This is a genomic window from Natronococcus roseus (genome assembly GCF_043677095.1).
In the GTDB taxonomy this organism is placed as follows: domain Archaea; phylum Halobacteriota; class Halobacteria; order Halobacteriales; family Natrialbaceae; genus Natronococcus; species Natronococcus roseus.
On record NZ_JBHLJR010000002.1, the window covers coordinates 279777 to 337447 of the forward strand.

Consider the following 57671-nt stretch of genomic DNA (forward strand, 5'->3'; position numbering starts at 1 on the left):
ACAAGTAACAGGAAAGACATTTCCGGATTGCTACGTAATATTATTGATAAGTATCCTGGTTCCCCTACACATGTCGTAGTTTTGATTGAACTCAGTGGAGAAGAATCAATATCTCGGCTGGAAAACAGAAATTCTAACTCTAGCCGTCTTGAAGAAATATCAAATAGAAATAGCGATGAGGCTTCTGATTTATGTAACCAGGTATATAATAATATTAGAGAGATCGTTGAAGATTCTTCTGAACGTAAAGAATCTCTTAGTACGATTACTGTAAGTACTGCTTCTTATAGTTCTGCTGAATCGTCTAATATCGTATTCAAAAGGGTAGAAGAACTCTATCTCTGACTCCTCTAGAATACAGCCAGTAGAAATTGAAGCCATTACTATTTACTTCAAGGAGAGGTTCTAAATATCAATACCGTCGGTGTATCCGATATTCTGGATCCCGATGTTTGCAGACCTATTAGACAAGAGCCGCTGGTCTACGGTAACGATCTTGTGAAGCAAATTGTTGATGGAGAGCCGTTGGTGGTTTCGATGCAACAGGAAGCCCTGTGAGCGCAGGCAAAATCACTGATCTGAGCATCTCTGAAGTTGACTTTACCGTCACCACTGAACGCCAGTCCCAGTCACCAACAATCTTCGTCAAAAAGAACGTTACGGTGATAATATCATAGACTTATATGAGTCCATGTACACCCGCTGGCCGGTCACCTCTTGGAGTGGACGATGTACAACAACTAGGGCCTCATCAACTTACTCTCAGCCCCTCTCGTTTCGCTTGAGTTAGCAGTGTTTGGGACAACGTCGACACGGATACAGAGACTCGGAGCAACAGTTGCTCCTCAATACTGCTCGTTGGCTCTGGCTATATGGGACCTCTCGGCGGGTCGGACGGTTCATGCTGCAGTCGTCGGTCATCAGTTTCCGTCTCCAGTTCCGATGATGGGCTGACTAAGACAGTGCTCGTCCGGTCGACGGTAACCGTGTAGTCGCCGTAGGCAAATGATAACGACACCGATGGACTCTGTTCGGACAAGTAGGCGAGAGTGGAGCAATTTCTCGAGTGCGGTCACATCGACAGCGATTTCACCTGCGCCGCGCCCTATTCGGATGGAAATCGAACCTACAGCGTCGCGGCCTGTCTCGACGTGCTCGAGGCGGAACAGACCAAACCGTTCGCGGCGCCTGCGCTCCGCGGGGACCCGGCGGGGCTCCCGAGTAGACTCGGCTGCGAGCATGGACGTTGCACTAGCGTCAATAAACAACGACCTGGTCTCGATCCTTGGCTCTAAGATGGGGTGTCCTCGAGAGCTGGTCGCTCGCGCCGTTGCACGTCCATTGCGGTTCGTGCGCGGCGCGAGCACGCTGCGTTCGCGATGGGAAGCAGCACGGATAGTGGGCTTCGGGGTCGTGCACTAGGTGGTTTTTCTCGCTCTCAAGGCCACGCTGCGGTGAGATGAGTGTCCGTTCAGTCGGCGGTCGCCGGGGTCTCTGCGTCCTGCAGTCGTTCCTCGGCCTTGTTGCGATCCTCGGGGTAGCCGACGTCGATCCGTCAGCCCTCGGAGCCGATGGCATCGATCGTTCGGCCGTTCTGGATCAGCAGGTCGACGGTGTTGCTGATCTCGTACTCGCCGTGATCGGAGGTCTGGATGAGATGGCAGGTGTGGAGGATTGCCGATGTGAACGTGTAGGAGCCCGTCATCACGAGGTTTGACGGTGGCCCCGCGGGTTTCTCGACGATCTCCGTGATCTCGCGTACGCATTGCTGTCACAGACGCCGTACCGGGAGGCTTCCTCCCAGGGTACCTCTTCGACGAGAAAGCCGGCGTCGACTCGGTCCTCCCGCTGCGGCAGACGACGTCCTCGAGGTTCACCTTGAAGACGTTGTCTCACAGGATCAGCAGAAGCGTCCTCGATGTGTTCCTCGACGTACAGCAGGCGTAAGCGAGTCTCTTCTGCTCGCGCTGGTGCGTACGTGATCAGCATCCCACGATACTCGTTGCTGTAGTGGTCGATGATCTGGTCCTTTAGATAGCTGTCAACGATGATTAGTTCGCTTACACCACGCGAGCGCGACTGTGAGTCGCGCTCGCGGCCTTTGAGTCTACCTTTAATATACAGTTGGTCGGTTTCAACTGGGCATTCAAATTGTAGCCGAGGCACGTCCAGTGCTCGTAGGAAGCACTGGACGCGCCGGTACACCGTTTTGTAGGTGACATTAATTTTCATGTCTAACTGCCGAAAACTGGTGTTGAACCGGATGTAGGTGCAGACAGCAAAAAACTATTTCCTGGGTTTGACCGCCGAGTGTTTGAAATAGTGCCAGTCTGGTCGTTGAACGTGCGGTCACAATTCTCACAGCAATATCGCTCGAACACTCGATAGCTGCCGTACCAAATCACCGATTCGGCAGGCAGCGCGGGCAATATACGCTGTTACGCCAGCGAATCTGTGCCAGCAGATCCGCGGCCCGACACTCCGAGACGAACGTCTCATGCTTTGCCGGATGGCGTAGACGCGCACCATTGCTCGCTGTGACTTCCAGCTACTGCTGCAACCTGACTAACAATCCTCTACCATGAGCGACTACGTTATACCACGTAACACGCTCTAGTAAGAAAAGGCTTATCAGCAAGCAATACATATCACCTCTACAAGCCACACGCATGTGTGAAAAAGGAATATTTTATATTGCAACTGGTGAGGAATATACTGAGGAAGCAGCACATTCTGCTAAGTCTGTCAAATCAGTACTTAAAAATATACCTGTAGCGATAGCCACAGATCAAGATGAAGTACATGGAATTTTTGATACAAAGGTTAAGATAACAGATTCAAACAGCGATTTTAGTGATCAAATAAACAATCTTTCAAAATCACCATTTAAGAAGACCATCCACTTGGATACAGATATATATGCTGATGAACCATTTGAGGAATTATTTGACGTACTTACTAAATTTGATATAGCCGCCGCCCACAACCATGATCGAAGTACATATGAGGTCACTGGGGTACCGAGCTCATTTCCAGAATACAATACAGGTGTGTTGGCATATATTAATTCAAAGGATTTTTCTAATTTTTTGTCAACGTGGAACAGTAGATATAAAGAATTATTGAAAGAAGAGAATAAGCAAAACCAGCCATCATTTAGAAAAGCACTGTACGAAAGTGACTTAAGGATCGCAACATTGCCACCAGAATATAATTTAATGACTAGGTACCCAGGGCATGCAGTTGGTTCAGTCAAACTCTTCCATGGACGACTAATTGATTTTGACGCAGATGGTGCAGGTAGATACCACAACATCTATTCATTTTCTAACAAAATAAATTCCACTGATCAACATCGGGTTTTCACCCAGCTAGGCGGTCTAAATATGTATACGAATAAAGAGAATTCAATCTTACATAAGTACCGACTAGCCGTACAAAGACATGGTATACTGGAGGCAAGTCGTCGCTCAATTGAGAAGATTCTTAACGGTAGGGACTGACAGCAAGCATGATACTCTTATGAAAAACAAGTTGTGGAAAGTGTTGTCAACACTAAGAGGAGACGAGCTCAACAAATATCAACAGTTGAAGAAAAGTCAATACAAAACTGGTGAACAAGTAAGATCCGAACAACGGGACTCTCTCAAAGATATAATAGCTCATTCGTATAATAAAGTTCCTTACTATAGACAGGCCTTTGATAGTACTGGAATAATCACTGACGATGGCCGTGTCAACTTAGACCAGTTTGGTGAAATACCATTACTGACTAAAAACCACCTAAAAGATAGATATGATGATTTGATTGCTGATGATATTGAGAACCGTGATACGTATATTAATCGTTCTGGTGGATCAACAGGTGAACCTACCAAATTTGTTCAAGATGATGAATACTCAGAATGGAACAAAGCAATGAAACTGTTGACCAATGAATGGGGTGAATATCATTACGGGAAACCTAGGATACGATTATGGGGATCAGAGCGAGACGTATTTAAGAAAAGAGAATCCCTGAAATCACAAATTGGCGGATGGATAAGAAATGAAAAGGTATTAGATTGCTTTGAAATGGATAGCGAGAAGATGAAAAGTCATACTGAATCTATAAATGAGTTCAAGCCAGCTCAAATATATTCATATTCGGATGCAGCTTATGAATTATCTAAATTTATCGATAGAAACCAACTTAATGTTCATTCTCCCAACACTGTCATGACTACAGCAGGCACGCTGTTACCTCATATGCGTGATAAAATCGAGTCAGTTTTCAATACTACTGTCATTAATAGGTATGGATCCAGAGAGATGGGCGCAATTGCGACAGAGTGCAGCACGCATAACGGTCTTCATATTGCAGCTCCGAACGTGTTTGTTGAAATTCTGTCAGAGGATGGTACACCTGTCGATGATGGGGAAGTAGGTGATGTAGTCATTACGTCTCTTCGGAATTATTCAATGCCACTGATCCGATACAAAATAGGTGATAAGGCAAGTGGTATTTCGCAGTGTAATTGTGATCGAGGTTGGCCAGTACTAGAAAATATTGTTGGTCGAACGGGAGATACTATCCTTTTACCAGGCGGAAAGCAAATATCGCCATATTATTTCGTACATACAATCGGCGTAGTTATGGAATTAGATTGGATAGAAAAGTATCAGATAATCCAAAAGGAGCCCACAAAATTCATCATAAAAATAATAGCTGCCAAAGAGATAGACCGGCAAAAGCATAATCAAGACTTGAATGAAATCAAGTCAAAGGTGTTAAATGTTGTTGGAGAAGACTGTGACATTCAAATAAAATTTGTTGAGAAGATAGATAGAGATGAATCCGGGAAGTATAGATATACTATCTCAGAAGTAGAAAATACGTTCTATGAGTCGTAGACTGACTCTTCCTTCACATAAGAGGTTGGACCACCAAATGTTTGCTAAATAATGACTTTATTTGGCTGTATTGAATCGTCATAAGGCGGTAGAATCCACTGTTTCACGGCACGCTTGATCTTGTAGACGACACACTCCAGGCGATCTACGGAACTTACGGACACTGTTTAGTAGCCAGTTTGAGAAGTGATAGTATTTGAGTGAATTGGTTAGAATCTCGTAGACCTACTCAGCGAGGCTACGACGCGGATTTAGGAGAATCTTGGGAGAACGAGCGGACGGCGAACGCCCGTGAGTGATCACCTTAACACCTGAATATCCGGGAGGAATGTCTCGATCCAGTCACTATCGAAATTAAGCGCCGGCTCAAGTGGAGAAATATCTCAGTGAGGAATTCTCGAAAGTGGTTTTTGTCCGCGAAAATCTCTGGCGAGATTTCGCGTTTGAGGTCTTTCCAGAGCGGTTCGATCGCGTTCAGCGTCGGTGAGTACGGCAGGATGAAGACGAACTCGACATTGAGTTCGTCGGCCCGATCCTGTGCAAGATGCGTCGGATGATAGGCGACGCCGTAGCGGTCTTCGATGAGTGTGCGAATCTCCTGTGGCGTCCACGGTTGGCCGTCTTCAAGGAGTTCACAGAACTCATCCCACTGCACTGGGGTGAGCCTCGGCGGCCGGCCGCCGCCGAAGCGTGGGCGGAGTCCCTCGATACCACCGTCGCTCCACGCGCGTGCCCAGCGACTACTCGTTGGTTGGGAGACGCCGACGGCTTCTCTAGCTTGTTGCTGTGTTCGTCCGTTGTAGAGACTCTTCACGAAGCATAATCGCCGGACTAGACACGTCTCATCCATCTTCTGGGTCGTATCAATCGCCTGATCAAACTCTCTGGTCGACAGATGCTCAACGAGCTTGAACCGGCGTGTTCCGTTCATTACGAAGAAAACGTCGTCTGCGTATTCATTCGTTGCGCTGATGACTCTAGAGCGTTCGCCGTCCGCCTCCACCAGACCGGTTGTTCTCTTCGAGAGACAGCGATAATCCTCGCTGAATCAGGTGTTAAGCGCTTTCATAGTACGGTCTGGAATTGGGTACATCGGCCGTCTGACAACGGTACGAGCTGCCTGAGGCAAACCCGAAGCGGGTCGCTATCGACGGGACTGTTGTCAAGATCAGCAGTGACTGATCTTAATTATACGCTGCAATAGGCATTGAGACAAAGCTGATTTCGATGTCGCGTTATTTGATCCGAACGGCACTGATCCGGCAGCTGTATTTCTGGGTGGACTTCGTGAGAAACACGATCTCTCCGAGGATGAGTTTCTCGTTGATCAATTCGACTATCGGACTGCCCTCTCCCGATTAAGACTAAACGGCCAAGTGAACTACGACGACAGAAACCTCATCGAGAATTCATACCCTCAAAATATAAGTTAACCGTTTCCATAACTCATAGGCAGGCAGTCGGGCGAGCGCACGCGAATTTATCGAACAGTTCGTACATTATTGTAACCGCCGGAGACCGCATCAATCGCTCGATGGAAAGACGCCTATTGGGGAGTTCTGAACTAGACAGTGCCAGTAGACAGACTATGTTAACTAATTAGATCATTCATTTATATAGATTTGATTTTTAACTCATCAGGAATTTATTCCGATAGATGGCTGGCACATCATAGCAGATTTCTACAACAAGGAATTTATAATATCGTATCTAACCACGATACACAGTTAATTTCACAATGAGGTTAATATACTTAGATGAATAACATGGATGACTTGAAAGCAAATAGCAGTAGTAGTGACGATATGATAGATCTGTGTTTTATATCTGGAAAAATATATAAATATCTTCAACCTGGGCAAGGTGCTGCCGGGGGTGCCCAACGACAACAATATCTACTCGGAAAAGAATTAGCAAACCAAGGACATGAAATTTCATTTATTGTTGGTGATTATGGTCAGCCAAGTCACGAACGTATAGGCGAATTTGACATTTGGAAAGGATGTCCGAACGAAATAAAATCACCAAAACGTATCCCATACCAGGTGGTAGACCTGTTTTGGGCAATGAAAAAGGCAAATGCTGAGTTTTATTATGTCCGCGGAGCACCACTGTTGTGCGCTCCCGCATACCTATTTTCTAAAATATTAGGTAAAAAATTTATATTTTGTATAGCGAATGACAAGGATGTAAGTCCTGAAACAGTAGAGGATCTCCCGATCGGAGTGAAGCATTTATATCTCCGAGCTCTCTCAAACTCAGACATTATTATCACCCAAACAAAGAAGCAGCAAAAGATGGTCAAGACATTGTTCCAAAGAAAAACAACAGTTATTCCTAACGGATATAGCACCGTATCAACGAACAAAATAACGGACCATTGTCGTCGAAATACTGTTCTTTGGGTAGGAACAGATGACCGCCACCAGAAGCACCCAGAGCGCTTTCTTCAATTGGCAAAGTCACTGCCGAACATACACTTCACAATGATTTGCCGTCAAACAACCAATCTAGAATTTCATAAAAAAATCAAAAAGCAAGCAGAATATATTGAAAATTTAAAGTTTATAGACTTTGTAGACCCAGACGAAATACATGAATATTATAATAGATCTTATGCGCTTATAAATACTTCTGATTATGAAGGATTTCCGAATACTTTTCTTGAAGCTTGGCGCTATGAAACACCTATCGTATCTCTGTATTTTGATTTAGATGGTGTGTTATCAAGTAGATCAGTTGGATTTTTAGCGGATTCAATGTCCAACTTGGCTAAATATACCAGTGAATTAGCTTCTAATGAAACAAAGCGAAGATACATGGGTAAAAAAGGGAGGGAATTTATGGAAACAAATTATTCCCTTAATAGTATAGGCCATATGTATGAGGAAGTGATCACTAGCAGGTAGGGATAAACAACAAAAATAACAAAATAACCGTATAGTTCGTTGGTCTACCGACCGCAGGCAAATTAGCAGTTTGGGATTTATATTAAATAGTACAGGTAAAGCTAATAGGACATATACAAACGCCAGCCCCAAGGGGCGCTATTCAACAAAGCAGAAAATATAGAGATTGGAAAGGTAGACGTACTCTTCGCCAAACGGGAGACGGTGTACTCTCTGTTGGTGTCTGGAACTCAACGTCCTCGTCTCAGGCGGCTGCCCAGCAGTGCTGACAAGGCGATGGTCGGTGCTCATCACGCATGAATGCCATCGGCTTGCTGGAGGATACGCCACTCGACTGTAGCCGATCACGAAGCATCGGTCGAAGATGTTTCTCCCAATCGGCGAGTCGACCGTGATCGATCGGATCTTTGAGGAACTCGAAGCCGACAAACGGGTTGACGAGGTGTACGTGAATACGAACGAGCGGTTCGCGTCCGACTTCGAGACACACCTCGAGAACGCCTCGTTCGAAAAACCACGAGTGTCGGTCGAAGAGACGACCGCCGAGGACGAGAAGTTCGGCGTCGTCGGCGCGCTCGCACAGCTGGTCGATCGTGAGGGAATCGACGACGACCTCCTCGCTATCGCGGGCGACAACCTGATCAGCTTCGATCTCTCCGACTTCATCGACGCGTTCGAAACGAACGAGGCACCGACGCTCGCCGCGTACGACGTCGGTTCGTACGAACAGGCAACGTCGTACGGAATCGTCGAACTCGAGGACGACCGCGTCGTCGACTTTCAGGAGAAACCTGACGAGCCCAAGAGCACGCTCGTATCAATCGCCTGCTATGCACTTCCGGAGGAATCCGTCTCGCTGTTTCCGACGTATCTGGAGGACGGGAACAACCCGGACGAGCCGGGCTGGTTCATCCAGTGGCTCCAGAACCGGACCCCGACGTACGCCTACACGTTCGACGAAGTCTGGTTCGATATCGGGACGCCCGAGAGCTATCTCGATGCCGTTGCCTGGAAACTCGACGGCGAATCGATCGTCGCTGACGACGCGTCAGTCGAAGAGACGTCTATCGGCGAAAACGTTCACGTCATGCCTGGAGCGACACTTTTGGAATCCAATCTCGAGCGATCGGTCGTCTTTCCTGGGGTGACGCTCGAACAAACCTCCCTTCGATGGTGCGTAGTCGACCGCGATGCTGCCATCTCCCAACTTGATCTAACTGGTGCTTTGATTGGAGCACACATCACAATCTAAAAGTTGCACTCTTGCTTTCTGCCATGTTCTACAGAGCTATTTCATACCGGAGAAAGGAGCGCTGTTGGTAGTCTACATCTTTCGGTCAATTTATATTCGAGTTAGATAAAAGTTAATATTATAGAATTATAGTCCAGACTTTTAAATCCAATAGCTGTTTGTGACTTCCGTAAAAAGTACTCTTTATTGAATTATCAACAATAGTGTATATAGGGCTCCGCCCCACGTCTACCGACTGGCGCTCGCCACCGAGACGGACGCCGTCCTTGTGGTCGACGTTGACGTCCCCCGGGTCCGTGACGAGGGTGTCTAAAACACGTTTGGGAGTCGACACCGGCTGCTGTATTGCGTCCCGGACACCGGATTCGGGCGGCGACGCTGCCATCCGTATCGTTCGTCCGAGGAACTCAGGGCGGAATTCGATCTGTTGGAGTCGGTATCGGGTGTGTTCGACGCGCAGTCGTCGTGGCATCCACAGTGGTCACGGGACTCAATTGTCTCATCAAGGGTCCTCGACCCAGAGTCGTCCAATCGCGTGTTTGTTACGACTGGCGCAGCACCGGCTCGTACCGTTCACGGTTAGCCTCGTACCAGCCGATTAACTCCTAAAACCAAACAATCTTCCCTCACATTATACTGAAACGCTTGTATTCTCAAAGGATGCACAGCAGATCGTTGTCTTCTACCTTGGTCTGAGTGGGACTCCCAAATCAGACAGCAAGTGCCTTTGCTACTACCTTGATGGGCCTTCCCGATATTGCTCTCTCGAATCGTTTCGGTAGTGTTCAGGAAGAGTACATTTCTCAAATTTTTCTTCACTCAATTAGATCTATATATGTCTATCTCAAAGTGGGAAAAGTAATATATTAAGGAGTGGAGAACAGAATCATGGCTACACCCGTGCTTGCAGCCGACGATGTCTCGGTACATCGTAGAGGACTGCCGATCCTCGAGGGACTGTCCCTGTCGGTCCCGGTCGGCTCGCGGACGCTCGTCCAGGGACCGAGCGGCGCCGGGAAGTCGACGCTGTTCTCGGTGCTCGGACTGCTTGAGCCGCCCGACGGCGGGCGAGTGCTGGTCGACGGAACAGACACAAGTAAGCTCTCGGAACGACGGCGGGCCCGGCTGCGCCGGGATACGATCGGAGTCGTCTTTCAGGACTTCCAGCTGGTGCCGGACCTGACCGCCCGTGAGAACGCCCTGTTGCCCCAGCACCACGGCGGCAATCGCGACGAGGCGTGGGTCGACGAACTGCTCGGGGCGCTCGCTATTGCCGACCGGGCGGATCGGTATCCGGCGACGCTCAGCAACGGCGAGAAACAGCGGGTCGCAATCGCCCGCGCGCTCGCGAACCAACCCGATGTCATCCTGGCCGACGAGCCGACCGGACAGCTCGATCCCGAGACGACCGATTGTCTCACCAACGTACTGTTTGACGTGCAACACCGTACGGAGTCGGCGCTCGTGATCATTAGTCACGATCAGTCGCTCGAGGGCCTGTTCGACCGGACGCTTACGCTTCGAGCCGGCGACACGGTCGCTCCCCGGTAGCCACCTCCGTTGCTTGCGTATCTCGTAGATCCTCGACTGGCTTGGCTGACGGGTAGATGAAGCCTGCATCGTTAGGCGCGCGAGATCTCACTCGGTTTCTCCCGACAAGTCAACACACTCTGTGCAGAGTACGAGTCGTCGTTGTAGCCAGAATCGACCCCACACTGTGGGTTATATGCTGTCTTGATCTCGAGACGCTCGAGTTGCTGCTACTGTGAGCTGTCCGTAGGCAATGCCGCCGTCACCGGCTGGAACGCGCTCGTTGGCGACCAACTCGAGGCCCGCGCTGGTAACGCGTTCGCGAATCCGCGTCGCGATCGGGTCGTTGTACGCCACCCCTCCGGTTAGTGCAACCGTCTCTTGGCCCCGTGCAGTCGCAACGTTGATCGCGAGGTCGGCGAGTTCCCGGGCGAGGACGTCCTGGGCCGTCGCCGCGACGGCGGCTCGAGAGTGGCCCGCCTCACACAGCTCAACGAGGGTAGCGAAGAGTGCCGGGGTGTCGATTACGGGCCGGCCATCGGCCCGTGCGGTCGGGACGTCGATTGCGGTCGGCTCCCCGCGGGCTGCGAGTGCCTCGAGTTTCATCGCGGGCTCCCCTTCATACCGACGTTCGTCACAGACGTCGAGTAAGGCAGCGACCGCGTCGAGGACTCGGCCGGTGCTGCTCGTCAGCGGGACGTTGTCGCCGCTCTCGAGTTGTCGGATGACGTCGTCGGGCTCTGTGTCATCGCCAGGAAACGAGACGTCATGGCGTTCGAGGTGGTCGACGACACGATCCGACTCTCGAGCGTAAAGCAGCGCTGCGGCCATCCGTCCCGGGTATCGTGTCGCTCGATCGCCACCCGGCATCGGGACCGGCGCGAGGCCGCCGACACGCTCGAAGTCGGCCAGGGAGGCATCGAGCACTTCTCCGCCCCAAAGAGTTCCATCAGGACCGTACCCCAACCCGTCGAGCGTCAGCGCAACGGCGCGCTCGAGGCCGTGTTCGGCGAGGACGCTTGCGGCGTGGGCGTGGTGGTGTTGGACGGCAACACTGCGCTCTGCGAGGCCATCTGCGACCAGTCGACGGGCGTAGTCTGCGGTCTCGAACGCCGGGTGGGCGTCGTGGGCGACGATCGGCGGATACTCGAGGCCGGTAATGTCGAGCAGGTGGTCGACAGCGTTCTCAAACGACGCGAGACTCTCGGAGTCGTCGATATCGCCGAGATACTGGGTGAGATAGCAGTCCCCCTCATGCAGTACGCCGGCAACCGCGTCGCGGTCTGCACCCGTCCCGAGTATCGGCGTCGAAGGTACGGAGTCGATCGACACCGGTGTCGGGGTGAACCCCCGCGACCGACGGAGCAGCCGTCGGTTCCCGTCAACGACGCGCACGAGAGAGTCGTCGCAGCGAGCAACGATACGGCGGTCGTGGAGTACAAAACCGTCGGCGACGGCGCCCAGACTGGCAACCAAGGGTCCGTTGGCAGTCCGCATCGGGTTCCCGGGGCGGTTCGCCGACGTCAGCACCAGCGGTGTGTCGACCGCCTCGAAGAGGAGATAGTGAAGCCCCGAGTAGGGAAGCATTGTCCCAACGGTGTGGAGTCCGGGTGCGACACCGGTTGCGAGTCTCAAGCCATCGTCTTCCGCCTGGGATGGGTCGTGCTCGAGCAGGACGATCGGCCGTCGTGGCGACTCGAGTGCCTCCTGTTCTCGAGCGGCAAGGGAGGCAAACGCTTCGACGGCGGTGACGTCCGGCGCCATCACGGCGAACGGCTTTTTTGGCCGTCCGATCCGTTCGCGGAGGCGGGCAACCGCCGCGGCGTTGGTGGCATCGCAGGCGAGGTGTGCACCGCCGATCCCCTTCAGGACAACTGTCTCGCCGCGATTAAGTGTGATAGCAGCGCGTTCGATCGCCGCCGTGCCGTCGGCGGTGTTCTCGAGTACTTCCGGAAACGGATCGCGTCCGTTCTCGGCGTCGCTCGTCGGGTGGGTGTCGCCGCTCGTCTCGCCGTAGCGCAAACGCGGGCCACAGTCCGGGCAGGCGATCGACTGGGCGTGATATCGGCGGTCGGTCGGTTCCTCGTACTCCTCTCGGCAGGCCTCACACATGGGAAATGCGGCCATCGACGTCGCCGATCGGTCGTATGGCAGCGATTCGATGACGGTAAAACGCGGTCCGCAGTTGAGACAGGCCGTTGCCCAGTACTCCTGATATCGGGAGTCGGGATCACGAACGTCCTCGAGACAGGCCGCACAGATCGCTGTGTCCGGTGGAATCGTTCCGCCGCCGTCCCCGTTGGTACTGGAGTCAACGATTTCGAACGTGTCGTATACGGCCTCGGAGACCCGGTCGCGATCGACACTGACGGTTTCCACGTTTGCGAGCGGTGGCGGCTCCTCTCGCAGGTCGTCGAGCATCGCGTCGATGCAATCTTCCGACCCCTCGAGTTCGATCCGGACGCCAGCGCCACCACGGTTGTGGACCGTTCCGTGAAGACCGTATGCGAGTGCCCGCCGGTAGACGAACGGTCGAAATCCCACACTCTGGACGACGCCGGTCACACGAACGGTCGCGCGTTCCATACGCCGACGGATTCTCACCCCGATCACATTAACCGTGGTACCGAACGTACGGGCGGGACCGAGTGCCGGGCTGTGAAGTATCTGTTACCCGCGGCGGCTTTCGCCGGCAGAGCGTTCGTTGTTGATTGTGTCGCCGTCCCTCGGATCCCATGATATTGCCGCCCGACGTCCCCCCAGGCACTCTGCTTGGACCCAGCTATAAAACTGCATACCCCCGTCCGTTTGCGATTGGAGACACCCTCTGCCAGTTAAATTCTCGATAGTCCGATTTCATGAAGAGTGGTCTGTGACTGCGGCTTTCTATGGCCAGCCATCAGTCAGAACCAATACACTATTATATTCAGTATACACACACAAACACGATGATACCAAATCAAAATCAACTCATGCGGATCGCAGGAGTGGTTGGAATTGGCCTGTCGCTACTCGTGATTCTCCAAGAGAACGGGATCATCTGAACCGGTTTGGTTTCGTCGTTACCTCCCGGTATTGATTGAGCCGACTGCCTTCCGGCGTTCCTGGCCGGTGCAGCGTTTCGAGATGGTATCCACGGTTTAGGCGGTGGTGGCGAGGCCTCTCACAGCAGCCTCCGATCTGTGCGTGAGTCCAACATATACCTCAAAAGTGATCTTCCTACCAGGAGTGGACTGAGCTGTCGGTGGCAGGGCCCGGAAACCCGTACCATTGGTAGTGAGGAGTGTCTCGTTGCGCTTCACCCGCCCACCGACCAACAGCCTTCGAAATATTCGAGCACTCATCGAGATTGTTTCTTAGCCCATTCAGCTCGACCGAAAACCAGCTACCCTCACGTCTGTTCCCATTCCGTCAAGTATGCGAGTCGCGAACCGAATGAGAGGGGGAGCGAGTCACCGTGAGAGCTCCAGACACTGGTTTTACCTCTCTCAGGGAGGGTGCTCGGCAAGCTAGCGACGACTTGACTTCCTGTCGAGATGGTGCTGGCCAGAATAGTTTTCAGTTGAGGTGAACCACTGCTGTTCGAGGAGTGGGGTTGGTGTGTCCCCCACGGCCTCACCGCGTTGCGTGATGATTACTACCCTTGGACAGCTTCACGGCCGCTGCTGAGTAGGGCTTCAGTTTGCACAGGGAGTAATCGCGTGTAAGAGGGTGGAAGAGCCACCAACTCTTCTCGGTCAGCGGGAGACCGTCCACCACCTACGCTCGAGGCGAACCAGTCCTCGAGTGTGAGCACCGCCACTCCACGGGTGCTCTTTTGTTCCAAACCCGACGGGGTTGTTAAATCTTCCTAAGAAGGTTAGTTTTGTTTATCAGTGACATGATCGTGTTTCGATGATCGGTTGGAGTCGCCGGTCGAGCCGACAGTATCCCATCGCTCGGTCAGCTCCATCCAAAATTAGCGGCGGAATGTACGAGCCTACCGGCTGGCTCGCTACGCAGGATCGCTTAGCGTGTCACAGGCCTCTCATGTCTGCGGTGGGCTGTCGGCGCCCGGCTCGAGTTCCGACCGTGGGGTGACCGACACAGTGCCCGTCTGATCGATGGTGACCGTGTACTCACCGTAAGTAAAGGAAACGACACCGGTGAACTCCGTCCGGGAGTGTGGACTGGGGTGAATCAACCTCTCGAGTGCCGTCACGTCGATTACGGCCTGTACCGGTGGCTCGAGGGTCGCCGGCTCAACCCCCTTCTCGGCGGCAATCTTGCGGGCGATTTCGACACCCAGTTCCGGTGGTTGCATAGTTCCGGCCACCACAGCCGACTACTTGAAACTCAGTCAGACATGCCCTCACTGAGAACGCTGGTTGGCTCACCAGGGTTTTACCGTCCCTTTCATGCCTGATCGCCAGCCTTATGACGGTCTGCATCACCAGTCCAGCGTGTGATGGACTACCAATGGAACACGCTGACGCGGATCCTCAGCTCACAGCTCTCGCCCATCGGCGCCGGCGGGCTGTCGTAGCTTGTGTCCGCGAACACAACGTTGTGGCACTTGCCGATCTCGCGGACGAACTTGTCGTCGAGGAGCACGGAACGACGATCGACGGCATCTCCGCTGAGGTCGTTACGGAGCTGTATCTCTGTCTGTATCATCAACACATTCCAACACTCGAGGACGCGGGTCTCGTCACATACAACCAGGAACGGGATCTCGTAACGATCACCCAGACAGGAACCAGTGCACACACCTACCTCGAGGAACGGCTGTATCAGTTCAATGGACACGAGCCTCGACCGTCACACGACTGTCCGGACGAAGGGTCGTGTTGAATCCGCCGCGCTCGAGCCACCAGGTGTGGTCTCACGGTGAGTGTTTCGGCTCGCGGTCGCTTCCGGACCAAGAAGGTGGCCACCGCCTCGTCCTTTTATCGCGGGTCGGCACTCGCTGCTCGAACCGATCGGGGGTCGCGGCGGGTTGGGCCTCGACCACATGTCGAAGACGGATAGACTGTCCCCGCGAGCGGATTAGGGGTGGCTGTACTCGAGCAACAGACTAACCAGTCCGAAGTAGCCGAGCAGGGCGAGGGAGACGGTCAGAACGGCCAGAAATAGGAGGGGAACCGATCGCCGGGCCGCCGTCGAACTCCCGTAACTCACTGTGGCCCCCCGTGTCGGTGGGCGAACACGCGTCGTAGCGTGGTGTCGGTTATCGCTCTCGGTAGCGGTTCAACAGGCGTGTCCCTGAGGCTCGTTGTGTTCATATTCCATAGTGTGTGCTGGCACTCAAAAACACCAGTCAGACGGATGTCAGACGATGCCGTCTCGACCCGTCGGAGTCCCTGTCGAACGCTATCCAGGGTGCTCTTGCTCGCGCGAGGCGCGTCGGCACGCTGGGTTCTACTCCGAACCCCTGCCGACGTCACTGTCGCAGTCGTGACTGGCTGGCAGACATGGGCGTATTCGACCTCATCGCTTCCGGGCCTGGCCGGTTACCAGGGCACTGGGACTGAGCGTCACCCCGTGAACCGGTTCTCACCGTGCCAGCCACCGGTACGGGGTGGGACACAATTTAGCTGGAGCCACTGTGTGTCTCCCGTGTCCAACCAGTGTGCTGGCTGTCCCGGCCGGACCGGGCTCCGGTCATACCAGACATAGCCAGTAGATATTTTCATGTGTAGATATACATGTCAGACGGTACATGTCACACACCGTCGTGGTTGACGGGACGACAGTCACGGTCGGAGCGCAGACGAGGCTGCCAACCCTCCGGAAGGCGATAGGAATCGCACACGAGACGACCGCCTTCTACCGAACGAACGACGTCATCCGAATCCTCGATGACTCCGAACCCGTCGCGACACAGGTTCCAGATGGGGCGGTCATCGAGTTTCGCTCCGGACCGATCGGTCCGGACACCGACCTCGAGGCCGACGACAGACGGGGCTCGAATGGGGACTAAAAGAAATGCAACGACGGAGAGAACGAGGGAGACACCGAACAGAACTGAGGGTCGCCAGACCGGGAGCAGGGTTCAACGCGGACAGGCTCAGAGTGGGCGCTTTTCTCTTCTCAGTTGCTCGCCACGGGATTCACCCGCGCCGTCGACGGCGCCACCGTTGTTGAGGTCACGGTAAGTCGTACAGTCAGGACAACCCGAGACGGTCCCGTCGGCACCGAACACTCGGATGAAATCCCGGGTGACGTACGCTCCACAGTCACTACAGTGTGGCATACTTGAGTCGTTCGCGCCCAGTTACTAATAACTATGGTGATATAAGGGGAATTAATATTTCTACCCTTGTATTGTGGTAAACTCCCCACAGAGGTTTCGATCGGACACGCTCAAGAGGTAGAATAGCTATCCGGTCTAGTCGGTCATGGCTTGGCCGTCTCTGACAGCTTCGTGTCCTCGTCCAGTCGTCCAGTGCCACCACAGATTGGCTTTGAATCAACGCTTCCTGGATCGATGGCGAGAGCGTCGAACCCACGTACCTCGAGCCTCGTGGCGCCATGCAGTTTCGATCGGGTTAGTGTCGCCTGGTCAACTACCCCACCCTACTTCGCTCACCCTGACGGGTTCGCTCGTGGAGGGTGGGGCTTGTCCATGAACTCGGCCTCGAACCCTTCCGGGTGGGCGGTAAATCCGCCACTTGGCATCACTGTTCCAGACTGTAGGGCAAGTTGACTGTTGCCCGTCCGCCGAGACGACTGTTGGCCCCGACGGACATACCGCATCCCGATGTTCTTCGCTGCGTTGTAATCCGCGTTCGCTTCCGACTCGCACTTCACGCACCGGAAGTCGTTTCGGGTCGGGCGATTCTCGTCTGCTGTGAAACCACACTCTGCGCACCGCTTCGAGGTGTACGCCGAACCCACCTGCTTCACCGAGATTCCTTCGGCTTCGGCCTTGTACTCCACTTGTTCGTAGAGTGTTCGGAACGCCCACTTGTGACCCCACGACGCTCCGGTTCGGTCGCGGATGTGAGTCAGGTCCTCAAACACAATTACGTCACAGTCGTACCGGAGTGCTTCGTCTACGATGGCGTTCGACGCCCGGTGTAGTACGTCACGGACGTAGCGAAGTTCGCGGTCACTCGACTGTTCGAGCGTTCGGTGGGCGCTTCGCGTCCCGGTCTGTTGGAGTCCGGCACGTACCTTCTCGAACTCGCGGAGGTTGTGGGTCAACTCCCGCCCGCTGAAGAAGTAGGCGGTGCTTGTGACGGCGAGGTTTTCGATACCGAGGTCAACCCCGAGAACCGTTCCGTCCTCGGCGGTGTTCCGCTCGGTGTCATTCTTGTGTCGGCGGAAGCCGATATGTAAGTGGTAGTCGCCATCACGGGCGGTGAGCGTACTTTCCGTGACGCTCCACTCGTCTGAATCGAGGTACTGCCGTTGGTAGCCATCGTCGGCGTCGGGTAGAGCAAGGTCACACCGGACGCGACTCTCCGTGGTGGAAAGCGACACCGTATCGTCATCAAACAGCGTCATAGTCCGAGTATCGTACCTCACCGTGGGTGCGGTGAAGGTCGGTTTGCTCACCTTCTTGCCTTTCGACCGACGTTCGATACAGCCGGTGATGGCTTGTGCAGCTTGGTGGGCGGCGAGAATCGCGTGCTGACTACCGAGGTCGGTGTGTTCGCGTACGTCGTCGTAGGCAAGGGGCTGTACGTCGCTTTTCGCGCTACAATTTCCCCACGCCATATCCGTGGCGATTTGGCAACCACGCTTCCACTCGGAGATAGTATCTTCGAGGAGGTCGCGTTGCTCGTCCGTAACCTCAAGACGAGTGATTGCCGTCCGACGCACGTAGTCGTCTGCCACAATTTCAATGTGAGTGGATGGCTACTTATAGATTGGTGCTTGTGACCGATGCGAACGCGCTCTCCCCCTCCATACTCGCTCCCTCCGGTTGCTCCTTAAGGATAGCGCGGAACCGAAGGTTCCGCTGACCATGCGAACGGCGAAGCCGTGAGCAGAAGGGGACTCCGCGCGACCTCGAAGTTGACAATCTCCTCGGCCGTCAGTGTTGGAGCCACGCCGCCCGCACCTCGTCGTCTGGGCTCACTCGGGAGTCGGTGTCCGCCAGCGGACCTGATCGACGTCGCTCGCGAAGTGGTAGTACTTCGTCGTCTCCGGCAGGTTCTCGCGAGAGCTCGGCTCTGCGCGGACACACCGGAGCCACCTCCCGTTTGCTCGGTCCAAGACGACGACCTCGTCGAACGTGAGGCGGCGGCCGTTTTGTAGCTCGACGATAATGGCTCCCACTATAGTCCTCCGTTTGAGTGTGTTTCTTTTGTTCTATTGTATGCATTTATAATTATTGTGTGTTAGAATACAGTAGAGAACTGGGTCGGTGAGGAATTGCTCGTCGAGAGCAGTACAACAGGGAAGGGGAGACCTTCTCGCGGCCCATCGTGCGCCATCCGGGCCCGCTGTTCGGCGTCCGTCTCGAGGGGTCATCGAACGCGTCGGCGACTTCGAGGGACGAGCCGACCGACATCCTTGGAGAGGGGGCGGCGCTGTTTGCGGTCCGTCGTTCCGACCAGCGTCTCATAGGGAGTGCCTCGAGCAGACGGTTCCGATCGACTCACCATGGACCGACAGCGGAGTCGGTGCCCGTTCGACGAACATCCTGCTCGCGGTCTGGATCACAGAGCGGTCGGTCACGCCCCAGGGGAAGAAGAGTCCCGTTCAGTCGGCCGTCGCCGGCAGCTCGGCCTCCTGGAGGCGCTGCTCGGCCTCGTCGCGATCTTCGGGGTAGCCGACGTCGATCCGCCAGCCCTCGAGGCCGATCGCGTCGATCGTCCGACCGTTCTGGATCAGCAGGTCGACGGCGTCGCTGAGTTCGTACTCGCCGCGGTCGGAGGGCTGGATCTGGTGACAGGCATCGAAGATCGCCGGCGAAAACGTGTAGAAGCCCGTCATCACGAGATTGGACGGCGGGTCGTCAGGTTTCTCGACGACATCCGTAATCTCGCCGTAGGCGTTGGTGTCACAGACCCCGTAGCGCGAGGCCTCCTCCCACGGCACTTCCTCGACGAGGAACGCGGCGTCCGTACGGTTTTCCTGCTGGCGCCGGACGACGTCCTCGAGGTTCGCCGCGAAGACGTTGTCACCGAGGATCAGCATGAAGTCGTCCTCGATGTGCTCTTCGACACACGACAGCGCGTGGGCCAGTCCGTTCTGCTCGCGCTGGTGGGTGTAGGAGATCGGGACGCCGCGGTACTCGTCGCCGTAGTGGTCGATAATTTTCTCCTTCAGGTAGCCGACAACGACGATCAGTTCGTCTGCTCCCAGCTCGACGAGCTGATCGAAGCAGTGTGTCAGGATCGGCTCCTCGTCGATCTCGACCATACCCTTCGGCTTGTCCTCGGTCAGCGGCCGGAGTCGTGTTCCCTCGCCGGCGGCGAGTACAACAGCTTGCATAGTCCCGACAGATGGGATCATCATATAATAGATTTTTGCATGCAAAATAGGAATTTAAACAGAGACAGTTACCGTCGTATCCCGCCTCGAGGCTCACCGTGCGTTGGCTCGAGCTGATAGCCGTTCGACTGAAGGTATTTCTACGGTCGCCGGTCGGATCGGGGACCTCAGTCGTGGAGACCGGTCGTCGAGTACTAAGACTGGCGCACCAGCGGCTCGTACCACTCGCGGTTGGTCCGGTACCAGTCGATGAACTCCCGGACGCCCTCGCGGATATCCCGCGTGGGTTCGTACCCCAGGAGGGCGTTCGCTTTCTCGATGTCGGCGTGGGTGTGGGCCGCATCGGCCTCCCGGGGATTCGTGTACTCGAGCCCGAGTTCTGGCGCGAGTTCGTCGCGGATCACTTCGGCGAGCGTCTCGATATCGATGTTGTCGGTGCTCCCGACGTTCAGAATCTCGCCGTCCGCGGCATCGTCAGTCAGCAGCTGCTGGTTGACGTCGACGACGTCATCGATGTAGGTGAAATCGCGGGTTTGCTGGCCGTCGCCGTAGATCACTGGTGGTTCGCCGTTGAGACACCGCGAGACGAAGTTGCTGATCGCCATATTGGGTCGCATCCGCGGGCCATAGACGGTGAAGTAGCGCAGGGACACTGTGGGAAGGCCGTACACCTCGCTGTAGACGCGGGCGTACTGCTCGCCCGCGAGCTTGGAGACACCGTAGGGGCTGACCGGCGTCGTCGGATGGGCCTCGTCGTAGGGGAGATACTCGGGCTTGCCGTAGACTGAGGATGAACTCGCGAGGACGACCCGCTCGGTCTCGGAGTCGCGGGCGGCGTCGAGGACATTGAGAGTCCCGTCGACGTTGATCGAGTTCGGCTTCCGTGGGTTATCAACGCTGGTTCGGACGCCCGCCTGGGCGGCCTGGTGGTAGATCACGTCCGCCTCGCCGACGAGGTCATCGATGAGGTCGTCGTCGCGGACGTCGCCGTTGACGAACTCGTAGCCGCCCGTGGCTGTCGAAACCCCATCGTCGTACTGGACGGTGCCGCCCGCTTGGGTCGCTTGTCCGTCGGCAGCTGCGGCCGCCGCCTCTGCGGCTTGGCGACCCCGCTTGATGTTCTGTTCTTTAATCCCGGTATCGTAGTACGGATCGAGGTTATCCAAGGCAGTAACGTCGTGGCCCTCCCGCGCGAACGCTTCCGCAAGGTTGCCGCCGATGAATCCGGCGCCACCAGTCACTAATACATTCATTATCCGAGTGATGATATCCCACTCACAAAAACATATCGTTCCGTCGGATTTCGGCTTACAGTCGGGGTATCGCCGACTACGGACGGTTGTGTTTCGCCGGAAGGACACGGGCCCCCTCCGATGAACCTTAGGCGCGCTCGCGGGTAGCGACTGTTCGGACGGTTGGGTTTGACGACGCCGACCGTGAGCGGTTCTTGATCAGCGGTGTCGCTGTACGCGCCCGCGATCAGGCAGCGGTCCGCTGGCCGTCAGCGGAACACACCCGCTTGCGAATGCGGCCCTGCCATCTCCGTCCGTCTTGTGTACCCGCTGCAGAGTCACTGGTCGGAACGCCGGCGGTGATCCTTCGCCATCGGCCCTCGCCTACACTACCCGGGGTCCAGACGAGACCCACACCGCCGCCGCAGGACTATCTATCACCGTCTTTATGCGTAAAATTACAGATGGATTATAGGACAGATAGATCTATATATTAGTATACAGAAAGACCAGAGCAGTGATGGCTCATCGACATAGAGTCTACCGTTCGCTGATTAGACAGCGAGCAAGGGTAAGTGGTGTGAAGCGGGCGGCGGGGTGGTGGGTGAATGGATGAGGCCCGTCCCGCGTGTCTGACGCTTGATCTCGAGAACGACTGGTACTTCGACGATCCCGAGTACGATCACCTGACCTTCGAGTATCTCGACGACTACATCGACCTCATCAAACGGGTGGACGTACCAGTGAGCTTCTTCGTCGTCGGGAAGACGATCGAGAAGTACCCCGATGCGATCGATCGGCTGGATCGCGAACTGGACTCCGAGTTTCACCTCCACTCCTACCAGCACGACACGTCGAAAGCGTACGACTTCCAGGCCGAGGTCCGAGCGGGGAAGGGGGCGTTCGAGGCTCACTTCGGGTACGCGCCCACTGGGTATCGCGCGCCACAGGGCAACATCGACCCCGCGGAGTTTGCGATCCTCGAGGAAGAGGGGTTTGTCTTCGACTCGAGCGTCTTCCCGTCCGTTCGGCCCGGCGTCTACAGCAACCTCGACAAGCCGCTGGCGCCGTACCATCCCACAGAGACCGAGGAGCTCGTCGAGGTCCCGATCGCGGCGACGCCCGGTACACGGATCCCGGTCTGTCAGAGCTACCTCAAGCTGCTGGGCCGGCCCTACCTCGCCTACCTCAAGTACGCCCCGCTGCCGGAGCCACTGGTGTTTAACACACACCTCCAGGACTTCTTCCGGACCGACTCCCACGACCGCCTCGCCCAGCCCAAACGGACGATCATGAAGCGCAACCTCGCGGACTCACGCGAACTGTTCGTCGACGCGATCGCCCGGCTTCGAGAGCGGGGCTACGAGTTCCGACCGATGACGGAGCTCGTCCGGGAGTCGGCCGGGGACGCTGTCGAGCTTACGACCGCCGGTGCCGCGAAACGGGACGCCTCGAGCACCGAGTCGGAGCCGGTCGAGTCACCGATCGCTGACTCTCAGGAGCAAACGGACAAATCAATAAGCTCTGACTCAGTTGTTACAGACAGTCAACTCGAATGATTCCCGAACAGTACCGGCGCCATCTCTGGTATCGGCTGGCACGGACGGCTCCGACCAACGCGAGCCGCCGCTTTGCCCTCCGGCGCATCGGGTTCGTCGAGGCCGGCACCGACACCTATCTCGGGCCGTCGGTTACGCTCACACCGCTTGGCGGGCCGACGCCCGGCCGGACGCTGCTCACGCTGGAACCGCGGGCGACCGTCAGCCCGGACGTCACCTTTCTCACCTCGATGCATCCCGAAGAGGCAGAGATTCCGGGCTATGACGGCGAGCGGGCGCCGATCGTCGTCAACGAGGACGCCTGGATCGGCGCCGACGCCACGGTTCTGGGAGGCGTGACGATCGGCGAGCAGGCGATCGTCGGCGCCGGCGCCGTCGTCACCGAGGACGTCCCGCCACGCACCGTCGTCGGCGGGGTTCCGGCCAAGGTTATCGACGAGGTGGCTCCCGAGCGAGCTGCTGACACTCCTGCAGACGGAGAGGACGAGTCTCCCGAGACGGAGGACGAGGTGTCCGGAGTCGTATGAGCCGATCCAGCCCCCGTGCTCTCGTCCTCGACGGTCGGACGCTCTCGAGTCTCGCGGTGGCGCGTTCGCTCGGCCGCCAGGGATACGCCGTCGACTGCGCCGAGGAGTTTCGGGCGAACATCACGTCGTTTTCGAAATACGTCGACGAGACGATCACGTACCCCGCGGCCGACGAGGCGCCCCAGGCGTTCCGACACGCGATCCTGAGTGCGCTCCACGAGACCGACTACGACGTCCTCGTGCCGACGCGGGACGCGACGACGGCGTTCGTGTCCGACCACCAGGACGAACTGAACGCACACACCAACGTCTACGTCGCGCCGCCGGACGTGATCGGGACGTTCGACGATAAGGGCGAGACGGTCAAGCTGGCCCGCGAGTGTGGTGTCCCGACCCCGACGACGTACTTTCCGGAGGAACAGTCCGTCGCAGAGATCAAGGCCGAAGCCGACTACCCGGTTCTGATCCGGCCGCGTCGGAGTTCGGGCTCCCGTGGAATCACCCGCGTCGAGTCGGCCGCGGAGTTCGACGACGCGTACGAACGGGTCGCCGCCGAGTTCGAGGCGCCGATGGTCCAGGAGTACGTCGCGAAGGCGAGGTATACGACCGCCTGTCTCCTGTTGGACGACGAGCAACGGGAGCTGGCGTCGTTTTCCTACGAGCGCCAGAAGGAGTATCCCCGCAGCGGTGGGCCGACGGTCGTCGGCGAAAGTACTGATGATACGGCGGCCAAGCAGGCCGCAAAAGAGTTGCTGCAGGCCGGCGACTGGCACGGCCCAGCGGAGGTGGAGTTCATCGTCGATCAGGAGGGGACGCCGCGGTTGCTCGAGGTCAACCCCCGGTTCTGGATGCCCGTGCAGTTGGCGATCAGCGCGGGGGTGGACTTTCCGGCCAAACTCGCCGCCCTCGCCCGGGGGGAGGCCGTCGAGCCGACGACGACGTACGAGACCGGGGTCACCTATCGGTGGGTGCTTCCCTACGAGGTCCTGCACACGATCGACGCCCGGCGGCCGGCCAGCGGCCTGCGCGAGGTCGTGTCGACGATCGGTGACGGCACCTGTTATGGGGCGCTCTCACTGACCGATCCGGGACCGGTGCTTGGGACCGTCGCCCAGAGCCTGGCGTTTCTGACCGACGCTGAGAAACGCCGCAGCGTCCTCGATCGGGCCGTCAGCGGCAAGAAAGGAACTGGTGCCGAGGCGAGCGGCGCTGAGCACACTGGTGGGCGGGCAACCGACGACGAGGGTAGTGGCACTGAGCACACCGTTGGACAGGCCACCGGCGACGATGACTAGGTTGACACTCGCTCCGTCGAATCAAGGGGGCTCTTTTGGCATGGCCGTCAGGCCCGCTGACGCTCGGCCTCAAGCACCCGTCCTCGAGCGGCGACACACCCTATGGTAGCACGGCTACTCTACCCCGTAGTCGCGGCGGGCCTGCACACGAGTGGCTGGCTCCAGGACGGGCGACAGTACGAGGCGCCGCTCCGACCCGATCGGCTCCTATGGATCGACCCGACCGCTGTCGTCCACAAGCCGGTGACCAAGCCCGCGAGTGGGCGGCTCCCGCCGACGCTCGTCGCCGGCGGCGACTGGGACCTGGATCTCGCCCCGATCGAGGACGATATCGTCTACCGGGCGTTTCACGACCGGTTCGTCGAGGAGCGGCTATGGGACGAAACAGGATACATCGAGTTCCTCGCTGACGACGTCTCGGAACACGGCGACCGCTCGCGGGCCGAGGCACGAGAGCGGTGTCGGGACCTGGACGCCCTCTACCAGTACATCGCGGAACATGGCTACAAGCCACAGGCACAGCTAGAGCGGGAGGGGGCGCTGCTCGACGGGCTCTCGGGCTCGCTCCGCCCGCCCACCTACCGGGAAATCGCAGTCGACGTCACGCGGGAGGGGGAGTTCGTCTGGCACGCCGGGATGCACCGGCTGGTGATCGCCCAGCTGCTCGAGCTCGAGGAAATCCCCGTGCGAGTCAACACCCGCCACGCCCAGTGGCAGGCGATCAGAGACGCCGCCGCCAACGGGGACGAAATCCACCAGAACGAAACCCATCCAGATCTCGAGTATCTCAGTACGTAACTAATGTCACGATCACAGTCACGACCGACCCTGACGTATCTCATCAACGCACTCGAGTACGGCGGCGCGGAGATCGGCATGCTCCGCCTGCTGTCGGGCCTGGAGACCGAGGAGTTCGACGTCACCGTCGTCACGCTGCGCGGCGCCGAGCCGGCGCTCGAGCGCGACCTTCCCGACCACGTCACGCTCGAGCAGTTAGCTCTGGACGAGGGCGTGGGGGTCGGGAAGCTCCGCACGCTCGTCCGGACGATTCGGGCGGCGGATCTCCTGGTCGGCTCGCTGTACCCCTCCGTAGTCGTCGGCGCGGTCGGCGGCACTGCGTTGCGCGTGCCGACGATCTTCTCCTGGAAGCATAATACGACCGCCGGGGGTCGGCTCAGTCGGCTGGTGAACAAACTCACCTTCCGGCTCTCCGACCGCGTCCTCGTCGATTCGGACGCGACGAGGAGGCTGATTTCGGAGTGGGGGATCGGCGACCAGCGGATCGTCAAGCTGCCGATCTCCGGGATCGACGTCGACGACCATCCGCCGGCCGACCACATAGCAACTGGTTCCGATGTCCGGATCGGGACCGTTGGCTCACTCACCCTGCAGAAGGGGTATCCCGAACTGCTCGCGTGTGCGAGGCGGCTGCCGGAGTACGAGTTCCACGTCGTCGGCGACGGTCCGCTGGCCGACGAAATAGCACAGGGACCGGACAACGTCGTCCTGCACGGCACCGTGAGTCAGGACGAGCTGCAGGAGCTCTGGCAGTCGTTCGACATCTACTTCCAGCCCTCACGGTGGGAGGGGCTCTGTATCACCGCCATAGAGGGAATGGCAAGCCGGCTTCCCGTCGTCGCTAGCGCGGTCGACGGACTGACTGAATCGGTCGTCGACGGTGAGACCGGCTACCTCGTCGATCAGGGCGATATCGAGGGCTACTGCTCGCGACTGACCGAACTGGCGACCGATCCGGATCGGCGTAGTCAGTTCGGGACGGCGGGTCGAGACCGCGTCCAGGCGGAGTACTCGGCCGAGGCCTTTGCAGCTACCTTTCGCGAGGTCGTGGCGGACGCGACCGCGTGACGGTACTCGGCTCGTGGTTGGAAGACTAGCGGACGGAGGGGACGCCATCGACGCAGGAACCGAGTCCAGGGCCGAGGCTATGGGGTCAGCGCCGCTTCTCGGTAGGTATTTGTGCGTTGATGGGAACGTTCAACTGAATTCATGTCTTCGGATGAGACGCTTCGCATTCTGCGGATTACAAGCAGTCTGTACCCCGAGAAGCTGGGCGGGATCGGGCTGCACGCCCATACGATGTCCAAACTGCAGGCCGAGGCCGGCCACGACGTGACGGTGCTGACCTCCGATTACGGTGACCGCTCGAAGCCCCGGAACGAGGTGCGTGCGGGCTACCAGATCCTGCGCTACCGGGAGGTGGGGCGGCCGCTGGGGAACACGATCACGCCGGGGGTCCTCGAGGGACTGCTGAGCCGGCGGAACACCTACGATATCGTTCATATCCACTCGCATCTGTTTTTCACCTCGAACGTCGCCGCGGCCATCGAGAAACTGGGGCTCTTTGACGCGCCGGTCGTCGTCACCAACCACGGTGCGGCCGTCGAGACCGGCCCGCGGTTGATTACGGACGTCTACTTCCCGACGCTCGGGAAGTTCACGTTCAACGTCGCCGACGTCGTCTTCTGTTACACCGAGACCGACAAGGAACTGCTGCAGGACGCCGGGGTGACGGCGCCGATTCGAGTCGTACACAACGGGATCGACGTCGAGACGTTCCGGCCGCTCGAGGACGTGGCGACGGATCCCAACCAGATCTTGTATGTGGGAATGCTGAAACGCAAGAAGGGGATTCATCACCTGCTGCGGGCGTTCGACCGACTGCAGGACGACTATCCCGAACTCGAGCTGAAGATCGTCGGCGACGGCCCCTACGAGGCCGAACTGAAGGAACTGCGGGCGAGCGAGGGGGTTGAGAACGTCACCTTCACCGGCCGGATCGACAACGGGGACCTGCCAGCCGTCTACAACGAGGGGGCCGTCTCCGTGCTGCCGAGCGAGAGCGAGGGCCTGCCGCGGGTCGTAATGGAGGCGATGGCCTGTGGCAATCCGGTCGTGACCTCCGACCTCCCCCAGCTGGAGGACTTCGTCGAAGGTGCGGGCCGGCAGGTGCCGTACGGCGACGTCGAAGGTCTCCGGGACGCGCTCGAGGCGATCGTGACCAATCCGGACGCCCAAGCGGAGATGGGCGCCACCGGCCGCGAGCGGATCGTCGAGTCGTACTCCTGGGAGGAAACCGTCCAGCAGACGACCGACACGTACCACGCGTTGGTAGAGTGAAAGCGCGGCTCTAGGTTCACGACACCGCACAGTGAGATTTCCGGCATCATTATAAGAGCGAGTAGAATAATCAAGAGAAGAATGGGTATGAGTTCGTCTCGCTTCGAGGGTCGGGAAACGGAGCTCAACTTCCGACACGCCGACCGATGGGTGTCGAAGGGGTCCGCACATGTCCGCGGGCAGGTCTACTACGATGGGAAGCTCCTCTCACAGTCGGAGTTTGCAGCTCGAGTCGATGCGATCGACTCGAGCGCGGCGCTACAGACGTTTCTAGCCGAGTCGAACGGCTTCTTTGTACTCGTCACGACGGTGGCTGACCGAGTCCTCATCGCTGCCGACCACGTTCGGTCGTGGCCCCTGTTCTACGGCCTAGGTGACCAGGAGGTGTACATCAGCGACGACGCACAGTGGGTGCACGAACGGACGGGGGAGCCCGCCCTGGATCCGATCGCCGGGACCGAATACCTGCACACGGGCTTCGTCTCAGCCGACAGAACACTGAGTCCAACAGTCAGTCAGATTCAAGCCGGAGAGGTCGTCGAGGTCGATCTAAGCGAGGCGACGGACCCGGTTACGAGCAGCCGGTATTGGAAGTTCGAGCTTGGGAATGGGAACCGACAGCCCAGTCTTAAGGAACTCGACGAGTATGCAGTTAGCGCAACCGAACGACTCATCGAGTACGCAGACGGGAGACCGATTCTGCTCGGACTGAGCAACGGCTACGACTCGCGGATGATTGCCCTGCTCCTATACCGATTAGGGTACGAAAACGTCATCACGTACACCCACGATCTGACGGCGGGCTATGCCAAAGACGAAATCGATGCCGCGAAGAGCATTGCCGACGATCTCGGGTTCGAGCACGTGACGGTCAACGTTGACCACGCTAACTTCCGTGAGTTCTACCAGAGCGACGCCTGGGACGAGTTCCACGAGGCTGTTGGCTATCTGGGGAGCCTGCCTGACATTGGAGAGATAGTAATGCTTCGAAAACTGCTCAGCGAAAACGAGATCGACGAAAATGCGATTCAGATCAGAGGGCACTATCTCTATCCTGCCTCGGCACGTATTCCGGAATATATCACCAAGCGAAATACCATTTCGAGAGACGAGTTCGTACAAGACATTTGGGAAGGTCATTATAACCGATGGGATACACACTCTAAAGAGATATTTTCCAGCGACCCAGAGGAGATCAAAGAGCTGAGGAATAATATCCACGAGAGGATACCCGTAGATATTTATCAGAATAGCGAAACGGAACCAAATACAAAAGCGCTGAATGGGTATATAGCCTGGCTATGGCAAGAACGGGTCCCAAAGCTCCTCTCAATCGACTACGAACTCGACTTTACTGGCTTGGATAAGTGGTGGCCGCTCCTTGATAAGGAGTATTCGGAGTTCTGGACGGAGGTCGATTATAATTTGGTCCTTTCTGGAGACCTCCACAAGTCGTATATCGAGTGGCTCGATACCGAAATCAGGGGTGAAGATATCGATCCGATAACCGAATTCGGTGGCGGTGGAACGGGATCGTACTATCAGCTGAAATCGGTGTACGAGAAGGCACCGCCGAAACTGCGGAAACGCATCCGACGACTGTACTTCCGGGTGTCCGGCTATCTTTACGACGACTCCTACGAGGAGGATCCACGATACGGCCTCCTCTCACCCGAGACGTTCGACCAGTACTCCCTTCATCGCTTAAACTCCAAGCGGTCGAACTGGGTAGCCCTTCATATCGCTCTTCTCTCTTCCGACGGATTCATTGGGTTTAATGAGACCACGGAGATAGACGCAACCGTCCCGGAACGATGAGAGGGGCTACGTCAGCCTGCTTGTCTGTGACCGACATTACTTAATTCTAGTATCACTCATCCCTTACACAGGTGCTCTGTCAAGACAAACGCGTGCCGCTTATCGTAGCGCTTCTTGCGGTTAGTGGCATCTTTCTCACCGGCCATTTCTTTGAGCGGTTCTATCCGTGGATCATGACCGTCTTTTTTGTCTCGATGTCGGTGCTGTTGTTGCTAGCAATACGTGGCGCACCGTTTGCGAGTGTTCTGAGCGGTGCGCTTCTCGTCGGGATCACGTATCGGTTGTATTTCAACCTTCACGTTCCGACACCCGTCGGGATGTCTTCCCAACTCTATCCGGAGCGGATAGATACGCTGATGGCGAGGGGTGAACTGTTGGGTGGCTACTACAGTAGTGCGGCCGGGGCGCCGTTCCAGGACCTGTTGTTCGCGTCGTCTACGATTATCACCGGCCTTGGTGGCTACTACAGTTTATTCATCTATCCGCTCCTGATTGGCACCCTCTATCCACTTTTTGGTATTGCGATCCTGAAAGAGATCGGTGTCCATGACCACCGGTTCTTGTCGGTTGCAGCAGTGCTGACGCTCGTTACAACCGAGGGGCTTCGCCGATCGTACTGGTCTCGAAACCAGGTCATTGCGACGTTTTTTTGGCTGGCGGCGATCTATGTCCTTGCCAAGCATCTGCGAGACCCGGATACGCGGCTGTTCCTGTTGCTGGCCGCGTTTGCCGGCGCGATGGCCTACAGCCACCGGCTGCCGCTGGCGATTTTTGCGGTCGTGCTTCTCGTCCTCGGGATTCTGTATCTCACGGACCGGATCAGTTGGAACGAGGTGGCCGGAATAAGTCCCGTCAAGCAGGTGTTCTCACTGTTTGTCTTCATTGGGACGGTGGTACTGGTGCAGCTACTCTACCTGGGGAATACTTTTTATCACCTCGTTGCACGGATTCAGCGGCTGCTGGCACAATTCGGGAGCGACGGTGTTCAGTCAGTCCCCTCTCAGCCAGCACCGAGTGCCGCAAACGAGGTGCTTCCTGGAATAATTGGCACGCTGTACCAGTATCCGTCATCACTCAGTTTGTTCGTTGAACGAGGCCATGGAATCTGGATTGCACTCGTTGCCGGAGTTGCATGGACGTACCTGTTCTTTGAGTTCGAAGAGCGAAGAACACGGGGACAAATACTGGCGCTGCTAGCCGTCTCAGCAGTTGGTGTAGCGCTGATGTTCATCGGCGTTGTGTCGATCGGCTCGATGAATCCGACACGACCGCTACAATTGATTGAGCCAGTACTTGCGGTAATTATAGTCATCGCTATTTGGAAGATGCAGATTCTTGATCAAAAACGAATGTATCAGTTCGGAATTGGACTAGTTCTTGTGCTATTGATCGCAAGTCAGGTATTCGCAATGGCTGCTGGGCCAGACTATGCTAATTCACCTCGATACTATGCTGACGTACCCGAAAGTGCCGCAAAGACTACGATCTGTGAGTACTCTACCGAGCCAATTTATACTGATCACGAGATGCTTATGTTTAGAGGATTAGACCAAAGAACATGTGAGATGGATAGAATTGGGACTGGTCCGGATAGTCCGTTATTTAATAAAAATATCACACCATCTGAACATCCAACATTTGTCTATCGGCATAATGTAGATATATATCATGGAAGCGGAGGAGCTAGATACGAACTTGCATGGAATCCAGCTATCGAATTAGAAACCAATTACCATTCTGTATATAACAATAATCGTGTTACTATGTTCGAAGAAGATAAGACGGATAGTTAAATTATAAATATATGTGTAATATTGGAACTATTAGGAAACATCTATGTATATTCCAATACACTTCCAAATGTTTATAGTGGAGTAATTACGAACACAGATAGCAACTATTAAGAAATATCTATATATATGAAATTGAAAAAGCAACTTAGTCACCGGTTTAGAGCTGAATTTTTAGGCGAAATAATTTATGTTAGTTCAGGAGCAGTACTGATCGTAGCATTAGCTCGATTACTTGATCCAGAAGGATATGGGCTAATGTTCCTTGCCCTGTCCGTGATTGGGGTTGTGAAGATATTCAGCCAGTTAGGCATTTCAAGTTCTGCCTCTCGATATGTTGCAAATTATAAAGAAACAAATTCTGGCCAAATACCTCATATTCTCCGGTTTTCTTTTTTGCTTAATCTCATTATATTATTAGTAGTTTGTATAGTATTTTTGCTGCTACATTCTCATCTTGCAGCATTAATTGGAGAGCCAGATCTCATTCCATTTCTATTAATTGGTGTATTTTATATAATATTCTCAACATCAATTTCATTCACACAAGATATATTACAAGGATTTGAAGCTATTAAAGCAAGTGCGGTCTTAACAGGAATACGGGGTGCGATACGTCCAATACTTGCAATAGGATTTGTGCTTTTAGGTTTTGGCGCACTTGGAGCATTCGTTGGTTATATCCTGGCTTATGCGATAGGCGGTATAATTGGCCTTATATATACGTATAATCAATATTACCGTGGAAAAGAACAAACTCAAAGAGAAAAAGGAATTAGACGAAGAATAATAGAATATTCGGTGCCAATTACGGCGACAAGCACTGCAAAAGTTCTAGATAATCACATAGATGTTCTTTTGATTGGGTTTTTCCTTAATCCTACTGCCGTTGCCTTCTATACAGTTAGTAAGCGTGTGATTGGTTTTGTCGAGGCTCCAATGTCAGCACTAGGTTTCACTCTTTCACCAACGTTTGAGGCTCAAAAAGCAAAAGGAAATGAAGACACTGCTGCACGGATTTACGAAAAAGCACTCTCTCATGGATTATCACTGTACATTCCAGCATCAGCTGGCCTCATATTAATATCCGAACCATTTGTCATACTGGTGTTCGGAGAAGAATATATTGGTGCTACACCAGTATTACAAATACTTGCTATTTATGCTGTATTAGTATCGATTGTAAAAGTAACTGGTAATGGTCTTGACTTCCTTGGGAGAGCACGGGCACGTGCAATAGCCAGGGGGATAACGGCTACTCTAAACGTAGGTCTCAATATAGTTCTGATACCGACAATAGGGGTTATTGGAGCTGCAATTGCAACAGTGGTCACTTACTCTATCTACACATTTGCTAATGTTTACATAATGGCACTTGAGCTTGACCTCCAAATAAATTGGCTAATAAAACAAATAATACATGTGTGTTTGATAACATTGGCTATGTCGTTAATAGTCTATGCTTTGTCTGATCTCATTTCGGGATTTATAACATTGTTTATGGTCGTTGGGATTGGAATCTCGGTTTGGGCTATTCTTGTATTAAGTACTGGATTGCTTGACGTTCGCGAAACAGTATCAACATTAGTACGGTAGATTGGCTCATACTGTACGAAAGACAAATCACTAACTTTAAATACGCAAGAACAAATCTGTGATTATGACTAGGATATTTTTAGACGGTTACTATGGATACTCGAATGTTGGTGACGAAGCTATCTTACAATCTTTATTAGATCAACTTTGGAAGGACGATACAATTACAGTTGCAACATCAGATCCGGTATCAACTATAAATACTCATCCCCGAATTGACAAGACTATTAAAAGGAAAAGCTTTCATTCGATTAATCCGTACTTACTATATTCAGTAGTATCAGCAACTGACTATTGGAAAGAATTAAAAAAGGCAGATGAATTATGGATTGGAGGAGGCGAATTAATTCGTGATTCATCATTATATCAACACAGTATACTCACAATAGTTGCACGGTCCTTAGGTACAAAAGTTCGGTTTATAGGGGTCGGCGGTGCTGCTGTATCTCAAAATTGGCGGAATGAATTTGTACTAAAGCCATTACTTGAGAGTACGACTTCAGTAACTGTCAGAGACGATATTACGAAATCCAATTTACAGTCGCTTGGTGTTCAGGCGCCAATTACTGTTAAACCAGATCCTGTTTTTTCGTTATCAGTATCTGAACCGCTTTCGGAGGATTTTAAATGGATACCACATGGAAATTATTGTGTGATAGCAGTTCGATCTCCTTCAGATAGAGAGTTTGATACACGATCTTTTGCTAAATTCATCGATGAATTGTCAAATAGTACGTCATTACATCCTATTTTCATTCCTTTCCATGAGACACAATCACCTCCAGATAGTCAGGTTGCAGAGACTATCGCAAAGCAGATGCAAACAGACGCAACAATTATAAAAAGAAGAGTTGATTATTCGGATGCCTATAAAATAATAGAAAAAGCAGATTATGTAGTTGGAGTTCGGCTACATAGTTTGATTTATGCATGTAACACAGAAACTCCTTTCTTCGGATTTGCTTATGCTCAAAAAAGCAAAGCTTTACTCAAAGAATTAGGGCAAGAAGTAATTTGGTGCGATAATATTGATGTAGGAAAAGCTATGGCTATAGCGCCAGCTGAGCCGGCTTCTTCCCACGATAAAAAGAACACTAAAAAGATTAAAGAATCTGCTAGAGATCTTGTTAAACACTCAAGATCGAAAAATAATAATAGCTGGAAACCTTTAAAACTCCTATCAATTATTATATTCCTACCACTAATTGATTTATATTATTATATAAAAAATTCGAGATGGCAAAATTAATGTATTCTACCTCTCTTTCTAAATCGAAAGGATTTATCTTATATTGGGTGTAGCTATCTTATATGCCAAAGGTAAGTGTTATAATACCAACATATAATAGAGGGGACGTATTATCCCGAGCAATATCAAGTGTTCTTAACCAGTCATTCAAGGATTTCAATTTGATTATTGTAGACACAGGTTCTTCAGATAACACTGAAACAATTATGAGTGAATTTTCTGATGATAGGATAATTTATCATAGAATAGAAATGAGAAAATCAGCAAGTGAAGCTAGAAATATTGGCATTAAATTATCCAAATCGCCATATGTATCATTCTTAGACTCAGATGATGAGATTAAAGAAAATCACATTGAAGCAGTGGTTGAAGAATTAGAGCAGGAAAGTCAAAATTGCGTAGGTGCTTTTACTGGTAGAGAAATAAGAGTTCAAGGAGATATGGAGTATACACAACCAATAGATAAAGAATATATAAAATACTCTGACATACTTAAAAGAAACTCTATAGGAGGATTTTCCAATCTTACATTTCGGCGTTCTGTGTTCAGCAGCGATAATTACATTGATGAGTCAATGAACGTATTTGAAGATTATGATCTTTTGCTCAGGGTTCTAAAGGATGGGTTTAAATTCAAAGGTATTGATGAAAACCTCACAATTCGTTACAAGGATAATGATGATAGATTAAGCGACAAGCCTAACGACATCACAAATGGACGTAAGAAATTATTTGAAAAGCACGGAAAGGATTTATCATCTAAAGCAAAATCACGGTTATATTACATAGATGCACAATATCAAGCTCTTGGCGGAAACCTTAGAACAGCTAGAAAATACTATAGTAAATCCATTTATTATGATTATACGAAATGGTTCTCCTACCTTCATCTTATAGCAACTATCCATCCCTATTTATTTCACTCATTGATAGAATGTAAAAGAACCATCAAAAAAATAGCCGATTGGAGAAAGTACAAAAACAATCTGAAAAAAACCATTAATTAAGGATAATTGCCCGAGCCTCCTTATTAATTTATAGTCTAATTTATATTGCATATCACAAAATAAATATCTTTATGGATTATAGAGGCTGTATAGGCTTAGAGTTAGTTGTATGAGTAAACCATATATACAAAACATTGCTGGATGTACGAAGTAATGGAAGCAGTCGGATTAGACGATCGAATCTCCGAACAGTTCCTCCGCAGCGGCGTTGGCTGGGGCGGCTCCTGTTTCCCGAAAGACGTCAACGCGATCATCGCGGCCGCACGCGAGGCAGGATACGATCCCGCACTCCTCGAGGCTACTGTTGAAATCAACGACCAGCAGCCCGGACGGTTGCTCGAGTTGCTCACGAATCACGTCGATCTCGAGGGCGCGCGCATCTCGGTTCTCGGACTGTCATTCAAGCCTGAAACTGACGATATCCGAAATTCGCGGCGATTCCTGTCACCGAGAAGCTCCAGGAACGCGGTGCCGAAATCGTCGCCTACGATCCCGTCGCTGCCGACGAAATGGCCGAGAAGTTCCCCAACATCAGCTACGCGGAGTCGGCAGCGGACGCCCTTCGCGACGCTGACGGAGCACTCGTCGTCACCGATTGGGACGAATTCAGCGAACTCGATGACGAGTTCGACGAAATGGCAACTCCGGTCGTGATCGATGGCCGACGATGTATCGAGCGGCGTGACGGCATCATCTACGATGGTCTGACGTGGTAGCATAGGCGTCTTTCGTAGGCCAGCCGTATTATGGACTCACTCAAAATTGTGAATTCGGGTCGCGGTTCTCGGCCTCTCATTCAAACCACAACCGTTCGTAGTGCGAACTCTATTTCTTTATTATCGCTACGGGTGTTTCCGATCCGTGGTGGCTCTCGATTCGATTCTCGATCGCCGATACTCTGCGGTATGGGAGTCAAGCGGTATTACGCGCAGTTCACCGAATCCACACTTCGAGTGGTTACCAACTCGAAAGACACCCTTTTTCGCCGTCGTTACCGGTTCGTCTCCCTCGTACGTCACTACTTGGCCGTGGTCAATCGTCTGTAATCGGTACTCCTCTCGTTGTTCTACTAGTTTTTCCTCACGCTCCCGAAGGACACCACGCTCTTCCGTCCACCACCACGGTACCTCCTGGTCGGTGGCCCTCGGATACTCGGATTTCAGTACGAACGGTGCCACGAGTTCGAGAGCGAACGTCGTGCTCTCTTCCAATCGAGAGTAGTCCAGCCTCTCCAAATCGACGATCTGTGTGTCCTTCAGTCGGGTGACGCCGTAGCCGTAGTTCCGCTTTCCGCCGAACTGGAGTCTATCCAAGACGCTCTCACTGAGCGGAAGGATATCAGCCTGGTCAGCGTGGAGATACCCAGTGAGATACCACGTCGTGGTCTGATAATGCTTCCGAGCCTCGTTGGGCTTTCCTTGAATCAGTTTGTGAGCCAGCGCCGGATGCCCGCCCTGAACGCGAATATCGTGCGTGTTCAGCACATCTCGTGGCCGAGAGTCGAGCAGCCACGGCTGTGCCATCCGCCGTAACAGGAACAGATCGGCGTAGCGCTCGACGGGGGCAAGTTGCTTCCCAGATGCGGCCGACTGCCCGACTGCGAGTGCCAGTCGGGAAACGTTCCGAACTGGCCCGGTACGAAGATACCGTGGCTCGCATGGAGATGTTGATGAACCTCGTGCGGGAGCTGCTGACCCAGGGCGTGTCTCATGGCGTTCCCCGAAACGTAGTACGGGTGCCCGATATAGTCCATCTCCAGCAGCCAGTGGACCTGTTGAATCTTCATACGATTCTACCCCTTTGTGCGCTGTCGGCGCCAAGCTGTGAAATCCTCGAGATACTGGAGTGCCGTCGACCATTCACGGATTCGACGCAAGTTTGCGTCTAATACCATACTGTACCTGTCGTCGGAGATCGTGAACAGATGTGACGGGAGGGAAGTCCACGTTTTCGCCCAGGATCGCCACGGCCGTGCACCCAGGTGAGCAGCTGGCTGCGAGCCGGGATCAGTGTCGAGACGGAGCGCAAACTGCTCGATTCTGAAGATCGTCCGATGAGGAACGATCTCGTCAGGTTGGTCAACTATGAGCCGAAGCTCACCGAACTCGTGTCCGCCCCGGTAGTTGTCTACCAGTGCCGCCACCAGCAACGTATGGTACTTGAGCGAGGTGTACGGGTAGTACATCGACTCGTTGAACAACGCCGCGACGTCACTCGCCAGCCAGGCGGTGTGCATCGTTTTCGGATCCGTTTCCGTCAGCAACTCGCGCACAGCACGGGTAATGTCACGATCCGAGACCTCGTTCGAGGCCACTACCGACTCACCCGTGAGCAACGAGAGTCTGTGGGGCGACATGTGGTTTGCCACTGTCGGCTCCGGCGTGCCGGACGGCCGACTCATCCGCGCCGCATCGCCGTCCGCTCCGTGTGGGACCGACTGATTGACCGGTACCCCCGCGAATGTCTCGTCGGCATGTGCGTGGGGCTGTCCGGTCAACTTATGCGCATCGTGACGGTAAATTTCTAGCATTATTCTATCTCTTTACTCGATCGAGCGTTGACCCGCTCATGGAACGCATCAACGACGGTCGGCCGGTAGTCGTCGGCCCATCGGTCGTCCTTCCGGTTCATTTCTGCTGTTTCGCCCTTTGCGCGGTCGAAGATGCGATTCAGTTCTGTTTCGTCGTAGAGTGGATTGAGCAGCTCGCAGTCGACGATACCAGCCCCAAAGTTCCGCGCCCCGCCGAGCTGGTGCATGAAGTCCGTCCGATTTTCATTGAGGAACTCGACGGCTTCACACAGCGACCCGAGAAACGCCGGTTTCATCTCACGGAAGGAGAGGTGCCAACAGCCATCCAGGTTGGCGACTGCATCTAGTTCAACGTTGCGTAGGGGTTCGCGGTTATCGGCAGCGTTCCGCGAAACGACGTTTCGATTCAGTCGTCGGTAGTGGCCCTCGGCCTGGCCGCGCGTGTAGTCGACGCTAGATCGGACCGGGTTGAACTGGATCGGCCGACGCATCAGCTTCCCTGGAACACCTTCGAAGCCACCGAAGAGATCGAAGACCACACAGCCGTCGTCGGTCTCTTCAAGGCAGTTGCCCTTTGGATGGTAGCCGTCGTCGAGGTCGCGCTCGTAGACGTCCTCCTTCCGAAAGTTCGCGTTCGCCTCGCCTGGGTGGCAGGCCGTTTCACCCCAGTCCTGGACGACGCGTTCCATTCCGTGGCGGAGCCAACCCGACAGCGAAAACGCGGGGATGATACCGCCGATCTGGTTCTGTGGATCGTCGGCCTCGTAGTTCGTGTTCGAGGTGTGATGACGATACGTGAGGATCGAGTCTCGAACGACCAGTAGGTCGCACTCGAGGCGGACGTAGACATCTGTACACTCCTCAAGCGGTGGTTCACGGCTCATGGCGCACAGCCCTCCGTCGGTGGGCTGAACGCCCGCAGCGCGAGTTCGGTCAGGCATAGTTGTGGGCTGCGCGGTGTGGGAAGCGCGATCGAACCGAGACGACCGCCGACCAGTACTTCGGTCGTGCCGAGCGTCGGCGACCGGATCCGGCCGGGCGCACAGCCGTGGCAGAACAGCCTCGGGATGTCCCACTGCGCAGCGTCGGCACAGCGGTACGCGTACGCGAACACGACGTCGGTCTCGCGGAGCGGCGATCCACAGCCGATGCAGACGGCCGCGTCGGGTTTCGGACCGACCGGGTGACCGTGGAGGACCTGCGCCGGCGTTGCGGTGACGATCGGCTCCTCGTGATGCGCAGCACAGGGCCGACCGCGGTCGTCAGCAGCCATCTTCCTCCGCCATGCTGCGGGCGCTGAAACACGCAAAGCAGGGCAACTGGTCGCCGGCTGGGCCGGCACACCAGTCGTGTTCACACGGTTCGTCAGCAGTACGTTTTTCAAGGGTTGGATTCGTAGTTGACATGCTTCTCGGACCCTGAGAAGCGCGGTCCGGTGTTCCAAGCACCGGGCCACAGAGTTTCTGTAGCCATCGCGCTTCTCATATGTCTCTACTCCGGTCTCCTACTTAGTACTTTGCTAAGCAAAACACTAGGATATATGCTAAATACACTGTTTAGCATATGGTGTAGTATTATGTTCTGTGAGGGCCGAAATGCTACTAATGGTCAATCGGAACTACGAGCCGAATGAACGGGAGGAAACTATCCTCAAACTGTTCAAGGAAGGTAGAGAAACCGAAGAACCATGGGGTCGCGCAAATCCACAGTTTTTCCGTGAACAAACGGATCTCGTAAAGGGACAAGTAGAGTACGCTCTTCGAAATCTTACTAATGCAGGCTGGATTCGGCGATTAAACAAGGGAGGACTATACGAATTTGTTGATGACCCGCGGGAAGAGTAACCAGTCACAACAACACATCCGCTTAATTTGACTTCTTAACCATCTACCGCTTTGTTTGGTTTATTTTGGTTGAAGCGGCATCTTAGCTACTCATAACCCAGTGGGCGCCGTGGATCGCGTTCGTCGTCGGGCTCACGGTCGCGATCTTCTGCTTTCGCTGACCGCAGCGCTCGCGGAGAGCGATTCCAAACACTCGGAGGCCTCCGAGGTGGGCGGCCACGGCCACCCGTCTCGAGCAGCCGCCGGACTCCCGTTACTGCTCGGGCGTGGCCACCCCCATCACGGCGTCGCGGAGCGCGTCGAGGCAGTGGTCGTCGGCGTTCGGCCCGCCGACGTGGTCCTCCTTGTAGCTGTAGAACTCCCGGACGAGTTCCTGGCACTGCTCCGAGACCACCAGCCCGACCGCGGGCTCGCCGGTGTCAGACTCGGACTCATCGGTCTTGGTCTCTGTCGAGTGCGACGGGAACCTCCCCAAGCGCAGCCGAGAGGAACCACGAAGCCCTATGAACAGTTGTCGAGTGGTTTGCTTTTTGCGCCGCAGCTTGGCCGAGACTGTCAGGTTGCCGTCGGCCTCGAGTCGGTTACGAACCGCGGCGATCCTCTCGCCAATGTCCGTGACTATGATCGCGGCGGCAAAGCCCGCCTTCTCGAGCGTGCCGATGTGGGCGGGTTCGTGTTCATAGTAGACCTCCCCAGAAGACCGATCCCCAACCGCTTGAGGACGACCGCGATACGGGACCGGACTCGGCGACCGCCGCCACGACGACGAACTGGTCGAGGACGGTCTCGTGCTCGAGGACGTCGCTCGATCAGTCCGGCCGTCGCCGTGACCCTCGAGCCGCCACCCGTCGACGGCCTCAGCAGAGGATACTGCGAGCCCCGCGACTCGTCCGTCAGACACCACCTATAGCGCTGTCGAACGCCTGCTGGCCGCAGTTGAGTCGCCGAGCCGGCGTCCGAGATTCGTGTCACCCACCACCAGCTCGGCCACCCACGCCGATACCGGCTGGCCGCGGGTCGATACCCGACATCAGCCCCGCTGTTACCAGACCTGCACGCCGGGCACTCCACACGAGGCACAGATGACCGCCTGATTCCCCTTGTAGGTCCCGCGCTCGAGCGTCCCCGTCTCGCAGTACTCACAGGAATCGCCCGCAAGCGTCTCCAAGAGTCGGTCGGTCCCCGGTTGTGAATCCAACATATAACAAATCGTAACCTGCTGCTACTAATACATTACCCCGCTGTGGGACCTGGAGAGCGACCGTGCGACGTGGCTTCTCGACCGACGTGACTGCACGAAACGACACCGAGTGGGTCACGGAGAGCGGGCTCGACTCCTGCGAGAGCGGATGACCACCGCCTACCGTCGCTACGGACTCCCACCACCGCGATGTCGGCTCCGGGACCTGTGCAGCCGAGCGTGTCGCAGATACGGCCCAGATCCACCCGCTCAAGCAGGTTCTGTTGCCGGGCGGTATCGTCCGTGGGAAGTGCCTCGGTCCCGAACCAGAATTCCGGAGCAGTCGACGGCATTGCGTCGATTCCGCGGCACCAGTCGGGCCGAACCGCCGGCAGTCTTCACGCGCTGTCGGCGACACAACGGACGGGCTTTAGTGGATAAGACGCACCTCGAATCGAAACAGGCCGCGAACCGGCAGCCGGCGATCGGAGACACAGGCGCCGAGGCTCAGCGATAGCGAACAGCGATCCACGTGGTGCCGCTCGGACAACGGGCTCAGACGCCAGGGACGGTGATCTATGACATACCTTGGAGACCCGCCGTCGGCCGACAGCTGTGGACCGCCAGCTTAGCCGAGGACGGCGGGTCGGGAAACAATAGCTTTTGTGACTTTGTGGCCAACCGTGGTGGCGGACGGACTGGCGACTACAGGCTCGCGGTAACCTCCGTGGACACAGCGGCCCTCTCCGACACAGCACCCCTCACGCTGGCCGAGCGTAACCCCGGCGATAAACACGTGGGTCGCCCCGGAGATATCGAGCGCAACGCCCTCACGACGATCTCAGCGACCTCATCACCGACCGGGATCGGATCACACGGGCGATCGCCTGGTCGTCGGTGTCGACGGCGGTCTCGACGCCGACGGGTTCTCGAGGTGGCGATGGATCTGCACAACCACACGGCCGGGACGACACTCGAGTGTGTCCAGGCGACGATCCCCAGGCCGGACGACGCCGTCCACAACACGGCCAACGAGTCGGCGAGACCGCACACCGCAGCGACGCGCTCGATACCAGCACTGCCGGCGAACGCGAGTGGGGGGTCGAAACCGACGCGGAGACGGTCACCGGGACGCTATCGAGGCGACACCCGAGAGTGAGAGCGACGAGACGGTGCCCGGTTTCGGCGCTGTCGCCGCCCTCGGGGCACTGCTCGCTCTCGTCGTGCTGGCTCACCGACGCTATCCCCGCTGGTAACCGTCCGGTTTGCGACCTCGAGCTGCCACGCACACCAGGCACTGTCCGCCTGAGTCAGGCGGTCGACGAGAGATGCAACGGCGCTGCGGACGGTGCGTTCCTCTCTCTCTGCAGGAGAGAGCCTGCCTCTGGATTTATATCTCGAAAGAGAGATACTCTGCCAACACGATCGTTCAATGACGAATCTGCAACGGCTCTTCTGGGGAGAGAGTTCGGCGACGCCGTCGGGACCGCTCTCCTGGCCACTCCTTGCCGTCCTCGCCATCGTCAGCAGCCTCACCGTCACGACGATCTTTCTGCCCCGCGAGCTCGGCTACGTTCTCACGGCCGGCACGCTCGCGCTCGTCTCCGTCTACGGCGTCCTGGCAGCCACGGTGCTCGATACGGACCTCAGCCTTCGTATCGACGCCCCGTTTGTCGTCCTGCTGGGGGGGTACTGGCTCGGGCTAGTGGCCCACTTCTACTACGCTCCACACACGGAGCTCCTCGAGTATATCGTCGTCACGCCGCTGGCGGTGGGTGCGACGGTCGTCGTGCTCCCGGCGTTGATCGACGGCCGGCGCCAGGCGTTTACGATGGCGCTGACACTCGTCGCGGTCGCCCTCGCGGTGATCGGCTTCGTGATGCTTTGGCAGGAACTCCAGACCTCGGAAGAGCTGTACGAACGGGTCGGCGGCTCGGTGATGGGGATCGAGGGCGTGTCGACGGGGTCGATCTTCCACAGCACGAACACCCACGGGTTCGCCATGATGGTCGGCAGCCTCGCGGCGCTGTACACCTACCTCAGCCGCCGGGGCGCGGTGTGGCTCGGCGCGCTCGCGATCTGTCTGCTGGGCTTTCTCTCGGCGGAGGGCGACGCCGCCTTCGTCGGCTTTACCGCCGGGCTCGTCCTCGTCCTCTCGGGGTTCGATCGGCGGTTCGGTTTTCTCGGGATTGGGCTCGCGGTCCTCGGCGTCTATCTCGCGATTCGGCTCGGCCACGTCGGCGAGGTGATGGAAACCACACTCTTAGGAAGTGGAAACCGTGTCGACCGCTGGGTGGCCTCGCTCGAGCGCCTCGCGCAGGACCCCCTGCTCGGCATCGGCTTCGCCGACACCGCCGAAGAGATCGGCGAGTCTAGGGGGCCACACAACTCCTACATCTATCCGCTACTCAACGTCGGGCTCATCGCCGGCGGGCTCTATCTCGGCGCACTGGTCTACGCGCTCGGCAAGGGGATTCGCACCCGGTGGACCCCCTGGACCGGGTTCGTCGTCGGGACGGCCGTCAGCATCCTTCTCTATATGGTGTTCGAATCCCACTTCCTGGGCGGACTCAGCGTCTCCTCGGTCCTGTTGGGGCTGTTTCTGGGCCTGTTGCTGTACTTGCCCGACGGGGCTTAGCGACCGCGAGTGCACCCTTTCGGTAACCGACTGCGACAGCGTCGCCACGGGAGGTACGCTAGCACCCCTCGTGAGTCATGCTTATTTGCTCACAGAGAGCTGTAACATGTATGTGTAGTAAACTCTAGGTTAGTGAGAGAAAGTGGCGAGATATTGGAGTATTGTTATTTTGATTGCAAGCAACTGCATGGTAGATGACTCAGTCGATTCCCTCCCAATGTCCCGAGTGTGGGGCGCTCGAGATCCGAATCACGAAACTCCCGCCGGACGACCACGACCGGGGCGAAGACTGGGCGACGCGTGCGGCCTGCGAGGCCTGCGAGGAGTACGTCGAGTGGTTCGACTGAGAACATCACACTGGCCAGATCGTTCAGTGCTTCTCTCGAGTGGCCGTTGGCAAATAGCACCCGGACGAAGGTCTGTCGGCGTCATCACAGCGTTCGCCCCTCAGCGTCGAGTAAGGGGGCTTTGACCCGTTGACACCACGGCGACGGCCGTCCAGCAGTTCGAGAAAGGCGTGGGACTCTCGTTGTTCCCAACTGGCCTCGTCGACCCACTCGAGCACCCTCGTGATCCGCGACCCGCCCGCGCCGAAGACGCGTCGTGGTCGGCAGCGTGCCGGTCCGAATCAGGAACCAAGTCCGATCGTTTCTGTCCCGCCAGTGTTCGGCGGTGAGCCCTCGCACGAGTGGGAGATGCCATCCGCGTCATCCTCGAGGGTTGGGCGACCGCGCCTCGGTATCGAGGGGACCCTCGAGCAGCCACTCACAGAGAGCGGCTGGCTGGCTCCTCACTCACCGATTACCGCGTGCCGACAGCGCGGAGCGCAGCGATCGGCCAGCGAACCAGGCGCCAGCACTCACCGAGGCCCGGACAGCCGTCACGAAGCCAGACGACTCCGGCCAGCACGACCAGCCCGAGCCCGATCAACGCCGATGGCGCGAGCAGCGACGGATAGGCGCCAAACACGATGCCTGCGGTGGATTCGATAACGCCGGTGTCCGTCGCCATCACGTCCGGGGACGATTCGTACGTCGCGACCGGCCACAGCACACTCTCGAGGCTCCAGCCGACGCCCGGAGCGGTCGGCATCGCGTCGGTGGCCAGATGCGAGAGATAGCCGATCGCGAACGCGGTGCCGACGCCGGCCGGTCGGACCGACGGGCGAGCACAAGCGCGCCGACCGACAGCGGGCCGCCAACGAAGACCGAGTGTGCGACCGAGCGGCCACTCGGGAAGAGTCCAAACTGCCATGCCAGCGGCTCGTCGATCAGGTCCGGGAGCTGCGACGCACCGAGGACGACCACCACCGCCCACCCCGCTGGTGGCGCCTCCTCGGCCCACCGTGCGTAGCCGGCATAACAGAGGTAGGCAACCGCGGCATGCACCCACGGCAACATACCTTAGACGGTCACGGTAGCTACAGATAGCGGCGTCGAACGATACAACTCGTATCACCAGTCAAAAACTCGGAGATCTCCGAAGCGGGCGGCCACGACCACTCGTCTCGAGTAGCCACCGGACTCCCGCTACTGCTCGGGCGCAGCTACCCCCACCACGGCGTCGCGCAGCGCGTCGAGGCTGTGATCAGCGGCGGTCGATGCCCCGACGTAGTCGTCCATGGTGCCCACAAACACCCGTCTCCCAGTGCTCTGCGATCACCGGTCCATCGGTTTGATAACGGCCGACTCGCCGGGCGCGTTAACCGCTCAGATTCCGGTTAGTCCTTAGTAGCCGCCTCCAGATACGTCGACTCCTCCACATAGCGCAGCTTATTATCGCGCACCCACTGCGGCTCGAACGTTGTCTCAATCTGTTTGACCCGGCCCTCCCGTCCTCGAGAGTCGATCCAGGTTTCGACTAACCCCATCGTCTCGAGGTCGGTCAGCACGCCCCGAACGGCACGCTCTCCGAGCTGGAGCGCCTCGGGAAACGTGTCGTCCTCGAGGATCGAGTGGACGTCGGCCGTCGTCACGGGCTGTTTGATCTCTCCGCCTTGATTCCACCCGGTGACGGCCGTCAGCACCAGGAAGTGATTCGCCGGTAGATCGAGCAGCTTCGAGACGGTCGCCTCCTGATCGGTCGTCTCGAGGTTCGTCTCGAGACACGCTTTCGTCAGCTGCTCGAGTTCGCGCTCGGTGGCGGTCTCACCGGCCTGGCGAAACAGCGTCAGCGCCTTCCGGGCGTCCCCCCAGCGGCGTGCAGCCTCCGTCACACCGTATTCCCGAACCTCCGCCGGCACGGCCCCCTCCCGAAACGCCCGCTCGAGCCGGGGTCCGAGAATCGCCGCCAACTCCTCAGGCCCGTACGGCGGGAAAAAGACCGCCTCGTCGCTCATTACACTCTCGATGCGGCTGTCCAACCGCAAGTCGACCTCGAGCAACTCGTTGCTCACCAGCCAGACCGAGAGATCGATTCCCCGTTTGAGCTTTCCCTCGCCGCGCAGCAGCCGGTAGAAGAAGTCGCTGGGCTCGTAGTTCGAGTCGTGCTGGACGTGATCGATCTCGTCCAGAATCAGCACCGTCCAGTCGGGGAACTCCTCCAGTGCAGTCCAGATGCCCTCGAATACACCGTCTAACCCCTCATAGGCGCCCTTCTTCTCGCCGGTGAGTTCGACGAGGATCTCGTTGGCTGCGCTGAACAGCGTTCGACACTCCTTCAGGTTGACGTACTCGACGGCGACCTCCTCGTTTCGACTGGCGAACTCCTGACAGACCCGTCGCGTCGACAGTGTCTTGCCGGTGCCGGGCGGACCGTAGACCGTCACCGTCGGCGGCACGTACCCCTCGTGGACACCGGACAACAGCGCCGCCAACTCGCGCTCCTGGGCGTCGCGGGCGTGGATCTCGTCCGGTTCGGCGAGCGGATCGAGCGCGCCTTTCTCCCGAAAGAGACTCTCCTCGGCTGTTACCTCGTCGAAGAGATCGTCATACTTGCTCATCGGATCGTACTTACTCGTACTAATTGTGTGGCCACAATGAACGTATCGCCCAGACCCTCAATAGCTATACCAGCACAACGGTATCCCATAATATCCTGCCGTCCAAGCGGTGACAAGAGCCGGGCCGTGCCACGAATTCGCGACTGCCCAGCGGAGATCGACCTCGAAACGTCACCAGTGCGGTCTCTGCCCGCTGGAGTGGCGCTGGATGCACGGACCAGCGTATCGAAACCAAGGGCGCCCACGAGAAAGCAACCTCGACCGATTCAGATTGATTAACCAACGATCGGCTGTCTTAACACCCGTCGTTGGTTAAGGTCACGAGCACCCAGTCCAAGCCCCGCCCGGGTCAGCCTCGCACCCGCAGCGGATACCAGCTAGAACCAAAAATACACGCTTATATAATACGGTTCGTCTTCTCAGAACGTCGGGAGGAGCAGGACCCTGTATCAGAGTCTTCCGTGACACACCACTCTGGTCCATCGATCTGTCAGCCCTTCTTCTCCTGACAGTTTCTAGATTTCATACTATTCGAAATACACATGGGCAATAAAGGGCAGTGGTAAGTATAGTTGTTCTCAGCAACCGCAATACCGCTCGCAGGCAGTGTGGATCTCGAGAGGAGATGTCTGTCCTCGCGTAAGCCCGACGGGAGCCACAGGGAGTACAGTTCGTCTGCTCCCCTCTCAGAGACACCGATTGAGTACGTAGATGACGGATAGAAATAGTTGCAACCGCCTCCAGTGTGACTCTAATGACGACGCTGAAGCGTATCCAGAACTGGCTGTCCGATCGTCATCCGCTCGAGTTTTGAGTGCGTAGGTGCTCAGTGAGCGTCACTCGTCCACAAACGAACTTGATCCGATGACGTCCGCGATACGAGAGTGGAACTCGCAGAGCAATCCCCGCTCGAGTGGTCTCCTGGGTAGGTTCGAGCAACTACCCTGGACCCGACCCAGAGGGCCCCATCGGGTAAGCACAGTCAGCGTCCCAGTTGTTGTTTCCGCGTAGCTTCCAGCAGAACTACGTGTCTTTATTTAATATTAGGCGAGATACTTCGGGAGCCAGAGCCCACGGGCACTGACAGTTGGTCTGCCGCTTTCGATGGAGAAGTTATCACCATTCAGGAACTGGCCGAGACGATCGTCGACGTGACCGATTCGACCGCCGAAATCACGTATACCGACGGACGAGACGGTGATATTCGCCACAGCCGGGCCGATATCGCCGCCATTCGATCCGGGCTCGGCTACGAACCGACCGTCTCGCTTCGCGAGGGACTCGAACAGACGGTCGAGTGGTAACAGCACTGATCAGCCGGCAGTATCTCCTTCTTAGTCGTTCCCGGGGTGAGACTGAAGAGGCGGCGTGCTCGAGGACTGTCACTTGCTGCGCTTCTCACTCCTTGCAGTGCTTCTGTCGTCTTGGGCTTGAGCCTGTCAAGGCTTTCGAGGTGGTTGCACCCACAAGAGTGACTGAAATTCGGATTCGCGAAAGTCCTGCAACTTACTCCTCTCGAGGATCGGTCACCAATTCGAACAGCCGTGTGCCGTCATGGACGCAGTTGACGTGGCCGGCTGCCTCGAGCACTTCGAGTCGATTGTACACGGTATTCCTCGAGAACCCCGTCCAGTCGACGAGTGCACCCTTCGTCGCTCGGCCGTCGTGCAACTGATCGAGAATTGCTTCGTCTGCCGGCCTGAGATCCTCCGGGTCCATCGGGTTGCTGATCTGTGGAGTAGCCATCGGCATATATCCCATCAGTACGCACTTAGAACTAATTATAAGAACACCTATTCAGCATATGCAGAATGCACAAGCACTAAGACCGAAGGCGAGCTATCGGGTAGCGAGCACGGACGTCCTCGGCGAATCCGAGGCCGGTGTTTCAGGCACCGACCTCCGTGCTGGAGCAACCAGCAATGTCGGATACAGCACCTACTACAGTAGATGTTTCGGACGCAGAGCACCCCTCGGAGAGTTTCGAAGAACTCGTTCGAGCTGTCGAACACCTCCAGGCACAAAACGAACGGCTCACAGACCGCGTGACCGAACTCGAGACGAGCCTCGAACAGGCTGAGGACAGAGTCGAGTCGCTCGAGGAGGAGAACGAAACGCTTCAAAAGGAAGTCGACCAGCTGACGGCGCTCACCGAGGCAGCCCGCAACCGCACGGGCGCGAACAAAACTCGGATCGAGGAACTCCAGGCGCGCGAACTCGAGAAAGGCGCCCATCTTCGTGACTCGAACGTCGACGAACACGATCTCGAACTCGAGGACGACTATCTCGAGCGACTCACCAAATCCGACGGCCACGCCTACTTTCGACTTCCCGATTCGGACGACCCCCTCGATCGGACCGACACCACACTCGCGCATGGCGACCTGCTCCCGATTCAGCAACTCGCCCGACTCGATGAGGACATGCGTCGCTCCACGACGAACGCCCTTCCCACGAGACTCGCCGCGAAACTCTGGAAGGCCCGAACCGATTCGACCGTCGGCGACGATCCTTGGAAGGCGGGCTGTAAGGACGTCCGTGAGTACGTCACCGCCGGCGACCTGAAACACTGGATTCGCCGCCAGGAAGACGGCGTCAGCGATAGTTACGCCAAGAAATTGGTCTCGCGGACGATCGACGCCCTCCTCGAGCTCTCGAAGAATCGCCTCGCGGTCCACCGGAAGACCCAGCGCAAGAACGGCCTCTCATACACCGAACGGCGAATCGTCCTGCCGACCGACGCCGACATCCCAGGTGAATCGTCTTCGACACCGGAGACAACCGACGTCCACGGAGCAAGCTGAACCCCCCTTCGCGAGCACAGACTCGACACCCGACACCCACGCTCGAGCGAGCACGCACACGCTCAGGACATCACACTCCCACACCGAACGCCGTTCGTACGAAGGGACGAGTAGCCGAGGGACCGTTCTCGATCGGTCGTCGTCGGTCCACACTCGAGACCCCGCTCGAAGGTTCGTCCGAGGACATCAGCTGTCACCGGGCTCTCTCTCTTTCTGTGCCCCGATCGATTCTGACAGACACACGACTGTCTTTCGAGCAATCAAACGAGAGACGTAGCTCCCCCTGACTCGAAAGCGCTCCCAGACTCATCGACGGAGTCGACGGTTCCCGTTCGCTCTGTTCCGACACTCGCACTCTGAGTCGGCCACGCTGGTGAAGTCGTGGAGAGGCCCCCTGTATGCTCGCACCTGGCCCGGCAGCCACGGAAATCCTCGTCGAGACTCGATTGAGTCCCCACTCGAGTGAGAGACAGACGGAAGCTCCACTGTTTCTCAGTCGGGCTCCGTCCAGAGCAGCCGAACTCTACTCTCTCGGCGGTCGACCGCAGATATCGATCGGCTTGCCGGCGTCCAGTCGTCGGTGGACAGTCGCCATCGTCGGGGCGGGGAGCAGTCGTCTGAACGACTGCTCCGGTGTGCAGCCGCCAGTGACGGTAGCTCCCACAACCTGGGGCCCAACCGCGTCGGGTCTGCCGAGCGTGGCTCCGGGACGTGTCTCGACCGTCCGGCGGTGACACGCTGGTTGCTACGGCACTACGTGCCGATCAGTCGTCGGCTGGCAGCATCGCCGACTGAGCGTCACTGTCGGCTTCGAGTGCGCCGACGAGGTACTTGACCGCGTTGCCAAGGACCGTATCTGCGTCCTCCGAGTAGTCGCTCCCGGTCACGTCACCGCTCGAGGCAAAGCTCGAGAGCAAGACGGTGCTTTTCCCGTCGTCGATGCCGACGCCACCGCCACCGCTGATCTGGTGGGCGTGGATCTCGCCGACGACGTCACCATCGTAGCCGTCGAACCAGCTGCGGTCAGGATGGTGTGCGTCGTGGATCTGGAACGAGTCGCCGTCGTCCCCGACACCGTCGAAGATCGGGTGGTCTGCGACGATCTCGAGTTCTGGGTTGGACCCGGGGCCGCCACCGCGGCCGTCGTCGGTCGTCTCGGGATTGCCGAGGGCGGTGGCCTTCGCGGCGATTCCCTCGAGGCGACCCCGCTGGTCGAGCCAGACGACGTTGATCTCCTCATCGCCCGTCTGCTCGTCGAACGCCTCGACGAATTCCGTCTCCATGCTGTTGACGACGTACGTGTTGTACTCTTCCTCTTCGGCGGCGTCGACGGCTTCCTCGCCCGTGAGCAGGTCGATCTCCTCGTCGAGATCCAGCTGGTCGTCGAGTCGAGAGACGAGATCGGCGCCAGTGCCCGATGGAATCCCGGGCTGCTCGTCGTTGACGACCGCCGGCGCCAGTTCCCAGTCGTCGTCTTCGGGTGCCGCGACGTATGCGACGGCGTTGGCGACGATCGCCAGCGCGTCGTCGGTCAGTTCGTCCGGGCCGACCCAGCCGATCCCGATCGCTGTCAGGAGCACGTCACTGCGTTCCTCGTCGACGGCGAAGGCGTTGGCATCGTCGGCTGCCTCGGCGTAGACGTCGGCGTCGGTGTCGCCGAAGGAAGCACCGTCGTCCCACGTGTCGGTGTGGATCTCGACCTCGTCGCCGGGCTCGGCGACGTCCTCGAGGATCTCGTGGGTCTCGGTGATCTCCCAGGTCGCCAGGTCGGTCCCCGTCGTCACATCGTCCGGATCGTCGATGAGCTCCGCTCGCGGGCTGAGCGTGTCCGGGCCGAGGTTCTGGGCCGTGTAGATCGTGCCGATCTCGTCGGTGGCCTCGTACCACTCGTCGGAGTCCAGCCCGTGGACGAAGTAGGCGTCGTACGCCTCGATATCCTCGAGGGCCTCACTGGAGTCGACGTGCTCGACCTCGTAGACGTCGGCGAGTTCGTCCTCGAGGATGGCCACCCAGTCGTCGCCGTATCCTTCGGTGTCGTCGATGACGGCGACCTCGACCAGCTCCTCGACGACCTCTGTCGGCCCGGTCGTCAGGCTGGTCGTTTCGCCGGCGCCGTCGAACGTGTGCTCGAGTTCGACACCGCCGCTGGTGTCGGCTTCCGTCTCGACGCTGACCTCGACCTCTCCGATCCCGCCATCGAGGGCGACCGGCTCGCCGAGATCGGCGTCCTCACCGTCGACGGTAAGCGCGAGCTCGCCGCCGTAGCCGCCCGTGTTCGAGACCGTAACGGTCTCGGGATGAGCCGCAAGGAGCGTCGTCGTGATCGTCTCGCCGCCCTCGATGATCGCCGGCTGGTCGGAGACAACCTCGGCGGCCAGCGCAGCGGGCAGGTCGAAGTCCTGTTCGGTAGTGTCGCCTTCTGGCACCGTCACGTCGTGGCTGACCTCCTCGTACCCGAACGCCTCGGCCGTCACGGTCGTGTCGCCGGCTTCCGCGAGCACGTCGTAGACGCCGTCGTCGTCGGTCTGTGTCGAGGTGCCGGGATCCGCAACCGTCACGTCGGCACCGCCGATCGGGCTGTCGTCGGTGTCCGTAACGGTGCCGGTGACACCCTGGTCGAGGGCGACCTGCTGGGTTGCCTCCAAGGCGTCGATGACGCCGTGGCCGTACTCCGCGTTCGGATCCTCGCTTGGGGCCTGCTCGGGTTGCCACGCGGTGTCGACCATCGTCTCCCAGAACCACTCCCGGTCGAGCTCGCCGCTGGCCGAGACCATCAGCGCAAAGGCACCGGCCTTGTGTGGCTGGGACATCGATGTGCCGGAGATCTCGGCGTACTCATCAGGGTACAGGCTGAGCACGTCGACGCCGGCCGCAGAGGCCGTGGGCGTGACGTACTCGTCGGCCCAGTAGTCCGGGATCTCCTCGGGATCGTCGAAGAACTCCTCGGGCTCGATCCACTCGCCGACGGCGAACTCCGCGAGGTCGTAGTTCTCGTCGATCGCCTGGCTGCCGAACGACGAGTAGAACGCCCCCGGTGTCGAGAGGCTGTCGTTGCCGTTGGATGCCGAGAGGATGACGCCGGCGTCGGCGATATGCTCTGTGGCCTCGAGGGTGACCGTATCGGATGGCGAGCCACCGAGACTCATTCCGATAATGTCCGCGGTGGTTTCGTCGACGGCCCACTCCATACCGGCGACGATCTGATCGAAGGTACCGCCACCGAGTGCGTCGAGTACCTTCCCGTGCCACAGCTCGGCGTCGGGAGCGACGCCGTAGGCGGGCACGTCGCCATCGGGCTCCAGTGGTCCGGCGGTCGTGCCGGCCACGTGGCTGCCGTGGCCGTTGTCGTCGAAGGGCTCGGAGTCGATCGGGTTGCCGTCGCCGTCGAACTCCTGCCAGTTGTCCGGATCGAACGCCGCGAAGTCCGGGTGGTCGGCGTTGATTCCGGTGTCGAGGACCGCAACCTCGGAACCGGCCCCGGTGACGTCAAGTTCGTCCCACACCTCGGGGACGTTGAGCTGCTCGAGTCCGTAGGTGACGTCGTCCGCGCTCGTACTGACATCAGTCACCGACGCCGGTTCCGGGAGCTGGTAGTCGACGTTGCGGTGGACCCACCGAACCCGTGGCCAGCCGGCGAGCTCGTTCGGACTGATCTCGTCGGTTCGGACCTTCAGCACCATCGCGTTTGCAAGCCAGAACGTGTTGGCGACGCGAACCTCGTCGAGTGCCTCGGCTCGCTGGCGAAGCTCTTCCTGGGTCGCCTCGGCGTGTGCTTGGAGTTGGGAGACGACCTCGTCTCGTCCGACGTCCTGAATCTGGGCTCGGTCGAGTCGCTCGAGCCGGAGAACGACCTTGACCATCTCGTTGTCTGCCCACAGGTCGGCAAGTGCCGAGTCGACCGCCGGGTCGTCCGCATCCTGTGGGGTCACGTCCTGGGCGGTGACTCCTGCGGTCATCCCACCGGCAATGCCGGCCGCACCGAGGCCCTTGAGTACTGTACGTCTCTCGAATCCGCTCTTGTCGTTATCGCTCATGTCAGACGTCGGCAGCTACGGGCTTCCCACCACCACTCCAGCACTGCACCCTCCAACACGCCCTCCAGTTGGGAATGTAACATGCCAACGGTGAACGTTATTCTATACTATGGTATAATACTTAGGGAATTAATAGGAAGGGAGGTTATATTTAGCGCTTATAAATAGATACCTTGTCAATAAATGCTGTGAAACCAATAATCAGCCGACGGAGAGGAGTGAGAATATCACTCACCCAATAGAGTATTATATTGCTTCAGTATTGATTAATAATATTGAAGGATGTCGATGAGACGCAGTTGGTTGGCGGAGGAGCCAGGAAGCAGCGATGCGGGCCGACGAGCCGAACGCGGTATCGAACCGCTCGAGCGTCTCACGGGACCGATCAGCCCGCAACGCCGTCGCAGGCGTACTCGAGTCGGTCGAAAAAAGTGGCCACCGACAGGTAGCTACTGCCAGACCGTCTCGGGTAGCGGTCCGTGCGTCCACTGTGGCCACGGTACCTTTCTCGGACTTCGCTCTTGCGAAGCAGGTGGTTGGGAGGGATGGAAGCGGTGGCGGAGAGGTGGCCAACACACCCGATCAGAGTCTGTGAGACCTCCACAGAGGTTGCGGTGTCCTCACTGTGTTCCCGAATCAAGACGAGGAGTCACCGCCCACGATGGCCTTCGTTTCGTTCTCGTTGCGTTCGTCTCCCTCTCGCTCTCGGTGAGTTAGCCCGGTGCAGCGCGCGCGAGCTATGATCGTCGCTACGTCGCCGCAACCACGCTCATTGTGCTCGACACAATCGGCGAACCCGACTGCCTCTCCGCCATCACCGGAACGGTCGTTGTTCCGCCCACGATCCGAGACGACGCCACGACCGAACCGGCCAAGCCGACCCTCGAGCGACTGTGTGATCGAGGTGCGGCCGAGACGGCGCTGCCACCGCGTGCGGACGAGGAGCGGGTCCGGGTGATCCTCGAGGAACCCGCGGTGAACGGCGACGGTCGCCCGGTTGTGGCGATGCCCGTCCATCGATTCGGACGGGACGGGGTCGTGAGGGGCGATTCTGCTGATCGCCGTCTGCGAGCTATTGCTTACGGCCTCGGCGCACCTCGATCACACGCTCGAACTCGAGGTCCCTGGCCCACTAGGGTTGTTCCCGCCCGAGAACGCCATCGCCTGTTCCCTTCGGCGATCGATGCGCCGACAGTTCCCCGGTATTTATCTTTTGATGGGATGGATATCCAGCTACCACGAGCTTTCAGGATGAATATTCGTCACTATATCTGGGGTATGTCGTCGGAGGAGCCAACGGTTCCAGTCTACGATTCGATCCTCGCACTGCTGCCGATCATCAGCAGTCTCGCGGTGACGAGCTGGGCGGTGTCACAGCGAGTCGGCTACATCATGACGGGCGCGCTGTTGGTCTCGATCGCGGCGTACGGGGTGTTGATGCCCGACATCCGGCTGCAGTTCGACGCCGCCTTTCTCGTGCTCATCGGTGGCTACTGGCTCGGGCTACTCGTCCACTACTACTATGCGCCCCACACCGAGTTGCTACAGTATATCGCCGCCACACCACTGGTGGTACTTGCAATCGTCGTCGTGTTACCGGCGTTGATCAACGGCCGCCGCCAGACGTTCACGATGGGGCTGACGCTCGTCGCCACCCTGGTCGCGCTGGTCGGCATCGGGATGGTCTGGCACGAACTCCAGACGAGCGAGACCCTCTACGAGTCCGTTGGTAATTCGGTGTTCGGGATCGAGGGGATTCGGACGGCCTCGATCTTTCACAATCCCAATGGGTTTGGCTTCGTCATGATGGTCGGCAGCCTCGCGGCGCTGTACACGTTTCTGGCCCGCCGCGGGGCGGTGTGGCTCGGGGCGCTCCTGGTCTGTCTGCTCGGCTTCGTCCTAAGCGAGGGCGACGCCGCGCTCGTCGGCTTCGCCGCCGGCTCGGTGCTCGTCCTCTCGGGATTCGACCGACGGGTCGGTTTTCTCAGCATCGGGGTCGCCGCCCTCGGCGTCTACGTGGCGATCCGGCTCGGTCACGTCGGCGAGGTGATGGAGACAACGCTGTTGACCCGCGTCGACCGCTGGGTGGCCTCGCTCGAGCGCCTCGCCGAGGACCCGATGCTCGGAATCGGCTTTGCGAACACCGCCGAGGAGATCGACAGCTCCAGAGGCCCGCACAACTCCTACATCTACCCGCTGCTCAACACGGGCATCATCGCCGGGAGCCTCTATCTGGGCGCACTCGTCTACGCACTGGGTCAGGGGATCCGCACACGCTGGACGCCCTGGACCGGGTTCGTGGTCGGGCTCACCGTCGCAATATTCCTGTATATGGGGTTCGAGTCGCTGTTCCTCGGCGGGCTCAGCCCCTCCTCGATTATGTTGGGGCTGTGTCTCGGCCTCCTCTTGTACTCCCCTGAGGACGACGGCCCGGTCACCGATCTGCGATCGAAGTTCGTCGTCCGATAGGCTCCTTCTTTGAGCAAGTTTCGACGGGTGGCGTGAGCGCTCGAGCCTTCAATGCCGAGCACCGCCAGCCGCAGTTCCTCGATCGCTCACCGACTAACGCGGACACGTCGTCCGACCGAGGCCGCTCAAACCAAGATCGGTGGTCCGAGCGAATCTCTTCGCCACGACAAGATCGTCGAGTCCGAGACCGTCGGCTGAACTGCGCGATCGACGGCACAGCCGTCTACTCGCCGATCAACTTGACAACATGACCGGAGACACAGTTATTGTAGCCCCACTCAAAGAGAGGGCAGCATGGCACAACCGATTCCCTCCCAGTGTCCCGACTGTGGCGCCGTGGAGATCCGCGTGGCGAAAGTTTCGCCAAACGACCACGATCGTGGGGAGGGGTGGGCGACGCGGGCGACCTGTGAGGCCTGCGAGGAGTACGTCGAGTGGTTCGACTGAGTCCCTCCGTGTCGGTGACTGAGCTGGCGTGTGTCGCCACGCCGACTGGCCTGGGACCGCCACGCCGTATGGGATCGCATCCGCAGTGGTGTCGCTGCCATCGATGGGAATCGGTGCGTCGACGCAGACCGCCATCTCGCGGCGGATCATCTGACTCGATGTCTGTCACCACTCTACTGTCAACGCCATAACTATAGTTCACCTACCGGCCACCCTCTCGGTGCTGAGTCGGGTTGGGGTCGATCATGCGTCGTGTGCTCTCGGACCGCCTGCATCGGGCAGTCTCGAAGGAGCTTGCGCTCGAGTCGGACGTGGCCGACCAGTGGCCTCGCCGCCAGCATTGCGACGCGCTTTCTGTCGAACGATTGCAACGGGTTCGGACCGATGGTGGGGTGACGTGGTCCCCTGGATCCTGACTCGGCGTGGTCGTCTCGTGCGACAGGAGTCACACCGATCGCTCGGTCACAACACGGGATGCAGGCTCGATATCCGGAGCTACTGCACAGCGGCGAGGATCGCTTCCAGCTCGTCTTTCCGGAACGACGACGGTGCGTCCGACGGGGTGGGCGCGTCGCCGACATCGATCGTCCCCAGGATACCCGCCCGCATCTCCGCTTTCGGCGGCAGACGCCCGCCCGTCTCGATCTCATACCCCACCGCATCACAGACTGCGGCGAGGTCCTCTTTCGTGAACGCTGGCGAGCCCTCCCGTTCGAACCGACCGACCGCTTCCCTGATTGCGTTTCGAAGCTCACCGACGGTATGTGCCATACTGGCTACGACACGGACGTCCCCCGTCGTTATTCCGGTCGGAATCTAGCTGCTGGCCTGGCGCTCGAGGGCCGCCGATCGGGACTCGATGCGGTCACGAACTGCGAGGGCATCGAGCCGGTCGACGGCGGTCGCAGAGGAGTCTTCCCACGGGAACGACTCACCCCCAATCGGCCGTAACGAGGGTGAGCTACCCGTCCGCATCCTGGACGTGGTCTCATGGCTGTCCGTCTGAGTAGGGCAATTCCCTAGTTCGGCGGCAGTCGCCGTAGAGTGAGACATGTCACGGAAACGTCAAACATGCATCCATACTTAACTCAAAGTCACACTAGATTTATGTGAGGTGTTTACTAGTATAGAGGTAGATGGGTAGATTTGGTGACCTGATCGACGCGACGCCTGTCAAGCACCGACTCCAGAGCACTGGCAGTGATCGCTCGCTTCTCCGAGCGAGCGGCGTCAGTACGTACAGCGGGCCGTAGCCGCACAGACGAACTGCGGCCGTTAGGTGTGCGGCCCTGTCTCGCGGACAGTCGCAGGCCTGCCGAGATCACCGGTGGCTGCGTCAGGGAGGTGGGGGCTGTTCGTCCAGTTGAGCGAGGACGATCCGGTACTTCCAGCACAGAGTAAAACGAGAGGATGATTGATACGAAATGAGAGTAACTCGCCGAACCGTGCTCATTGGGCTTTGGGGAATCGTTGTCGCTGCTGGTGTTGCTATCGGCATCGGAGCCTTCAATCAGGCAACGTGAGTTATCGATCGAATCGTGATGGGGACCCGTGGCAAGA

Annotated in this window: 46 protein-coding genes and 5 pseudogenes (2 of these 51 cut by a window edge); 29 read left to right on the forward strand and 22 right to left on the reverse strand. The window is 57.1% G+C overall.

Annotation, left to right across the window (positions count from 1 at the left end):
• Positions 1-345 carry the end of a hypothetical protein gene (locus ACFEMD_RS06025; RefSeq protein WP_394740064.1) on the forward strand. The gene continues 387 nt to the left of window position 1, outside the view, so the window shows 345 of its 732 coding nt (coding positions 388-732); its start codon lies beyond the left edge, outside the window; it ends in the stop codon at positions 343-345.
• 1126 nt (positions 346-1471) lie between these two features.
• Here the strand turns inward: ACFEMD_RS06025 and ACFEMD_RS06030 are convergent.
• Together ACFEMD_RS06030 and ACFEMD_RS06035 are read right to left on the reverse strand one after the other, a co-directional pair.
• A pseudogene (locus ACFEMD_RS06030) lies at positions 1472-2067 on the reverse strand (sugar phosphate nucleotidyltransferase); the annotation flags it as partial.
• Positions 2059-2548, reverse strand: a pseudogene (locus tag ACFEMD_RS06035) (transposase); the annotation flags it as partial. The pseudogenes ACFEMD_RS06035 and ACFEMD_RS06030, both read right to left, overlap by 9 nt.
• Before the next feature lie 121 nt (positions 2549-2669).
• Here ACFEMD_RS06035 and ACFEMD_RS06040 point away from each other — a divergent pair.
• Positions 2670-3503 (forward strand): hypothetical protein, encoded by an 834-nt coding sequence (locus ACFEMD_RS06040; RefSeq protein ID WP_394740065.1) that lies wholly within the window; start codon positions 2670-2672, stop codon positions 3501-3503.
• On the forward strand, positions 3445-4893 hold the full coding sequence (locus ACFEMD_RS06045) for a phenylacetate--CoA ligase family protein (RefSeq protein ID WP_394740066.1): 1449 nt from the start codon (positions 3445-3447) through the stop codon (positions 4891-4893). The genes ACFEMD_RS06040 and ACFEMD_RS06045 overlap by 59 nt, the downstream gene beginning before the upstream one ends.
• 304 nt (positions 4894-5197) lie before the next feature.
• Here the strand turns inward: ACFEMD_RS06045 and ACFEMD_RS06050 are convergent, their stop codons facing one another.
• Entirely contained in the window at positions 5198-5824 is a 627-nt protein-coding gene (locus ACFEMD_RS06050; RefSeq protein WP_394740068.1) for a helix-turn-helix domain-containing protein, read from the reverse strand.
• 30 nt (positions 5825-5854) lie between these two features.
• On the opposite strand from ACFEMD_RS06050, the pseudogene ACFEMD_RS06055 reads away from it, so the two are divergent.
• The 4 genes and pseudogenes from ACFEMD_RS06055 to ACFEMD_RS06070 all read left to right on the forward strand — a co-directional run.
• Positions 5855-6456: pseudogene (locus ACFEMD_RS06055) on the forward strand (integrase core domain-containing protein); the annotation flags it as partial.
• 194 nt (positions 6457-6650) lie between these two features.
• On the forward strand, positions 6651-7802 hold the full coding sequence (locus ACFEMD_RS06060) for a glycosyltransferase (RefSeq protein WP_394740069.1): 1152 nt from the start codon (positions 6651-6653) through the stop codon (positions 7800-7802).
• Between the two features lie 343 nt (positions 7803-8145).
• On the forward strand, positions 8146-9054 hold the full coding sequence (locus tag ACFEMD_RS06065; protein ID WP_394740501.1) for a sugar phosphate nucleotidyltransferase: 909 nt from the start codon (positions 8146-8148) through the stop codon (positions 9052-9054).
• A gap of 888 nt (positions 9055-9942) precedes the next feature.
• Positions 9943-10605: an ABC transporter ATP-binding protein gene (locus tag ACFEMD_RS06070; protein WP_394740070.1), complete on the forward strand. Its 663-nt coding sequence runs from the start codon at positions 9943-9945 to the stop codon at positions 10603-10605.
• 171 nt (positions 10606-10776) lie between these two features.
• On the opposite strand, the gene hypF is transcribed toward ACFEMD_RS06070, so the two are convergent.
• Both hypF and ACFEMD_RS06080 read right to left on the reverse strand, forming a co-directional pair.
• Complete coding sequence (gene hypF / locus ACFEMD_RS06075) at positions 10777-13170, reverse strand: carbamoyltransferase HypF (RefSeq protein WP_394740071.1); 2394 nt, start codon at positions 13168-13170, stop codon at positions 10777-10779.
• A 1441-nt stretch (positions 13171-14611) separates the two neighbouring features.
• Entirely contained in the window at positions 14612-14887 is a 276-nt protein-coding gene (locus ACFEMD_RS06080) for a HalOD1 output domain-containing protein (RefSeq protein ID WP_394740073.1), read from the reverse strand.
• A gap of 155 nt (positions 14888-15042) precedes the next feature.
• Between ACFEMD_RS06080 and ACFEMD_RS06085 the strand changes: the two genes are divergently transcribed.
• A complete protein-coding gene (locus ACFEMD_RS06085) occupies positions 15043-15417 on the forward strand; it encodes a DUF7344 domain-containing protein (RefSeq protein WP_449560119.1) in 375 nt (124 codons plus the stop codon).
• 195 nt (positions 15418-15612) lie between these two features.
• Here ACFEMD_RS06085 and ACFEMD_RS06090 read toward each other — a convergent pair whose 3' ends face one another.
• Positions 15613-15744 (reverse strand): hypothetical protein, encoded by a 132-nt coding sequence (locus ACFEMD_RS06090; RefSeq protein ID WP_394740075.1) that lies wholly within the window; start codon positions 15742-15744, stop codon positions 15613-15615.
• A 541-nt stretch (positions 15745-16285) separates the two neighbouring features.
• Between ACFEMD_RS06090 and ACFEMD_RS06095 the strand changes: the two genes are divergently transcribed.
• Positions 16286-16546 (forward strand): hypothetical protein, encoded by a 261-nt coding sequence (locus tag ACFEMD_RS06095; RefSeq protein WP_394740076.1) that lies wholly within the window; start codon positions 16286-16288, stop codon positions 16544-16546.
• 87 nt (positions 16547-16633) lie between these two features.
• On the opposite strand, the gene ACFEMD_RS22045 is transcribed toward ACFEMD_RS06095, so the two are convergent.
• The 5 genes from ACFEMD_RS22045 to ACFEMD_RS06115 all read right to left on the reverse strand — a co-directional run bounded on the left by ACFEMD_RS22045 (position 16634) and on the right by ACFEMD_RS06115 (position 21266).
• A complete protein-coding gene (locus tag ACFEMD_RS22045; RefSeq protein WP_449560117.1) occupies positions 16634-16819 on the reverse strand; it encodes a DUF7563 family protein in 186 nt (61 codons plus the stop codon).
• Positions 16820-17151: 332 nt separating this feature from the next.
• Positions 17152-18408, reverse strand: coding sequence for an RNA-guided endonuclease InsQ/TnpB family protein (locus tag ACFEMD_RS06100; protein ID WP_005558574.1), 1257 nt, complete (start codon positions 18406-18408; stop codon positions 17152-17154).
• A 240-nt stretch (positions 18409-18648) separates the two neighbouring features.
• A complete protein-coding gene (locus ACFEMD_RS06105) occupies positions 18649-18852 on the reverse strand; it encodes a hypothetical protein (protein WP_394740077.1) in 204 nt (67 codons plus the stop codon).
• A gap of 426 nt (positions 18853-19278) precedes the next feature.
• Entirely contained in the window at positions 19279-20013 is a 735-nt protein-coding gene (gene aglF / locus ACFEMD_RS06110) for a UTP--glucose-1-phosphate uridylyltransferase AglF (RefSeq protein WP_394740078.1), read from the reverse strand.
• A gap of 194 nt (positions 20014-20207) precedes the next feature.
• Complete coding sequence (locus ACFEMD_RS06115; RefSeq protein WP_394740080.1) at positions 20208-21266, reverse strand: NAD-dependent epimerase/dehydratase family protein; 1059 nt, start codon at positions 21264-21266, stop codon at positions 20208-20210.
• 587 nt (positions 21267-21853) lie between these two features.
• On the opposite strand from ACFEMD_RS06115, the gene ACFEMD_RS06120 reads away from it, so the two are divergent.
• The 12 genes and pseudogenes from ACFEMD_RS06120 to ACFEMD_RS06175 all read left to right on the forward strand — a co-directional run.
• Positions 21854-22804, forward strand: coding sequence for a polysaccharide deacetylase family protein (locus ACFEMD_RS06120; protein ID WP_394740081.1), 951 nt, complete (start codon positions 21854-21856; stop codon positions 22802-22804).
• Positions 22801-23331, forward strand: a complete 531-nt coding sequence (locus ACFEMD_RS06125; protein WP_394740082.1) for an acyltransferase — start codon at positions 22801-22803, stop codon at positions 23329-23331. The genes ACFEMD_RS06120 and ACFEMD_RS06125 overlap by 4 nt, the downstream gene beginning before the upstream one ends.
• A complete protein-coding gene (locus tag ACFEMD_RS06130; protein ID WP_394740083.1) occupies positions 23328-24626 on the forward strand; it encodes a carboxylate--amine ligase in 1299 nt (432 codons plus the stop codon). The genes ACFEMD_RS06125 and ACFEMD_RS06130 overlap by 4 nt, the downstream gene beginning before the upstream one ends.
• A 102-nt stretch (positions 24627-24728) precedes the next feature.
• A complete protein-coding gene (locus ACFEMD_RS06135; RefSeq protein ID WP_394740084.1) occupies positions 24729-25424 on the forward strand; it encodes a hypothetical protein in 696 nt (231 codons plus the stop codon).
• A 3-nt stretch (positions 25425-25427) separates the two neighbouring features.
• Positions 25428-26492, forward strand: coding sequence for a glycosyltransferase family 4 protein (locus tag ACFEMD_RS06140; protein ID WP_394740085.1), 1065 nt, complete (start codon positions 25428-25430; stop codon positions 26490-26492).
• A gap of 141 nt (positions 26493-26633) precedes the next feature.
• Positions 26634-27764: a glycosyltransferase family 4 protein gene (locus ACFEMD_RS06145; protein WP_394740086.1), complete on the forward strand. Its 1131-nt coding sequence runs from the start codon at positions 26634-26636 to the stop codon at positions 27762-27764.
• Positions 27765-27851: 87 nt separating this feature from the next.
• Positions 27852-29582, forward strand: a complete 1731-nt coding sequence (locus tag ACFEMD_RS06150; protein WP_394740087.1) for an asparagine synthase-related protein — start codon at positions 27852-27854, stop codon at positions 29580-29582.
• Positions 29583-29653: 71 nt separating this feature from the next.
• The gene (locus tag ACFEMD_RS06155; RefSeq protein WP_394740088.1) at positions 29654-31375 is read left to right on the forward strand and encodes a hypothetical protein; all 1722 of its coding nucleotides are present in this window, start codon (positions 29654-29656) and stop codon (positions 31373-31375) included.
• Between the two features lie 126 nt (positions 31376-31501).
• The gene (locus ACFEMD_RS06160; RefSeq protein WP_394740089.1) at positions 31502-32968 is read left to right on the forward strand and encodes a flippase; all 1467 of its coding nucleotides are present in this window, start codon (positions 31502-31504) and stop codon (positions 32966-32968) included.
• A gap of 64 nt (positions 32969-33032) precedes the next feature.
• Positions 33033-34217 (forward strand): polysaccharide pyruvyl transferase family protein, encoded by a 1185-nt coding sequence (locus ACFEMD_RS06165; protein WP_394740090.1) that lies wholly within the window; start codon positions 33033-33035, stop codon positions 34215-34217.
• Between the two features lie 62 nt (positions 34218-34279).
• Complete coding sequence (locus ACFEMD_RS06170) at positions 34280-35224, forward strand: glycosyltransferase family 2 protein (RefSeq protein WP_394740092.1); 945 nt, start codon at positions 34280-34282, stop codon at positions 35222-35224.
• 144 nt (positions 35225-35368) lie between these two features.
• Positions 35369-35940, forward strand: a pseudogene (locus ACFEMD_RS06175) (UDP binding domain-containing protein); the annotation flags it as partial.
• Positions 35941-36066: 126 nt separating this feature from the next.
• Here ACFEMD_RS06175 and ACFEMD_RS06180 read toward each other — a convergent pair.
• The 6 genes and pseudogenes from ACFEMD_RS06180 to ACFEMD_RS06205 all read right to left on the reverse strand — a co-directional run bounded on the left by ACFEMD_RS06180 (position 36067) and on the right by ACFEMD_RS06205 (position 40799).
• A pseudogene (locus ACFEMD_RS06180) lies at positions 36067-37010 on the reverse strand (hypothetical protein).
• A 6-nt stretch (positions 37011-37016) separates the two neighbouring features.
• Positions 37017-37754, reverse strand: coding sequence for a hypothetical protein (locus tag ACFEMD_RS06185; RefSeq protein WP_394740094.1), 738 nt, complete (start codon positions 37752-37754; stop codon positions 37017-37019).
• Positions 37754-38638: a hypothetical protein gene (locus ACFEMD_RS06190; RefSeq protein ID WP_394740095.1), complete on the reverse strand. Its 885-nt coding sequence runs from the start codon at positions 38636-38638 to the stop codon at positions 37754-37756. The genes ACFEMD_RS06185 and ACFEMD_RS06190 overlap by 1 nt, the downstream gene beginning before the upstream one ends.
• A complete protein-coding gene (locus ACFEMD_RS06195; RefSeq protein ID WP_394740096.1) occupies positions 38635-39027 on the reverse strand; it encodes a hypothetical protein in 393 nt (130 codons plus the stop codon). The genes ACFEMD_RS06190 and ACFEMD_RS06195 overlap by 4 nt, the downstream gene beginning before the upstream one ends.
• 824 nt (positions 39028-39851) lie before the next feature.
• The gene (locus tag ACFEMD_RS06200; RefSeq protein WP_394740097.1) at positions 39852-40502 is read right to left on the reverse strand and encodes a hypothetical protein; all 651 of its coding nucleotides are present in this window, start codon (positions 40500-40502) and stop codon (positions 39852-39854) included.
• 138 nt (positions 40503-40640) lie between these two features.
• Positions 40641-40799, reverse strand: coding sequence for an HVO_A0556 family zinc finger protein (locus ACFEMD_RS06205; RefSeq protein ID WP_394740098.1), 159 nt, complete (start codon positions 40797-40799; stop codon positions 40641-40643).
• Between the two features lie 1151 nt (positions 40800-41950).
• Between ACFEMD_RS06205 and ACFEMD_RS06210 the strand changes: the two genes are divergently transcribed.
• The 3 genes from ACFEMD_RS06210 (at position 41951) to ACFEMD_RS06220 (ending at position 43763) form a co-directional block, all read left to right on the forward strand.
• Positions 41951-42034 carry a PGF-CTERM sorting domain-containing protein gene (locus tag ACFEMD_RS06210; protein WP_394740502.1) on the forward strand — a complete coding sequence of 28 codons (84 nt, stop codon included), beginning with the start codon at positions 41951-41953 and terminating at the stop codon, positions 42032-42034.
• A 176-nt stretch (positions 42035-42210) separates the two neighbouring features.
• A complete protein-coding gene (locus tag ACFEMD_RS06215) occupies positions 42211-43416 on the forward strand; it encodes an O-antigen ligase family protein (RefSeq protein ID WP_394740099.1) in 1206 nt (401 codons plus the stop codon).
• A 194-nt stretch (positions 43417-43610) separates the two neighbouring features.
• Positions 43611-43763, forward strand: a complete 153-nt coding sequence (locus ACFEMD_RS06220; protein ID WP_394740100.1) for a hypothetical protein — start codon at positions 43611-43613, stop codon at positions 43761-43763.
• 454 nt (positions 43764-44217) lie between these two features.
• On the opposite strand, the gene ACFEMD_RS06225 is transcribed toward ACFEMD_RS06220, so the two are convergent.
• Together ACFEMD_RS06225 and ACFEMD_RS06230 are read right to left on the reverse strand one after the other, a co-directional pair.
• Positions 44218-44508, reverse strand: coding sequence for a hypothetical protein (locus ACFEMD_RS06225; RefSeq protein WP_394740101.1), 291 nt, complete (start codon positions 44506-44508; stop codon positions 44218-44220).
• 628 nt (positions 44509-45136) lie between these two features.
• A complete protein-coding gene (locus ACFEMD_RS06230; protein WP_394740102.1) occupies positions 45137-46357 on the reverse strand; it encodes a Cdc6/Cdc18 family protein in 1221 nt (406 codons plus the stop codon).
• A gap of 1151 nt (positions 46358-47508) precedes the next feature.
• Between ACFEMD_RS06230 and ACFEMD_RS06235 the strand changes: the two genes are divergently transcribed.
• The gene (locus ACFEMD_RS06235) at positions 47509-47661 is read left to right on the forward strand and encodes a hypothetical protein (protein ID WP_394740104.1); all 153 of its coding nucleotides are present in this window, start codon (positions 47509-47511) and stop codon (positions 47659-47661) included.
• Between the two features lie 202 nt (positions 47662-47863).
• On the opposite strand, the gene ACFEMD_RS06240 is transcribed toward ACFEMD_RS06235, so the two are convergent.
• A complete protein-coding gene (locus ACFEMD_RS06240; RefSeq protein WP_394740105.1) occupies positions 47864-48109 on the reverse strand; it encodes a helix-turn-helix transcriptional regulator in 246 nt (81 codons plus the stop codon).
• A 293-nt stretch (positions 48110-48402) separates the two neighbouring features.
• Here ACFEMD_RS06240 and ACFEMD_RS06245 point away from each other — a divergent pair, with 293 nt between their 5' ends.
• A complete protein-coding gene (locus ACFEMD_RS06245; RefSeq protein WP_394740106.1) occupies positions 48403-49161 on the forward strand; it encodes a hypothetical protein in 759 nt (252 codons plus the stop codon).
• A gap of 764 nt (positions 49162-49925) precedes the next feature.
• Here the strand turns inward: ACFEMD_RS06245 and ACFEMD_RS06250 are convergent.
• Complete coding sequence (locus tag ACFEMD_RS06250) at positions 49926-53195, reverse strand: S8 family serine peptidase (RefSeq protein ID WP_394740107.1); 3270 nt, start codon at positions 53193-53195, stop codon at positions 49926-49928.
• 1278 nt (positions 53196-54473) lie between these two features.
• On the opposite strand from ACFEMD_RS06250, the gene ACFEMD_RS06255 reads away from it, so the two are divergent.
• Both ACFEMD_RS06255 and ACFEMD_RS06260 read left to right on the forward strand, forming a co-directional pair.
• Positions 54474-55664 (forward strand): O-antigen ligase family protein, encoded by a 1191-nt coding sequence (locus tag ACFEMD_RS06255; protein ID WP_394740108.1) that lies wholly within the window; start codon positions 54474-54476, stop codon positions 55662-55664.
• Positions 55665-55958: 294 nt separating this feature from the next.
• Positions 55959-56111: a hypothetical protein gene (locus ACFEMD_RS06260; RefSeq protein WP_394740109.1), complete on the forward strand. Its 153-nt coding sequence runs from the start codon at positions 55959-55961 to the stop codon at positions 56109-56111.
• Between the two features lie 495 nt (positions 56112-56606).
• Here ACFEMD_RS06260 and ACFEMD_RS06265 read toward each other — a convergent pair whose 3' ends face one another.
• Complete coding sequence (locus ACFEMD_RS06265; protein ID WP_394740111.1) at positions 56607-56882, reverse strand: hypothetical protein; 276 nt, start codon at positions 56880-56882, stop codon at positions 56607-56609.
• A 767-nt stretch (positions 56883-57649) separates the two neighbouring features.
• Here ACFEMD_RS06265 and ACFEMD_RS06270 point away from each other — a divergent pair.
• A protein-coding gene (locus tag ACFEMD_RS06270) for a universal stress protein (protein ID WP_394740112.1) crosses the window boundary here: on the forward strand, positions 57650-57671 show its 5' portion. 92 nt of this gene lie beyond the right edge of the window; only the first 22 of its 114 coding nucleotides appear in the window; its start codon is at positions 57650-57652; its stop codon lies beyond the right edge, outside the window.

Bases quoted from the DNA above. Each gene is read 5' to 3' on its own strand.
- ACFEMD_RS06040 (WP_394740065.1), top strand. From the start codon at position 2,670: ATGTGTGAAAAAGGAATATTTTATATTGCAACTGGTGAGGAATATACT.
- ACFEMD_RS06045 (WP_394740066.1), top strand. From the start codon at position 3,445: ATGGTATACTGGAGGCAAGTCGTCGCTCAATTGAGAAGATTCTTAACG.
- ACFEMD_RS06050 (WP_394740068.1), bottom strand. From the start codon at position 5,824: ATGAACGGAACACGCCGGTTCAAGCTCGTTGAGCATCTGTCGACCAGA.
- ACFEMD_RS06060 (WP_394740069.1), top strand. From the start codon at position 6,651: ATGAATAACATGGATGACTTGAAAGCAAATAGCAGTAGTAGTGACGAT.
- ACFEMD_RS06070 (WP_394740070.1), top strand. From the start codon at position 9,943: ATGGCTACACCCGTGCTTGCAGCCGACGATGTCTCGGTACATCGTAGA.
- hypF (WP_394740071.1), bottom strand. From the start codon at position 13,170: ATGGAACGCGCGACCGTTCGTGTGACCGGCGTCGTCCAGAGTGTGGGA.
- ACFEMD_RS06080 (WP_394740073.1), bottom strand. From the start codon at position 14,887: ATGCAACCACCGGAACTGGGTGTCGAAATCGCCCGCAAGATTGCCGCC.
- ACFEMD_RS06085 (WP_449560119.1), top strand. From the start codon at position 15,043: ATGGAACACGCTGACGCGGATCCTCAGCTCACAGCTCTCGCCCATCGG.
- ACFEMD_RS06095 (WP_394740076.1), top strand. From the start codon at position 16,286: ATGTCACACACCGTCGTGGTTGACGGGACGACAGTCACGGTCGGAGCG.
- ACFEMD_RS22045 (WP_449560117.1), bottom strand. From the start codon at position 16,819: ATGCCACACTGTAGTGACTGTGGAGCGTACGTCACCCGGGATTTCATC.
- aglF (WP_394740078.1), bottom strand. From the start codon at position 20,013: ATGCAAGCTGTTGTACTCGCCGCCGGCGAGGGAACACGACTCCGGCCG.
- ACFEMD_RS06115 (WP_394740080.1), bottom strand. From the start codon at position 21,266: ATGAATGTATTAGTGACTGGTGGCGCCGGATTCATCGGCGGCAACCTT.
- ACFEMD_RS06120 (WP_394740081.1), top strand. From the start codon at position 21,854: ATGGATGAGGCCCGTCCCGCGTGTCTGACGCTTGATCTCGAGAACGAC.
- ACFEMD_RS06125 (WP_394740082.1), top strand. From the start codon at position 22,801: ATGATTCCCGAACAGTACCGGCGCCATCTCTGGTATCGGCTGGCACGG.
- ACFEMD_RS06130 (WP_394740083.1), top strand. From the start codon at position 23,328: ATGAGCCGATCCAGCCCCCGTGCTCTCGTCCTCGACGGTCGGACGCTC.
- ACFEMD_RS06135 (WP_394740084.1), top strand. From the start codon at position 24,729: ATGGTAGCACGGCTACTCTACCCCGTAGTCGCGGCGGGCCTGCACACG.
- ACFEMD_RS06140 (WP_394740085.1), top strand. From the start codon at position 25,428: ATGTCACGATCACAGTCACGACCGACCCTGACGTATCTCATCAACGCA.
- ACFEMD_RS06145 (WP_394740086.1), top strand. From the start codon at position 26,634: ATGTCTTCGGATGAGACGCTTCGCATTCTGCGGATTACAAGCAGTCTG.
- ACFEMD_RS06150 (WP_394740087.1), top strand. From the start codon at position 27,852: ATGAGTTCGTCTCGCTTCGAGGGTCGGGAAACGGAGCTCAACTTCCGA.
- ACFEMD_RS06160 (WP_394740089.1), top strand. From the start codon at position 31,502: ATGAAATTGAAAAAGCAACTTAGTCACCGGTTTAGAGCTGAATTTTTA.
- ACFEMD_RS06165 (WP_394740090.1), top strand. From the start codon at position 33,033: ATGACTAGGATATTTTTAGACGGTTACTATGGATACTCGAATGTTGGT.
- ACFEMD_RS06170 (WP_394740092.1), top strand. From the start codon at position 34,280: ATGCCAAAGGTAAGTGTTATAATACCAACATATAATAGAGGGGACGTA.
- ACFEMD_RS06185 (WP_394740094.1), bottom strand. From the start codon at position 37,754: ATGCTAGAAATTTACCGTCACGATGCGCATAAGTTGACCGGACAGCCC.
- ACFEMD_RS06190 (WP_394740095.1), bottom strand. From the start codon at position 38,638: ATGAGCCGTGAACCACCGCTTGAGGAGTGTACAGATGTCTACGTCCGC.
- ACFEMD_RS06195 (WP_394740096.1), bottom strand. From the start codon at position 39,027: ATGGCTGCTGACGACCGCGGTCGGCCCTGTGCTGCGCATCACGAGGAG.
- ACFEMD_RS06205 (WP_394740098.1), bottom strand. From the start codon at position 40,799: ATGTTGGATTCACAACCGGGGACCGACCGACTCTTGGAGACGCTTGCG.
- ACFEMD_RS06215 (WP_394740099.1), top strand. From the start codon at position 42,211: ATGACGAATCTGCAACGGCTCTTCTGGGGAGAGAGTTCGGCGACGCCG.
- ACFEMD_RS06220 (WP_394740100.1), top strand. From the start codon at position 43,611: ATGACTCAGTCGATTCCCTCCCAATGTCCCGAGTGTGGGGCGCTCGAG.
- ACFEMD_RS06225 (WP_394740101.1), bottom strand. From the start codon at position 44,508: ATGCCGACCGCTCCGGGCGTCGGCTGGAGCCTCGAGAGTGTGCTGTGG.
- ACFEMD_RS06230 (WP_394740102.1), bottom strand. From the start codon at position 46,357: ATGAGCAAGTATGACGATCTCTTCGACGAGGTAACAGCCGAGGAGAGT.
- ACFEMD_RS06240 (WP_394740105.1), bottom strand. From the start codon at position 48,109: ATGCCGATGGCTACTCCACAGATCAGCAACCCGATGGACCCGGAGGAT.
- ACFEMD_RS06250 (WP_394740107.1), bottom strand. From the start codon at position 53,195: ATGAGCGATAACGACAAGAGCGGATTCGAGAGACGTACAGTACTCAAG.
- ACFEMD_RS06255 (WP_394740108.1), top strand. From the start codon at position 54,474: ATGTCGTCGGAGGAGCCAACGGTTCCAGTCTACGATTCGATCCTCGCA.
- ACFEMD_RS06260 (WP_394740109.1), top strand. From the start codon at position 55,959: ATGGCACAACCGATTCCCTCCCAGTGTCCCGACTGTGGCGCCGTGGAG.
- ACFEMD_RS06265 (WP_394740111.1), bottom strand. From the start codon at position 56,882: ATGGCACATACCGTCGGTGAGCTTCGAAACGCAATCAGGGAAGCGGTC.